Below are 47,395 nucleotides of genomic sequence, written 5' to 3' on the forward strand. Positions count from 1 at the left end.
TAGGGGAAGTACGTGATCGAGTCCGGCCCGCGCAGCGAACACCCGGCGATCCGGGTATCCGCCGTGAATACACGCCCGGCCAGCTCGCCGGACATCCCGGCCTCCCGCGCCTTTTCTGCTGTTGCGAGCGCTTCCAGCTCGGCGTTTTTCGGTTGCACGACGACGCTGCCATCGGCCAGCGTGTACTCGACCTGATCCTGGACCCACGCGCTTCCGTTCCACGTGAAACGCCCACGCACGCTGGCCTGCCCGCCAAAACTATCCAGCGGCGCCCAGCTCAGGGAAATCTGGTCCGCTTGCATATCCACGACGTCGATTCGGGGAGCGTGCGCGCTGCCGTGCCGGTAATCCTCGGGCATGATCTGGGCGATAGGCTGGTTGGCGCCGTCGTACCACGCGAAGGTGACCGACGGAGTTTCCGGCGCAGCTTCGGCCCCAGTGCGGCGGATACTGCTCGTAAAAATCACGCCGCGCACGGGCACCCCGCCCAGGGTGGTGGCGCCCAGATCGTCCATGCGGATTTCGAAGAGGTTTGTGCTCGGGGTGGCGCCGGTGGCTCCCGTGGTGACGGGTGTGCGCGCGGGGGTGCCGCGCTCGGTGTCGTGGAGGAGTGCGGTGCCCTTGGTGAATGGCACGGTGACCTGGGCGGGTTCTTTGCCGGGGTAGGTGCCATCGCCGTCGCGGACCGCTCGCGCCAGGTAATCGGGGAGTGCCAGGTTTGAGCTGGCCAGGGCCGCGAATTCGGGAGCCGGTGCAGCGGTGGCGGTGCCGCTCGAACCACCGGCGCCGCTGGCGCTCGCGGCCGGTGCGCTGGAATCGGGTGACGCGGCCGAACCGTCAGAATTCGTGCATCCGGCGAGCGTGAGCGCGAAGGCGCTCGCGAGGGCCAGGGCTGAGGGAACGAATCGTTTCATGGGTTCTCCTTCGCGGATCGGCGGGCGTGGTGCCAGGATTGTGCAACACTGCACAGCTGTTATTCTACGGGTAGATAGCACGGATACATTCGGGGTGCGCAATGAAAACAATGACGTCTTCAGAGTCGCTGAAGAACTACGCGAACGTTTTGCAGTCCGTGGTTGATGATTGTGAACCGGTGATTATCACCCGGAACGGCCAGGAACCTGCGGTTATTCTCTCGCTGGACGAATACACCTCCCTGCGCGAAACGGTCTACCTCATGCGCTCGCCGCGCAATGCTCGGCGTTTGCTTGATGCGATGGAGCGGATTGAGGCGGGCGGAGGGAGTGAGCATCCACTCTCCGAGGTTGCCGAGTAGTTCGGCGCCTACTCCACCTCAAAATCCCCAACCTTCACCGTGGACTGCCCGGACGAACACGAATTCATCTGCTCCCCGTGGGAAACGGAATACACGCTGGTGCCCGTATACCCCACCGCAAGATTGAGGTCCCACACCGTCCGCTCCGGGCACACAATCCCGGGATTGATGGTGTCCACTTCCATGGCGATCCGCTCGTCTGGCTCAAGTACCACATCCGCCCCGGTCGCGCTGTTCGCCGGCGCCGGCTCGGTGAACATATTCCCGTTGGCGCTGATGGGTGTCACCTCGAGCTGTGCCGGAATGAAACACGGCACTTTACCGGTGTTTTCCACGCGCAGTACGTAATACCTATGCCCGGCCGCACCGTCACTATCGCCCAGGGTGGTGTCCATTTCTGCGGGCGCGCAGCGGGAGGGTGAATCCGCGCTCGCGGGGGCACTTGCGGGTGTGTTCACGGCGTCCGGCGGTGCGGATTGCGTGGCGCTGCCCGAACATGCGCTGAATACCAGCGCCGCGGCACAGGTTACGGTTACAAGCACCAAACGTTTCATGGTTGCCTCCTTCATGTGTGCGTGTGTACCAGCGTAGTTTTTAGGTACGACGCCGCAGCAGCGGGGCGCCACCCGGCCTACGAGCGAACCCTCACCACGCCAGTCTATGACTTGAAAGTAATCTGCGCCACAAAATGGATTGGTGTGGGTTGGTGTGGCATGGGCCAGAAGGCCCGGCCGTTAGTTAAATGAGTAATAACGCGGAACTGTGTAAATAATGGCAATTAACCAATAATCCGCTTATTTACGGGCATTGTGGGGTGGAGTGGCGAAAATGCGGTGGCATTCCCGAGAAAATCCCAGAAAATTCCAAGCCGAATCTAGCTTTTCTGCCATTAACTGTTCCCCGTAAAATCGTGGCCCTGGCAAAGGGTGCCACTCTCACTTAGATGTATATTCCTTGAAAGGATAACGATGAGGTCCCAGACTCACCGCGTCGTAGCTACCGCTCTCACCGCCGGGGTAGCCGTTGCACTTGTTCCGGCTGGCGCTGCGCAGGCCCAGCCGGTTTCCGGAGCGGGCGAGGTTCCTGTGGCCGATGCCGCGCGCCCCGCGCTGAGCGTGGAGGAAGCCGAACAGAACGTAGCCGCGGCGCAGGTTGAAGTCCAGAATCGCCAGGCGGAACTCGAGCGGGCTGCCAAGAAAAATTCCACCGCGCAAGATGACCTCAAGAAGGCGGAAAAGGCCGCGGCTGCAGCTGCTACTGCCACCCAAGAAGCCGCAGATAAACTCAGCGCGGCTCAGAAAGAGCGCGATGCCGCGCAGCGCGCCGCTGATGAAGTGAAAGAAGCGGGTGAGGCAGCCAAGAATCAGTTGCAGGGAGCCAGCGCTCAGGCGCAGGATTCCACCGAGCGAGCGGCTGCCGCGAAAACCAAGCATGATGAAGCGTCCGCCGAGCTGGAGCGGGCAACGGAGAAACTCGGTGAGCAAAAGAAGCTGGCACAGCAGAAGGCCGCGGGTGTAGAAGCTGCCAGCCAGGCACTAACGCAGGCTGAGGAAGTTGAAGCTGCCGCCAAAGCGGATGAGAAGCGCCTGGAGCGGGAAGTCAAGGATCTCGCGGATGCGGAAAAGGCCGCCCAAACGAAGCTTGACGAAGCGCGGGAGAAGCTGAGCAAGGCCGAAGCGGAGCGTGATGAGGCGCTCAAGAATGACAAGGCCAAGGTTGATACCGAAACCGGCGCGGTCAATAAGGCCAAGCAGCTCGCCGAGCAGAAGGCTGCGGAGCGGGATGCCAAGCAGCAAGAAGCGCAGCGTGTTGAGAAAGAACAGCAGGTTGCTGAGGCGAAGCTGCAGGATGCTCTGAAGGCTCATAAGGGCGCGAATGCCGCAGTTGAAAAAGCAAATCAGGACGAAGCACGACTCGCTGGGGAACTTGAGCAGCTAAAGAATGATCTCGACCAGAAGAAAGCGGCTGCAGAAAAGCTCAAGACTCCGATGGATAATGCCGAAAAGGCTCTCAATGAGGCGAAAAATAAGGAAGCAGCTAAACGACAAGACATCAAGAAGGTTGAGCTGGCGCTTACAACCGCTCCGCCCCAGGCGAAGAAAACCTTGCAAGACCGTCTCGCAGAGCATCGAGCCGAGCTGAAAAAGCTGGAAGCTACGGTGGCTGAAAAGCAGAAGGGCTACACCGAGGCGAAGAACGCCTACGATGCCTTGGCTGCTCAGCGCGATGCCGCAATTAATACACACAAGGCAAAGGAGGCGGAGCATGATGCCTCCGTCGTCGAAAAGAATAATGCTGCGCAAAAACTGAATGATGCCCAGCAAGCGACTACGGATCTCACCGCAGAAGTAAACCGCAAGAAGGCGGATGCTATCCAAGCTAAACTTGCCGTGCAGCAGGCGGGTACCGCGGCTGACCAGGCTCACAAGGAGCTGCAAAAAGCGCAGCAGAAACTAACCGAGGCGAACGCTGCGCTGGAGAAAGCCAAGGCTGCCCAAGCAGAAAAGGTAACGGCTGCGCAGAGCACACATGATGCCGAGCGTGAGAAGCACGCCGAAGCGGCTAAGAAACTCGCGGATCTCAAGGGGCGGGTGGAGAAGCTGAAGCCGGGCTGGGCTGAAGCGGAAAAGAAGCTCGCCGCGGCGAAGTCAGACGTGAGCGCCGCGCGCGAGGCGGCTCTCCAGGCAACGAAGGATATGCGCGCCGCGGAGGTGAAGCTGGAAGCCGCGCGGGAAGCTGAGAAGGAAAGCGCTCGCAACCTGGATAATGCGAAGAAGGCTGCCGCGCAGCAGCAAGCTCAGCTAGAGCGCCTGATTGCCGAAGCGCAGAAGTACGACGAGCGCGCGGAGCACCTGCAGCAGGCGGCCGAGGCGGCTCGGCTCGCCGCTGAAAAGACGGAGCAGGCCCGGGCCGCGCATGAGAAAGCCACTCAGGCGGTCACCGTGGCGCGCGAAGCAGCGCAGCAAGCACAGTCCGCGCAGGCCGAAGCGCAGAAAAAGCTCGGCGCGGCAACTGTCGCCTTGCATGCCGCCGAACAGCAACTCACCTTGGCCCGCCAGCAGACCCCGGCCCCGAAGCCTGATGCGCCCAAGCCGCCCGCCCCGAAACCGGACGCTCCGGGCGTGAAGCCGGCTCCGCAACCGGAACAACCGCACCAGCCTGATCAGCCGGGAACGAAGCCGGGCACGCCCGAGGTCAAGCCGGACGCCCCCAGTCCCAAGCCCGGGACGCCGGAAGTGAAGCCCGACCAGCCGGAGGTAAAACCGGACGTCACGCCGGAAGTGAAGCCGGAGACGAAACCCGATACCAAGCCGAGCACCCCGGCGCAGCCCGAATCTCCCACGGCTCCTACGGCTCCCACGGCGAAGCCCGCGGCGCCTCAGGCACAGCCGCAAGCTCCCGTCGCACCGGCTGTGCGCCCGGATATGTCCGCCCACGCCAAGGCTCCCGCGAAACCGGCCCTGGCCGCCTCCGGTAGCGAAGCTCTCGGTTCCATCGGCGCGGCCACCGTCTTGCTTCTTGCTGGCGGGGCGGTAGTCATGGGCCGTTCCCGTGCCCGGCACGCTGCGAAATAACCGAAATAACACAGCGCTGCGCGCGGTCGAAGGAGCGCTGCCCCGCAATGGCAGACACGGGGCAGCGCTCCTGAGAAAATCCCAGTTAATTCCGAGACGAATCTGGAATTTCTCGCATTAGCTTATATCCATCAAGTCCTGGAGCTGACAAAACGTCAGTCCCGCCCAGATGCATATTCCCCGAAAGGACAATCATGAGGACCCACACTCACCGCGCCCTCGCCGCCGCCCTCACCGCTGGGGTCGCCGTTGCGCTGCTACCGGCCGGTGCCGCCGTGGCGCAGCCCGTACAGAATAACGACGACGCCCGCGCGGCTACCGCCGCGCGACCCGCACCTAGCCTTGCCGAAGCGGAAAAGAATGTGGCAGTCGCCCAAGAAACCGTGTCGGCGCGCCAGGCTGATGTGGATCGACTTACCGCAACCGCAGCTGAAGCGAAAGCAAAGGCCGCCGAAGCGGAATCTGCGGCTAAGAAAACTCAAGCTGGGGTAACGCAGAGCGAAAAGCAACTTGCAGATGCCACGAAAGAAGCGGAAGCTGCGCAGAAAGCAGCGGACACGGTCAGTGAGGCGGGGAAGGCAGCGAAGGGTCAGCTCCCGCAGGCTGCTGAGCAAGCCCGGAATTCCGCAGACCAAGCGGCCGCCGCCCAGATTGCCCACGAGAAAGCGGACGCGAGTGCGCGGAGAGCCACGGACGATGTCACCGCAAAAGAAGCCGAGCTTAAGGAAAAGGTAGCTGCCGTGCAGGCTGCAACCACTGAAGTAACGAAGGCCCGTGAGGTTGATGCCGCTGCCCAGGCGGATAAGGCCCGGCTTGGCGAGGAAGTTAAGCAGCTTGAGCAGCAGGAGGCCGCCGCGCGGAAAGCTTTGACGCAGGCTGAAGCAGAGCTGGAAAAGGCGAGCGCCCAGCGCGATGAGGTCATCAAGACAGAAATGGCGAAGGTCCGCAAAGAATCGGATGCGGTGCGGGCTGCCCAGGCTGAGTACAAAGCGAAGGCCGAGGCTAAAGAGGCTGCTGCCACCGCTGCCGGTAAGGCGCAGGATGCCGAGGTGACCGCTACCGAAGCGGATGAAGCAGCAAAGGAATCTTTAACCAAGGCTAATGCTGCTAAAGCGGATGCTGAGCGTGTGGCTGCGGAGTCGGAAGCGGAGATCAAAAAGCTCGAGCAGTCGGAGGCTCCACTCGCGGAGCAAGTGACTGCGAAAGAAAAGGCCAAGAAAGAGGCAGAGAGCGCGTACGAGGACGCGAAAAAACTCGAGAAAATGAAGCGTGAACAGCTCGAAAATCTCGAGAAAATTAACCCTGCTGATGACGTGAAGGATTTGGTCGAGAAGCAGAGGAAAATCGTTGCGGAGGCCGAGCAAGTCACCGCGCAAAAGCAGCAGAGTCTCCAGGAAGCTAAGTTGGCGCATGAAGAGGCTGTAGAGAACCTGACAACGGCGCGTGAAAACATAAAACTGAAAAAAGCGGTGCATGAGAAGGCTGTGACCGCGAAGGAAGAAGCCGCTCAGAAAGTGCAGCAGGCGCAGGCCACTGTGGAGCAGCGAGCTATTGAACTCGAGGCTGCCAAAGCTACGAACGCTGCTTTTGAGAAGAAAGCGCTGGAGGCAGCCGAGGAAGCCGGTAAAGCCCAAGAGGCACTAACCGCTGCGGAAGCTAAATTGAACGAGGCCACGGCTGCCCAGAAACAGGCGCTTGAGCAAGCTGAATCTCCGGTACGTGAGGCGGAGGGTAAGCGCGATGCGGCGAATAAGACAGCCGTGAGCGCTACGGAGAAGACGGGTGCGCTCAAGGAACGCGTCGCGGAGCTCGAACCCACCTGGAAGCAGGCTACTGAGAGGCTCGCGCAGGCGGAAAAGGATATGACCGCTGCGCAGACCGCCGCGGATGCCGCCAAGGAGGCGGCGGCTCAGGCGAAGGCTGCTGCGGATAAGGCTCGTCAGGCAGCCGCGGAAGCGGTGCGTACCCTCGATACTGCACGTGCGACTGCTGCCCAGAAGCAAGCCGAATTGACTCGACTCGCCGATGCGTCGAATACCTACGATGAGCGCCAGTGGGATGTTCGCCTAGCTACTGAGAAGGTGAAGGCGGCCGAGGCGGAGCTGCGCACAGCTCAGGATGCTCACGGTAAGGCGACTCTCGCGCTTGAGGCGGCTCGTGAAGCGGAGGAATCCGCAATGAAAGCCCAGGCGGAAGCACAGCAGGAACTGACCGCGGCGAACCTCGCCTTGCAGGCGGCTCAGCGGGATCTGGAACTGGCGCGTCAGCAGGCCCAGACGCCGGAGGGGAAGCCAGGGCAGGCGCCCGATACGCCGTCGTCGCCCCAACCGACCGGCAAGCCCGCGGCGAAGCATTCCGCGGCAGGGAATAAAACAACTACCGCAAAGCGAGCGGTGGCGAAGAACGTAACTCCCACCCAGAAGCTTCCCGAGACCGGAAGCGATATGAGCGGCGCTATTGGTGCGGCAACGCTTCTTATGCTCGCCGGCGGTGCGGTTGTTCTCGGTCGTTCTCGCGCGCGGCATGCGGTGAAGTAAGGACGTGTAGGCATTAGGTGGCAGCGCGTGATGCCACGTGTTGCGAATAGGTGCCCCGCTCGGCCAGTATCGGTTCTGGCTCCGAGCGGGGCACCTTGTTTTCACAGGTGTACTTCGATTGTGTTACGGATGCAGTACAGCTCGAAACTTATATATGCCCTCGCGCCAGGCTCAGCGTGGCCCGCGCTGCATTCAGTTGGCGTCGCCGCACAAACAAACGCGCAGAATACCACCACTGCCCCGCACCTCAGTCACCACGTTCACCTGGTATTCCACCATGCGCCCCGCCTTTGAATCCGCGCGGTTGCTTGTCTACCATTGTCACGCGGCGTTTCGGCGCCGCGCAGTTTTATCTATTCGAGAAGAAAACGAAAAGAGAAGGAAGTCATGCCACGCACTAGTTTTGGCAGCGCCGGCCACGGCGCATCCACCACCGCCCGCACCTCGCTCGCGAAGTGCGCCGCCGCCATGGGAGCCTTGGCGATTCTCGCGGGGATGATGGGGGCATGCACCAAGAGTAGTGATGAGGCTGCAGCCACCTCCGCTCCCGCGGCCAGCTCCGCAGCCCCGGCTGCTAGCTCCGCCGTCGTCACTCCCGGCGCTTCGGAAACCCCTCCGGAAAAGCTCCCGGCAGTCATCCCGAACCCGGCCCACCCGCAAAGCGCAACCGAACTTCTGAGCACCCTCACAATTGCCGAATCGTCCACCACCGATAAGGCCGATCCGGCGAAGTTCGGCCCCGACGCTGCCGGGCTGAACGAAGACGAATGTAACGTCTACACGGACATTCTGCGCCGCGACCTCGTCAACGTGGGTGTGCAGCCGGGCACCTCCGGCTGCGGTATCGCTTACGGCACCCTGGTGGATAGCTACACCGGAAACATGGTTGATTACGCGCGCCCGGATGCCGGCACCAAGACCGTGGTGGTGGACCGCATCGTCAGCCTCGATAACGCCTGGGCTTCGGGTGCCAACCAGTTCACGGACGAGCAGCGCGCCGCTTTCGCCAGCGACCCGCGCAATATGCAGGCCGTGTCCGCGGACCAGGCCAAAGAGAAGGCCGGGCGTTCCGCCGCCGAATGGGTCCCCGCGAACAAGAACTTCACCTGCCAGTACGTGGCGCGGCAAATCGGCGTGAAGGCCACCTACGGGCTGACCGTCACCCAGGCCGAACACGATGCTTTCGCCCAGTACTTGCAGACCTGCCCGAACCAGTTGGTTCCCGGCTGGGAAGGCCCTGCGGGCAAGTAGCCTGCGGGCCAGTAGCCGATAGGCACGTAGCCACATAGGCAACTAGCCACATAGCCATATTGGCGCGGCACAAAAGTGGCCGGGGGCGCGCAGCTCCCGGCCGCTTGCCGTATGATCACAAACGGTGCGTGACCAGCAACCGAAAGGACATGTATGACCGCGCGTTTAAGGCTCAATCCTGATTTCGACGACGCCGCACATACCGTCCCGGTCTCCCTCAGCGAACGTCACCCCGATACTCCGCACGCCGTCCTCCCCGCCGCCATCCTCGCCGGCGAAACGCAAGTAACCGGGACCACCGGCGAATCCGGGGAGGAGGAGACCCGCGCAAATCCCCTGGGAGTATGCGATATGTTCCGGGTGGGGATAGGCCCGTCGTCGTCACATACGGTGGGGCCCATGCGCGCCGGGCTGCATTTCGCAACGCTGCTGGCCACCCGCGCCCCGGGCGCTCGCATCACGAGCCTGCGCGTGGATCTTTTCGGTTCCCTGGCCGCCACCGGGCGCGGGCATAATACCGACCGCGCGGTCCTCCTCGGGCTGTCCGGGTACAGCCCGGAAAATGTATCCATCGCGGTGGTGGACGGCATGGAAGCCGCTATCGATTCTTCCGGTACCCTCACCGTGCCCGGTTTCGAGCCCACACCGTTCGTGCGCGACCGCGATATTATTTTTCGTCCGCGTGATATTTTGCCCTACCACGTAAATGCGTTAACCTTGCGTGCCTGGGCGGGCGAGGAGCTCCTCGCTGAACATACGTATTATTCGGTGGGTGGCGGTTTCGTGATGGAAGAGTTGGGCGATCCGGCTGAACCGCGGGTGGCGCCGCTCGCCACGGAAGAACAGGCCGACGCCGCCCAGACCGCGGTCCCCTATCCGTTTTTCACCGCAGCTCGGCTGCTGGAGCTCTGTTCCGAAACTGGCATGCGCATTTCTGAACTCGCGCTCGCTAATGAAACCGCGCTGCGCCCACACCAGGCTGTTATTGCCCATATGGATCGGGTGCACGCCGTGATGGGTGAGGCGATTAAGGCCGGTATTGCCACGGAGGGGACTCTTCCGGGTGGGCTGCGCGTGAAGCGGCGCGCCCCCGGGCTGGCCCGCGAACTGGAGGAAAAAACCGCGGCGGGGCACCGCGCGGACCAGCTGGAAGCCCTCGGGTGGGTGAATCTTTTCGCCCTGGCCATTAACGAAGAAAATGCGGCCGGCCACCGGATTGTCACCGCGCCGACGAACGGCGCGGCCGGCGTCGTTCCCGCGGTCCTCACGTATTATGAACGTTTCGTGCCCGGGGCCACCCGCGCGGGAATGTATAATTTTTTGCTTGCCGGGGCGGCCATCGGCGGAATTATTAAGACGAATGCGTCCATTGCCGGGGCGGAAGTGGGCTGCCAGGGTGAAGTCGGTTCTGCTTCGGCAATGGCGGCCGCCGGTTTCGCGGAAGCTCTGGGCGGCACCCCGGCCCAGGTGGAAAATGCTGCGGAAATTGCTATGGAACATTCTCTTGGCCTCACCTGCGATCCCGTGGGTGGCCTGGTGCAAATCCCGTGCATTGAACGCAATGCCATGGCTGCGGTTAAATCTATTAATGCCGCCTATATTGCGTTGTGGGGCGATGGCTCCCACACCGTCTCCTTTGATACCGTGGTGGAAACCATGCGCCAAACCGGGATGGATATGCTTTCCAAATATAAGGAAACTTCGGAGGGTGGGCTCGCGGTTAACGTGGTGGAGTGCTAGCCGTACCGTGTGGCTGCGCCGTGTGGCGTCCCGCTGCGAAACTCCGCGAAAGGGGTGCAAAACTACCTCGAACGGGCGGAAACTACCCGGAACGGCCGGAAACTACCCGAAACGTCCCCGAAATGTGACGTAGCACAAGTCCCGTCCAGTCCCATTAGGTGGAACTTAGTTCCATAATAGATGTATGAACGACTGCCGCGGCATGCCGCCCATTCGGGGTGGCCGGCCGCGCGCCACTGACAAGGGGTTGGAATGTTTTCTGGTGTGTATTGCCCGTCGGTCACGTTGATCGACGATTCGGGTGCGATTGATTATCCGGCGATGGCCGCCCATATTGATCGTCTTGCCGAGTCCGGGCTCAACGGGGTGCTCTTCTTCGGCTCGATCGGGGAGTTTTTCTCCTTTGCTACCGAGGAGAAGGCCGAGTTCTTGAAGTTCGCGGTCAAGCAGGCCGCGGGGCGTTTCCAGGTGTTGGCCGGGGTGAGCGCGGCGCGGCTGGGTGAGGTGCTGGAGAATATCGCGGCTGCTGAGGTTGCTGGTGTGGATGGCGTGGTGGCTCTTCCGCCCTTCTATTTCGGGCATTCATATGGGCGGGCCCTTGATTTTTATGACGCGGTTGCGGGCGCGACGAGCCTTCCTGTGATGCTTTATAACTTCCCGGAGCGTACGGGTGCGGATTTGAGTCCGGAGTTGGTGGCTGAGCTGGCCGCCCGGCACGAAAATATTGTGGCGCTCAAGGATACGGTGGATACTCAGAGTCATACGCGGCGGGTGATTCGCGAGGTGAAGAAGGTGCGCCCGGATTTCGCGGTGCTTTCTGGTTTTGATGAGTATTACATTGGGAATCGGGTGTGTGGCGGGGCCGGGGTGCTCTCGGGCCTGACGAATCTTATTCCTGAGGTATTTGCGGCGATGCATGCGGCGTATGAGGCCGGGGACGTTACGGGCGCTGCCGCGGAGTTGGGGAAGATTACGCGTTTGGCTGCGGTGTATGAGATCGGTGATATTTTCATTGCTGCGATTAAGGAGGGGGTGCGTTTGTGCGGGGTGAAGTGCTCGCCGTTGATGCGTGCCCCGCAGGTCCCGTTGAGCGCGGAGGATTCGGAGAAAATCGCGACGCTGCTACGCGAAGTACGCGCATAAATACGCGTGCATTAGTGCCGCGTATTAAATCTGCGCACTAAATACCGCACATTAAATACGACGACGCCCGGGGTAGGCGGATTTTCCGCCCACCCCGGGGCCAACCGGCCACGGTGTTCCTTGCCCACACCGTTGCCGGCGCGGCTGGCGGTGCCCAGCCGCGTAGTATTTAAGGCCGCTTACCGACTTCGAAGGTATTAACCGTCCAGGCGCGCAGCTGGTCGGAAAGTGTCACGCCCAGGCCGGGCCGGTCAGAAACGATCATGCGGCCGTCCTTGATTTCCATATGCTCATTGAAGAGCGGATCCAGCCAGGTGAAGTGCTCCACCCACGGCTCCAAGGAGTAGGTGGCCGCCAGGTGGGAGTGGATCTCCATGGCGAAATGCGGGGCGAGTTGCAGCCCGGCATGCTCGGCCAGCTTCGTCAGCTTGAGGAATTCCGATACGCCACCCACGCGCGGGGCGTCCGGCTGGATGAAATCGCAGGAATGGTTCTCGATGAGCTTGACGTGTTCGGCCACCGAAGCGAGCATCTCACCGGTAGCAATCGGAGTAATGAAACGCCGCGCAAGCTCCGCGTGCCCTTCGTAATCGTAGGCATCCAGCGGTTCCTCAATCCACACCAGATTGAATTCTTCCAGCCATTCGCACATGCGGTTCGCGGTGGGGCGATCCCACTGCTGATTCGCATCAACCATAAGCGGGAAATCATCGCCCAGGGCCTCGCGCACCGCCTTAACGCGGGTGTAATCCACCTGGTGATCCGGGTGCCCCACCTTGATCTTGATACCGCCAATGCCCCGCTCCTTCGAGGCCAGCGCATTTTCGATCACTTCCTCCAGCGGCGAGGAAAGGAAGCCGCCGGAAGTGTTGTACGTGCGGATGGAGTCGCGGTGGGCACCAATAAGCTTGGAGAGCGGCAGCCCGGCCCGCTTCGCCTTCAAATCCCACAGGGCCACATCAATGGCGGCGATGGCCTGCACCGCCACCCCGCTGCGCCCCACCGAAGCACCGGCCCACAGCAGTTTCACCCGCAGCCGGTCAATATCATTGGGATCTTCCCCGATAAGGTTATCGGCCACTTCGGAAGCGTGGGCGAATTGGGCTGGCCCACCCGCACGCTTCGAATAGGAGAAACCAAGGCCCGAATGGCCGTCGGTTGTTTCGATTTCGCAGAAGAGGAAATTCACCTCTGTCATGGGCTTTTGCCGCCCGGTGAACACCTTTGCGTCAGAAATCGGGTTGTTCAGTGGCAAAATAACGTGGGAAAGCTTCACGTGTGCGATGGTATCCCGGCTCACAATATGCTCCTTTGCCTTGGGGTCTGCCTGAGATATGCCGGAAAGGCACCCGTGCGGCGGTGCACACACGGCGTCAGCCTACCTACCGGCAATACAAGTATCTACAGATGTAGACCGTGGCAAATGTGACATAAGTCCCCAGATGGCGCATCTTTGCGGATAATTGGGGATCGAACCGGGTGGCGGCGTCGTCGGTAGGTCTGAGTTGGTTCAAGTTAGTCAGGTTTTCGAAACTGGCGGATGAGAACAGCGAGATTGCCCGGGATAGGTAGTGGCAGCGGTATCGAAGTTATCCACAGAATCCGCAAACGTCATCCTTGTCCACAAGGCGTTACCTAGGTCTTTTTTACGCTTCCACGCCATGCGAGAATGGCGGAGAAGGACGGAGGTGACCACTATGACAGTCATTATCGGGCGAACCTACACCTCGCTGGAAGAAATTCTGGCGCGGAAAGAGGAGATTCTGCGCGAAGTCAGGATGACCCGGGAAGAATTCGACCTACGCGCTGATAACTACCTGCTCGGCGAAAAAGAAGCGAAGCTCTATTTCGAATTGGACGGATTAGATTACTTCGAGAAGTTGGCTCGCTATGGTCGAGAACCGTGATCATCCAGGTGGAAGCCTAGAGTTCCAGGCCGAAAGATTTGCTGACCACCTCGGAAAGATAAGCAGTTTTCTAGATGAAAATTCTTCAGTAAGTATCGAGTCGGTGGTGCTGAGTGAAGCACCTGGAAAGCGAATCAGTGGCCGCATAGCTTTTCCGCACAACCTGCTTGTGCTATTTGACTATCGAGTTTTTCTCGATCCGGAGAGTGGTTTTCTCACGGTCGATCAATCAACATTTTCAGTGATCCGCGGACACGAAGGAAAAGAGCCTCTAGTACGCTGGGATTACATTCGCTCACCACGCTCAACTATTCCCTGCGCGCATATCCAGATACATTCGCACGGCGATGAATGGATGCACGCTTTGCTCCTGAGCGGTCATCATTCCCGCCGGGCACGCCGGCGCATCAAGAACGCGGCCCGCACTCCTCGTATTGCCAATGTTCATTTCCCGGTGGGTGGGCGCAGGTTCCGGCCCTGCCTTGAAGAGGTTCTTCTTTTCGTGATCGATGAGTTCGGAGCGGCATGTGCACCGCAAGCACGCGATGCACTATATCGAGGGATCCGGGAATGGGAGAAGATTCAGTTACGCGTCGCGGTGCGTCATGACCGCGCCGTCGCACTCGAAGCTCTCGAAACGTGAACCACCCATCCCATTCTTCTCCGTGCTACGCAATCGGCGCGGAATCGAGGATGCGATTAACCGCGGTGCGCATGGCTGCCGCGATCTCCGCTTCACGCTCCGCGCTCCAGCGCGCGCTGGGGATAGAACAGGAAATGGCGTCGCGCACCGGGCTTTCGTAGGGGAGAGAAAATGCCACGCAATGCAGGCCGAGGGTATTTTCCTCATTATCGATAGCGTAACCGCGCGTGGCGGTCTCCGTGAGGGCCTTGCGCAGCTGCGCTTCTGAGGTGATAGTTCGCTCCGTCAGCGCCACCAGTTCCTCCGGGATATCTGCGGGGCGGTGAGCCAGCACGGCCTTGCCCAGCCCGGTGGCCGCCGCGGGCAGGCGGCGCCCCACACGCGAATAAGTGCGAGTGGAACGGTCGGATTGCTGGGTGAGGAGATACACGATTTCCGCGTTATCGAAACGGCCCATATGGAAAGTTTCCCCGTGCTCTTTTGCCAGATCCACAAGGATCGGGCGCACGATTCGCACGTACGGATCGGCGTCGATATAGGCGGTGCCTACGGTCAGGGCGCGGATGCCCAGCATGTAGCGATCCGTGGAGGTGGCCTGCACCCATTCGGCGTCGATGAGGGTGCGCAGCAGCGCGTAGGTGGAGGAACGTGGCGCATCTAACTCCGCGCAAATCTCTGCCAAGCGCGGGGGGTCGGCAATGCGCCTGCCGAGGAATTCGAGCAGGTCAACGGTGCGCGAGGCAGATTTGACGGGGCGAACACCGCCGCCGGTTGTGCTTGTAGCTCTCAAACGGATCCAACACCTTCGTAAGCCGTGGTACCACGGCGCCTGGCGGAAAGCCGCGCGCTGTGGGGTACCTCAGGGGTGCCACGGTACCACGATAATTTCTTTCATTTCTCTAGGTTCCATAGTAAAGGACACCGCAACAAGTTCCCCGGAACTGCGCCGCGGAACACCTGTGTTGCCCTACATAGCTCAGACGTTAGTCCCATCCTGTAGTTTCAAAACCGCGTTTTAATACTAGTGTCTACATACGTAGCTGACTGTCCACAAAGTTTCGGTTTCGCTGGCGAAGTCGAAACTGAAGCCGCAACCAAGGAGAACTATGGAGTTCCATGCAGAAGGCGTGATTCCCGCTCTCGTCACACCTCTAGATCGCGAAGGAAACTTGCTGGAGCAGGGTCTGCGCGACGTCATCGACTACACGATCACCAACGGCGTGCACGGTATCTTCGTGCTCGGCAGCTCCGGTGAAATCTACGGTCTTGATAATGACCAGAAGCGCCGCGTTGTTGAAATCGCCGTGGAACAGGCCAATGGCCGGGTACCGGTCTACGCCGGTGCCTCGGAAATTACCACCCGCGATTGCATTAAAACCGCCCATATGGTCCAGGAAGTTGGTGGAGTTTCCGCCCTTTCGGTCCTCACCCCCTACTTCATGACCCCCACCCAGTCTGAACTGGTCGAACACTACGAGAACATCGCGGCAGAAACCGATCTGCCCATCCTGGTGTACTCCAACCCGGGCCGCACCAAGGTTCCGGTAGCGCTCAGCACCATGCGCGAACTCGTGAACGTCCCCAATATCATCGGCATCAAGGATTCCGCCGGCGATATGACGCTCACCGGGGATTACATCCGCGAGCTCCCCGATGACTTCGATGTCATTATGGGCCGCGATACCCTCATCTACCCGGCCCTGTGCCTGGGGGCCGCCGGCGCCATCGCCTCCACCGCGAATATTGCGCCCAAGCTCGTCTCCAGCATTTACAACGAATACCGCGCCGGTAACCGCGAACGCGCCCTCGAATTGCAAAATGCGCTCTCGCCGCTGCGCAACCTCGTAGACGTGGCCACCTTCCCGGTGGTTCTCAAGGAAGGCCTGCGTATGGCGGGTGTGGAAGCGGGTTACTGCTTCGCACCGGCCCGTGAGCTTGCCCCCGAATTCCGCCCGGCGCTCGAAAAGGCCGTCGAAGCGGTCACCAATATCTAGCCGTATCCGGCTATCTCAGTGATGAGATTGGAAACTAAGGAAAAACCATGCCACTAGTAATCCTCGCACTTGGCATTGCGCTGCTCCTGTTCCTCATGATCGTGCTGAAGATGAATGGCTTTATTGCCCTCGTCATCGTCTCGGTCGTGGTGGGCATGGCGCAGGGTATGCCTCTCCTGGCCACCGTTGATGACAAGGGTGAGAAAGTCAAGGGACTCCTTGACGTCATCCAATCGGGTGTGGGCGGGCAGACCGGTAAACTCGTGCTGCTCCTCGGCTTCGGCGCCATGCTCGGCGTTTTCATGGCGGATATGGGCGCGGCGAACCGCCTCGCCACCACCATGATTAACAAGTTCGGGATCAAGCACTCCCAGCTCGCGATTGTGATCGTGTCCTTCCTCGTCGGCGTCGTTCGACCGCCTTCGTCATCATCATCCCCATCGTCTTCGCCGTGTGCCGGGCCTACAAGATTCCGGTTATGTGGCTGGCGATGCCCATGGCAATCGCGCTGTCCACGATGCACTCCTTCCTCCCGCCCCACCCGGGCCCCTCGGCCGTGGCGAATATGTACGACGCCTCCATCGGCCTGACCATGCTGTATGGCCTCCTCTTCGCCATTCCGCTGGGTGCCGTGGTCGCGATCATGTGGCCGCGCCTGCCCTTCGTCAAGTCTGTGACCGCCCGCCCGCCGGCCGGCCTGGTCAATGAAAAGGAATGGACCGACGAAGAAATGCCGGGCTTCTGGGCCTCGCTGTGCATCACCGCCCTCCCGGTTATCCTCATCGGCGGGCACGCCATCCTCGAGGTGACCCTGGGGCACGAGCACGCGGTCACCAAGGTTATGGCCTTCATCGGGCACGATTGGTTCGCCCTCATGCTCTCCCTCCTCGTGGCCGTGGCCTACTTCGGCCTGGTCCGCAAGGTGCCCATGGATAAGATCATGGCTTCCTGCGCGGCTTCGGTGAAGTCCATCGCGATGATCGTCTTCATCATCGGTGGTGGCGGCGCCTTCGCGGCCGTGCTCAAGAACGGTGGCATTTCCGATTACATTCTCTCCATTACCGAGAACCTCAGCCTCTCCCCGATTATCATCGCCTGGCTTATCGCCGCGCTCATGCGCGTGGCCCTCGGCTCGGCCTCGGTGGCCGTGGTGGCCGCGGCCGGTATCGCGGTGCCGATGATCGCCGGTGGCGGGGTGAGCCCCGAAATCATGACCCTGGCAACCGCGTGCGGTTCCATTATGGCCTCGCACGTGAACGACCCCGGGTTCTGGATGTTCAAGGAATTCCTCGGGCTCTCGGTGGCGGAAACCATTAAGGTCCGCACCACCTACACCTCGCTGCTCTCCGTGCTCGGCCTGGGTGCCTGCCTGCTGCTGAGCCTGGTGGTTCCGGCCTAACACTTCTCCGGGAAGGGGTACGACGGCGCAGCTGCGGCGTCGCCCCAACCCCGCGAGGAAACGGTGCGCAAAGAAACGGAGCGCCCCACCCCACGTGAAACGCTCCGCCCGTTGGAAACACCAACCTGACGATCATACAAAAAGGAAGGAAAAACTCCATGAAGATCGGATTTATCGGTCTTGGCATTATGGGCAAGCCCATGGCGAAGAACCTCCTCAAGGCCGGGCACGAACTCTACGTGAACGACCACAATGCCGAAGCTGTTGCCGACGTGGTGGAAGCCGGAGCGACCGCCGTTGCGAACGGTAAGGAAGCGGCGGAGAAGGCCGACCTGGTCATCACGATGCTTCCGAATTCCCCCCACGTCAAGGCGGTGGCCCTGGGCGAAGGTGGCATTATCGAAGGTGCTCGCGAAGGGCTCATCTACGTTGATATGTCCTCCATCGCACCCCTCGCCTCGCGCGAGGTGGCCGCGGGCCTGGAAAAGGCCGGCGTGCGGATGCTGGACGCCCCGGTTTCCGGCGGTGAGCCGAAGGCCATTGACGGCACCATGTCCGTGATGGTCGGCGGCGAAGAAGAGCTCTTCAACGAGGTCAAGGACGTGCTCGGCGTGATGGCCGGGGACGTTACCTACGTGGGGCCCATCGGCGCCGGCAATATTGCTAAGCTGGCCAACCAGGCCATCGTGGCGATCAATATTGCCGCCTGCGCCGAAGCGTTCACCATGGCCCAGAAGGCCGGGGTGGATCCGGAAGCCGTGTACCGCGCTATCCGCGGCGGACTGGCCGGTTCCACGGTGATGGACGCCAAGGTTCCCATGATGCTGGCCCGCAATTTCAAGCCGGGCTTCCGCATCAACCTGCATATCAAGGACCTCAACAACGTTATGGACACCGGCCACGGGGTCAATTCCGCGCTTCCGCTCACCGCACAGGTGCGCGAGATGATGTCGGTGCTCGAAGGTGATGACCATGCCGGTGAGGACCACTCCTCCCTCGTGCGCTTCTACGAGAAGCTCGCGAATATCGAGCTGCACCCGGGCCTGCCCGAGTAAAGCACCCGCTGGCCGTAACTGACCAGCTGGCCGCGGCCGTGTGACTCCGAGCCGCGCCTGGCTGGAACCGAGCGCGGCCGGACCGGCCGGAAAGGAAGTTCTCCTGACCGGCCGGCCGGCGGCCAGCTAGCGGCGTCGTCGTAAAACCGCGCGTAGCGCAGCCGCACCCCACCAGAACACCGCACCTACACATAACCGCACATACTCTGCTACTCCGACCAACCGCGCTGCGCGGCACACAGCATCCGCGCAGCGCCCAAAGAAGAAAGACAACGATGTCAGTTCCCACAATTAAGAAGATTGATGTTTACCCGGTTGCCGGCCATGACTGCATGGAACTCAACCTCTCCGGCGCGCACGGCCCCTACTTCACCCGCAACGTGGTGGTCATGGAAGATTCCAGCGGAAACGTTGGTATCGGTGAAGTTCCCGGTGGCGAGAAGATCACTCGCACCATCGAGGACGCCAAGGATATCGTGCTGGGGCGCTCCCTGGCCGATTACAACAATTTCCTGCGTGAGGTGGGTGAACGCTTCGCGGACCGCGATGCCGGCGGGCGTGGCCTCCAGACCTTCGACCTGCGCACCACCGTCCACGCCGTGACCGCGCTGGAAGCGGCCACCCTGGACCTCTTCGGCCAGTTCCTCAACGTGCCGGTGGCCGCGCTCCTGGGCGAAGGCCAGCAGCGCGATCAGGTGCGCGCGCTCGGCTACCTCTTCTACGTGGGCGATCCGGATAAGACGGACCTGCCCTACCTGCGCGAAAAGGATTCGGATGTGGAATGGTACCGCATCCGCCACGAAGAAGCCCTCACCCCCGAAGCGATCGTGAAATTCGCGGAAGCCACCCACGATCTCTACGGATTCCAGGACTTCAAGCTCAAGGGCGGCGTGCTCGAAGGTGCCGAAGAAATGAAGGCGATTGTGGCCCTCAAGGAACGCTTCCCCGAGGCCCGCATCACCCTCGACCCCAACGGCGCATGGTCCCTCAAGGAAGCCATCGAATTGTGCAAGGACAAGGTCGGCATCCTCACCTACGCCGAGGATCCCTGCGGCGCGGAAAACGGCTTCTCCGGCCGTGAAATCCTCAACGAGTTCCGCAAGGCCACCGGCCTGCCCACAGCCACCAATATGGTCAATACCGATTGGCGCCAGATGACCCACTCGCTGACCTTGCAATCCGTGGACATCCCGCTGGCCGACCCGCACTTCTGGACGATGCGCGGCTCGGTGCGCGTGGCCCAGCTCTGCCACGATATGGGCATGACCTGGGGCTGCCACTCCAATAACCACTTCGATATCTCCCTGGCCCAGATCGCCCACTGCGGCGCGGCGGCCCCGGGCGAATACAACGCCCTGGACACCCACTGGATCTGGCAGGAAGGCGTGGAGCGCCTCACCAAGGAACCGCTCAAGATCGTGGACGGCAAGCTCACGATTCCGCAGCGCCCGGGCCTGGGCATCGAGCCGGATATGGACCAGATCCTCGCGGCGCACGAACTCTACAAGGAGAAGGTGGAAGGCGGCGGCGCGCGCAACGACGCCATCGGCATGCAGTACCTCATCCCCGGCTGGAAGTTCGATAATAAGAAGCCAGCACTGGTCCGCTAACTAAAAGGCGGGTAGCTTGCGGCAACACTAGTTTGCGTTGACGCTAGCGTGCCGCACGCTACCGGCTTTAAGCTGCCAGTGTTCCTATCGCGCGGGGCGCGCGGGCGCGAGTTTTCTCCATTTCCTCGCGTTCGTGTGCCCCGCGTATTTTTTCGATAGCTTTTCTATAGCGTTTCGATAGCTTTAACATCCGCGTGACTCAGCACGGCGAAAATTGTAGACACCGACGTGAAAGGCTCTGCCATGAAAATTGTGTGCTGCCCCGATAGCTTCAAAGAATCCATGACGGCGGCCCGCGCGGCCGCGGCGCTCGCGGCCGGGGCGCGGCGGGCTATACCCGATGCGCAATGCGTGGAAATTCCTATGGCGGACGGCGGGGAAGGTTTCGCCCGCGCCATTGCCGATGCACTGGGCGCCCGGATCATCACGCTGCCGGTGGCCGGGGTGCGCGGGGCTACGGTGCCGGCTGAGCTGGCGATCGCGGGGGAGCACGCCATTTTTGAGAGCGCGGCCGCGGTGGGGTTGGACCAGTTGCGCCCCGAAGAACGCGATATTCGCCGCTCGGATAGTACCGGGGTGGGGCAGCTTATTGCGCGGGCGCTCGATGAGGGCGCCACCGAGATTCTGGTGGGCCTGGGTGGTTCCGCCACGAACGACGGCGGGGCCGGGATGCTCGCGGCACTCGGCGCACGTTTTTACGACGACGCCGCCACCGAGCTGGGCACCACCCCGGCGGAGATGGCGCGCTTGGCGCGGGCGGACTTCAGCGGCCTGGATCCGCGCCTGGCCGGCGTGACCATCCGGGTGGCCTGCGATGTGGATAATCCGCTGCTCGGGGAGCGCGGGGCTTCCGCGATTTACGGGCCGCAGAAGGGTGCTTCGCCCGCGGACGTGGAATTCCTGGACGGGGTGCTGCGTAATTTCGCGACCGTTGCCGGGAAGATGGACGTGCAGGAGACGCCGGGCGCGGGGGCGGCCGGCGGGCTCGGTTTCGCATTTTTGCTGTTGGGGGCCAGCCTGGAATCCGGGGTGGATCTGGTCATGGAAACCGTGGGGCTAGCAGAGGCGATGGCCGGCGCGGACCTGGTTCTGACCGGGGAGGGCGCCATGGATCGCCAAACCCTCATGGGCAAAACGCTTTCCGGGGTGGCGCGGGTTGCCGCGGCGGCCGGTGCGGGTGCCGGGCGCGGTGCGGGTGCCGGTGATACGCCCAGCGGCGGTAAATCTGCCGGCGTGCCGATTATTGCTTTCGCGGGGAAACTCGGTGAAGGCGTGGAGGACCTGTACGAACACGGCTTCGTTGGCTTGGTGCCGATTGTGGACCGGCCCTGCACGCTTGACGAGGCGCTTGCGGAGGGCGCGGCGAACCTGGAAAACGCCGCCGAACGCGCCTTGCGCCTCTACGCGGCCGGCCGGCGTGCCTAATTTCTCGGTGGCGGCAGCTAGATTAACCATCCATGACCCCTGGGGTAAACAAGTGTTGCCGAGGGGTGCGATCACATAAGTCGAACCTCAGGAGTCACACCAGCACCGGCGGAGGTACTAGGTGTTTTCAGAGCTGTACTTCGTATGTACGACATTCGCAGTACACCCCGGACAACACATACCGGGTCCGGCAGCCTGCACCCCGGCCCCAGCCGAGTGGGGCATCTCGAAGGGCGCGTCTGAAAGGGCCGGCCCGGTTATGGCGCAACGAAGTGGTACGTCACGACAGGAAATCATCTAGTTAATGTAGTTCTGGTACCACTTTGTGTGCGTCGATTTTGGGCGGTTGTCTGAAAGAACGACTACGGGGGGTGGTACATCGCGTGCGATGTACCACCCCCCGTGGCTTAGGCGCAGGGCTCGCCTAGCGGTCGGTGCGCAGCCGGCGCCAGGCCAGGATTCCGAGGCCGGCGAGCAACGCTGAGCCCGCGAGGGCTGCTCCGGTGCGGGCATCGCTGCCGGTGCGCACAATCCGCGGCGGATTCGCCGGCGGTGTGCTCGGCGGAGTAGCCGGAGGCGTGCTGGCCGGCGGAGTTACCGTAGGTGTACTCGGCGGAACCGTGGGCGGCGTCGGTGGCTCACTCGGAGTGGGAGGCACCGACGGTGTCGTTGGCGGTACCGACGGCGTTGTAGGTGGCGTCGTCGGCGGAGCCGGGGGAGTTGTCGGCGGTACCGGCGGCTCGGTTGTGGGCGGTACCGGCGGAGTGGTGGGAGGAGTCGGTGGCTCCGTCGTCGGCGGCGTAGTCGGCGGCGTAGTCGGCGGAACCGTGGGCGGCGTAGTAGGCGGAGGCGGCGGGGTCAGGGTATTGACCACTGTCACCGCACGGTGAATAACGCCGTCCTCGCCCGGGGCTTCGGGGCTGCCGGGAGTCTCAGGAGCGCTAGGGGCCGCCGGAACCGGCACGATCTCGCCAGCTCCCTTCTCACGCAGCCCGTACACATAGGCCACGCCCTCCGCAGTGGCGCGGGGCAGCCCGGTGAGTGTGCGAACCCAGTTATCCGCCTTCGTCACGGTGAAGCTCTGCACCACCTCGGGATGGGAGAAAGCCGCATCGGTATCGCGCAGCAGCTCGAATTCCACCTGCTCGGGCAGCGCAGCACCCGGCACCGGATCGCTCGAATCGCGGTAGGCCCACTGTTTCGTGACCGCGATATCCACCGGCGTAGGCACCTCATTGGCGACCTTCCCGACGAACCACACCTCGGGCGGAGCCATGCCTTCCGCCAGTTCCGGGCGCTTAGGCAGTTTTTCACCGCGCTGCACCAGCAGCTGCGACGGCTCCAACACCTTGGTTTTCAGCACCTCGCCAGCAGCGTCCAGCTCCTGCACCGCGTAGACGTACAACTCTCCAGCATCAGTGCGGATCGGTAGATTTGTGAAGCTCTTCGTCCACTCCTCACCGGCCGTCACGCTAAACTTCTGTACCACCTGCGGCTTCGGGAGCTCAGCGGAGGTATCGGAGACCAGCCGCATCGGCACACTCGAGGAGGCAATATCCGAAGGACGTGCCGGCACAGGATTGGGCTTATCGCCAGCTGGCGGCGTCGTCGTCGTTTCATAGAACCACTGTTTCGTGACCGTTGCCTGCGCGTAACCCCACGTGCCGAAAATAACCGAGCCATTCGTGCCGATACCCGCCCCGCGCGGCGCGGTGTTGCCCGTAATGACCAGGCGCGCGGCATCGCGAGCCGCACCCTGAGCCGGATCGGAAACCACGGCGGCAAATCCCTCGTTCGAAATCTCGCGCCCCTTGATGAGTTCGGGGCGCGGGCGTTCCTTCTCGGGCAGGCTTAGCTGCGCCGGGTCGAAGCGGGCACCTTCGTTATCCTGGTAGTAATCCACCAGGCCGCCGCCCAGAATCGCATCCGAGGTCCACACCGGCGCGGAGCTGACCGAACCGAGGTTATCGTGCGCGAGGTCCGCGCCGTAGCGAGTCGCGGCGTTCCCGAAAATCGCCGCGCCGTTATCCACGTGGACCTCTACGCTGCCGGTGGGGCAGGTCCAGATCCCGCCGCCAATCCCGGAAGCGGAATTCGCCGTGACCAGAGTGTTGCCGGCGTGCAGGGTGTAGGTGGCGGTGGAAACATAGACCCCGCCGCCCTGCTGACCAGCCTCATTGCCACTGATGGTGCCCCCGTTGAGCTGGACCTTATTGGAGACCACGTTCACGCCGGCCCCGGTGCGCCGGCTGGAGTTATTCGAAATCGTGCCGCCGTTCATGGTGAAGGCGCCGGGGGACAGCTCCGACCACTGCGCGGTGGTGAAGCCCCAGTTCTTACCATCGCCGGGAACCTCTTGCCAGGTGCCGTCCGCACCCCACACGTACAGGTCCAAGGTTCCCACGCCGCCACCGTTGGGTGCCGAATTGGAATCGATGGTGCCGCCGTTCATGGTGACCTCGGAGTTACCGAAAGAAAGAATCCCACCACCGGAGAAAGAAGCGCGGTTCTTGGAGATGGTGCCACCATTGATCGTGATGAAGCTGCGGGTGCGAGCAGAGTTTTCGGGGGTGGCATCCGATGTGGACCACAGCCAGGTGAATGCGATCATCCCGCCCGCGAAACCGGAATTTTCCGTGATGGTTCCGCCGTTGATGGTGACGTTCCCGCCTTTGTACACGCCGATCCCGCCAACTTCGCCGTAACCGTAAGAGTCAACAACACGAGCTTTGCCCTTGCTAACCTCCCCGCCGTTCATCACGAAGGTGGCGCCCTCGGTTACCGCGATATTCGCGGCGCCGTACTGGACTGCACCAGGATTATTGAGCTGACGATGATTATCGGTGACGTTCCCGCCGTTGAGGGTAAAACTGGCATCTTTCCCGCTGATGGTGATCGCGCCCTGGTAGGTCTGCTTCGCTTCGCGCACCCCGGAAAATTCCCCGCCGTTAATGGTGAGGCTGCCGCGCACATCCAGGAGAGTGCCGCCGCCCGGGACCCATTCCCCGCGGCTGCGCATGCGGAAAGTGCCGCCGTCGTAATTATCGAAAGTGAGGGCGGCGCCTGCCGGCACCTGCACCATCACGCCGCTGAAGCCATCTTCGCGCACCAGTCCGGAATCAGTGGCACCCCACGGGGCGCGCCCGCCGTTGACGAGCTCAATATCCGCACCGGCGGGAATCTTCAGGGTACTCGTGAGGAGAGTGTCGGTGGCGCCCAGAATAATACGGGTGGGCGTGGTTCCGGCCTCGCGAATGCGCTGGGTGAGGAGATCCTCGGGGCACGTGAGGTCGTTGGGATCTTGTGAACATTGCACGACGGCGCGCGGCGACGCCGCCGCATCGGCCGCGGGGCTACCGCCGGCAGGGTTGGTATCGGCAGCGCGGGCCGGTCCCGGAGTGGCCCACACCAGCGTGCCGAGAATAAGGAAGAGGACCGCCAGGAATATGAGGAGCGCGCGGGAGCGCGGCTGGCGGGTGGAGGGCTGCGGCATAATCACTCCTTGGGATTGGCAGCTGCGGTGCTGCGGTAATTTTCCGGGTTCCCTAGTTAGTACCAATAACAATATCATTGTTCATTTTAGTATGACATCGCATTAAAATGTGGCGGCTGGGACATTGTGGTGGATATGTGCGCGATGCCACGAATTTGTTGCTAAAGCTTCACCAAAAATTAGGAAAGTATCACTACCATTCATTACAGCTGGTTATAGCAAAAACCACCCGATGGTGGAATTTCTCATCACATTTTCACGCAAGGAAGCTCGATGAATCGACATTTAATGATGCCGCTGGCATCACGGCGGTCACTTATTGCGCTGCTATGCACCGTGCTGCTTCTGAGCTTGGGGTGGGGAGTGCTCCCACAGGCCTCCGCCGCTCCCGCAGCAGGTACGCTCACCAATGTCTCTGTCAGTATTACCGGTGATGACACCTATGGCGATTACGATACCGAGGCAAAGAACGGCAAAGTTGGCTATGGCTCACGGGTGTCTTTCCAATGGGCCTTTGTGGCATCAGATGCCACTGCCACCACGATCTCACAAACCCTTCCGGAAGGCTGGAGTTGGGAGACGGGCCCCGGGCTTGACGCGGTGCTGGGAGGAACATCGAACGGAGTGGAACGCTCCTATACGGTGAGTGCGGATGGGCGGACCCTGACCGCCACGGTGAGTAATGAAGGCGGTGCAGGTACAGCCGCTGTGGTGATTCAGCCCATTATTGCGCGGCCCGGAACCGGGGTGGGGCCGGGCAGCACCTACAGTCCCGAACTCGAGGTCACCGATGCGCAGGGCACACGCACCATTGCGGTATCCGGTGCTCCCAGCCTGGTGGAAGTGGTGGGGCAGCTTGACTTCGATCTTGGGCACGGGAGTGATCCGGTTGATGACTCATCCACCTACCGCGGGGAAGGCTCCTATGATTTCGGTTCCGGGAAGGAAAAGGGCAATTTCTTCGGTTTCACGCCGAAGTACAGCTTCCCCTTCTCTGATCGATGGACATTTGAAAAACCCCTCACCACCGCGGTCACATTTAACATCACGGTGCAAGAACCCGGAGCGAGTGCGCCGCGCCCCTTCGTGCCGGAGCGGTGGGCGGTAGTTCCAGTGCGGTCGGGGATCACCGCCGAGAAAGGGGACTCTTTCGGAAAGTTCACCCTCACGGGCGCGCAGGCCCGGGATGGGGATTCGGCAGCCTATGCACAATACCGGGTGTGGATTCCCGCTTCCGACATTGCGAAATTACCTAATAAGACGCTCGTGACGTTCACCAGTTCCGTGGCTCCGGTTAACCCGCGGGGCAGCTCGGCGTCGTCGCCCTCACAACCTCTACACGAAACAAACCTGCTCAATAACACCGAAACCCTCACGTGGACGATTGATCGGCCAACGGAGGGACGGCTCATCACGGATACCACTGCGCGTTACGGTCGCAATCCGGAGGGAAGCGATCCGGACGCGATGCGCACGAGCCCGGGCTTGGGTCATAACGGTGTTGTACCGCCGAATACTCCGTATGCACTGATCGGCATCGCCTACCAGTATCTGGATAACACTCGCCTGGGCGGTCAATACGAAAGCGTGGGCTCGGCCGATAACCAGGTCACCATTGAGCCGGGCGACCCGGCCTACCAGCGTATAGATCCGCGCACCGCGCGCCTGTTCGTGAAAACCAGCGATATCCCCGGGGATCCCTACCCCAAGGGTATGCCTGGCGAAACGGCTAATGGCTACTATGAGATCCCGAAATCGGATTATGACCTGTACGTGCGAGCAGGCGCGAAAGGTAGCCCGGAGCAGCGCGAATTCCGCCCGCTCTCGGAATACTCCGGCGATTTTAGCGATGTTTTTGCGTTGCAAGCGCGCCCCAAAGTGAATAACGGCAACTTGCTGTCCAAACGCACGGGCTCGGCCGCTGCGCTAGATCGGTACCATATGTACTTAACGGTTCAAGCGGTGGCAACGTCGGACGCGGTTTTTGTTGATGATGGCGTTCCCCTCTCCGTGAGTATGCGGTCGAAGTACCAGGGAAGAAGTCAGTACAAAGGTACCGGAGTTCGTATTTTCGTGGCGGTGGGCGAAGCGCGTTTCCAGGCTTCTTCCCTGGCCACTATTAATCCGGACGGAACTGTGGGCAACCGTATAGCGGTCGCGAAAACAAATCATAAGTACCGCTATACCGTTCGTCCTGAAACCTTCCTCGTTCCTAACTCGCCCCACACCACAGCTGCCCATGCACAGGTGCTCATGTGCCTGCCCGCAGAAGTGGTGGACGTGGATCTCTCCCCCGTGGATGCCACCACCTGGAAGGGGAGCAAGGCTACCGATGCGAACCTCTGCGCGGATGGGCGTACCCCGTACCTCTTCGATTACGTGGCCAACGGCGGCAAACTGCCCGTGGGCCAGCCGCTGCCCGAGATTCCTGTCAACCTTCAGGTGGGACCCTATTTACCCGAATCCGGCCAGCTCAATCTGGATTCCTATTTCCGCGGTGACGATCTGAGGAAATGGTATTGGAGGGCCGTGATCGATCAGGCCGGCTGGCAGGCCCAAACCTCCACGGACGTCACCATGGTGCTCGTCGCGGGAGCGAATTACCTCAAGACGCTCCGCGCGCCCAACGTCCAGCGCAACGAACCGGTTTCGTACCTGCTGGAAATGTACAACACCACCATGGATTCCATGGGGCACGCTATTTTCGTGGACGAACTCCCCTACGTGGGTGACGGTCGCGGCACCACCGTGACCCCGGTTCTCACCGGGGTAGAACGCCTCCAGGGTGAGGCCGCCAATGTGCGAGCCGAATACACCACGGCACCGCACGGCACCATCGGAGCAGCTCCGGCCGCGGGCGTAACGTGGCAGGAAGTCACCGCTGCCACGGACCTCAGCCAGGTCACGGCACTGCGTTTCGTCATCAACGATTTCGCGACGGGCCCGGCCGGAGGTGCCCGCTACGCACTCACCCTGGAAGCCCCGCAAGCTGAGGCCGGCGCGGTCATCGCGAATACGATGACCGGACAGTTGCGCACCGCCTCGCATTCGCCGCTTCCGCTCACCGCAGGCGAACCGCAAAGTGCCACCGTGGTCGCCGCCACCGTGAGCGGGCGCATCGCCGTGGATATTAACGACGACGGCGCCAGCGCGGATGACACCGCGCTGGCCGGCGCTACCGTGCGCCTCCTCGATGCCAGTACCGGTGCCCCCGTGCTGGGCCCCAGCGGTGCTCCGTTGGAAACGACGGCGGCAGCCGATGGGACCTACTCCTTTAATAATGTCCTGGCCGGAAACTACCGTATCTCCGTCACCCCACCCGTAACTGACGGGGGCGCCAGCTACGTACCCAGCTACTCACCGGCGGGGAAAGACGGTGCCACTAGCGCCGCGGTAACGGTGGAACGCGCGGCCACACTGGAAGGCCAAGACTTCGGATTCTTCCACGCCCAGCCCGCGCTCACCCTCACCAAGGCAGCCGCGCTCGCGGCCGATGGCACGGGTGCGAATGCGGCGGCCGGTGATACCGTGACCTACACCTTCACCGTGACGAATACCGGGAACGTTCCGCTTGCGCAGGTGGCCCTGAGTGACCCGAAGGTCAGTGGGCTTGTCATGACCTGGCCTGATGCTGCCCAACCGGGCATGTTGGCGCCGGGCGCCGTCGCCACCGGAACCGCGCAAGCCACGCTCACCCAAGCCGATATCGATGCGGGTCGCGTGGATAATACCGCCACGGTGACCGGAACCTCGCCGCACAATACGCAGGTGCAGGCCACCGCGACGGTGACCACGCCGCTGCCGGCCGCCGGTGCACTGACGGTAAGCAAAACTGCTACGCCTCCGGCCACTATCGCGGCCGGCGAGCACGTGCGCTACTCCATTGACGTGCGTAATACCGGGAACGTGACGCTGAGCGGCGTGACGATCACGGATCCGCTGCTGGGTGGAGAGCTAGGCACTATCGCAACGCTGGCACCCGGTGCTTCCCAGCAGGTAACCGGAACCTACACCCTTACCCAGGCCGATATTGACCGCGGCACGCTGGACAATACCGCCACTGCGACCGGCACCGATCCGCGCGGAACCGCGGTGAGTGCCCAGGGTAGTGTGACGGTGTCGCTTCCCGAAGCTCCGGCGCTCGCGGTCACTAAAACCGCTACGCCCCCGGCCACCATCGCGGCCGGCGAGCAGGTGCATTACCGCATCGCGGTGCGCAATACCGGGAACGTCACCCTGCATGGAATTATTGTGAACGATCCGCTGTTGGGCGGGAAACTCGCCACCATCACCACCCTGGCTCCGGGAGCCAGCGGCACGGTGGGTGGCAGCTACACCCTCACCCAGGCCGATATTGACCGCGGCACGCTGGAAAATACCGCCACGGCCGCGGGCGCGTCCCCGCATGGTACCGCGGTGGAGGGTAGTGCCACGGTTACGACCCCGCTTCCCGGGACCGGGGCATTGCGCTTGGTAAAAACGGCCACGCCGCCCGCGCAACTGCGCGCAGGTGAACAAGTGGAGTACATCATTGAGGTGAGTAATAGTGGCAATGTGACCCTGAGCGGCGTGACGATTGCAGATCCGCTACTGGGCGGGGAGCTGGGCACTATCGCAACGCTGGCACCCGGTGCCTCCCAGCAGGTAACCGGAACCTACACCCTTACCCAGGCCGATATTGACCGCGGCACGCTGGACAATACCGCCACTGCGACCGGCACCGATCCGCGCGGCGTTGCGGTTACGGCCAGCGATAGCGCCACGGTGAGTATCCCGGACGGTGCCCAGATCCAGGTGATCAAGCAGGGTAGCGCGCCCGCGCGCCCCGCTGGAACCGTGCGGGCCGGGGACGAGGTCACGTGGACCTTCACCATTGCTAATCGCGGTACCACCACGCTAAGTGAGGTGGCACTGCGCGATGAGCTTCCCGGCTTGAGCGCGGTGACCTTCGGTGAGTGGCCGGGTGCGGCCGGGGTGCTCGCACCGGGTCAATCGGTGACTGCGAGCGCTACCTCGCACATCACCCAGGAACTTCTGGATGCCGGAGCGGTGGAAAATACCGTGGAGGTGAGCGCGACCTCAGCGCGCGGGTTGCTGGTGCGCGATAGCGCAACCGAAACCGTGCTTCTCCCGCAGTGCCCCGGATTCACCCTGGTGAAGACGGGTAGCGTAGAAAAGGAGAAGTCGCGCGCGGGTGACCTCATTACCTGGTTCTTTACGCTGGAGAACACCGGCAATACCACCCTGCGGGATCTTGTCATTCAAGATGACTTCCCGGGTCTGTCCGAGATTGAGTACAGCTGGCCGGGTGCTGCCGGGGTGCTCGCTCCGGGTGAAAAAGCTAGTGCTACCGCTACTTCGGTGCTGACCCAGGAGCAGGTGGATGCGGGTACCGTCCGCAACGATGCCAACGCCACCGGCGTGACCCCCGGAGGGGACACCGTGACGAACAAACCGGGCGACCCGAGCGAACCGGGCACCGGTGGCCACGGTAGTGTCACCATCACCGGCCACCCTGGAATGGTGATGGAGAAAACCGCAACTGTGGACGGGGACGTGATTGTCTATCGTTTCGAGGTGCTCAATACCGGAACAACAACGCTCACCGGCATCACTATCGACGATCCTATGAGCGAGCTGGGGCCCATCGAGTACACCTGGCCGCGTGCGGCAGGGGTGCTGGCACCGGGAGAAAAGCTCGTAGCGCAAGCCCGAGCGAAGATCACCGCGACGATGCAGGGTACGACGGTCACCAATACCGCTACCGTTACCGCGGTGACCCCGAGTGGCGAGAAGGCCACACCGGCGACCGCCAGTGTGGACACGAAGATCCCGCCCGCACCACCAGTCCGCAAGCAACTCAGCCACACCGGTGCTGAGCTTGCGATGCCCATCGCCCTCGCGATTCTCCTCCTGGCCGGAGGCGGAGCGCTGCGGCGGCGGGAAAAGGCTAACTAGCGGGAAGTACCGCTAACGCGGGTACAACATGCAGGGCCCGGCCGGGATCACGATCCCGGCCGGGCCCTGGTGTGCTGGTGGCCGCGCCGCCCGCCTATTTAGCCGGCGACGAGCACGTGCAGCTGGCGTGGGCCGTGCACGCCTTCCACGCGACTCAGCTCGATATCCGAGGTGGCGGAGGGCCCGGCCACGAAGGTAATCGGTTGGCCATCGCGCACCGAATCCTGGAGCCGGGTCATCGCCTCGGGGGTATTGGAAACAACCTGATCGGCGCGCAGCACGCACACATGCGCATCAGGTACCAGGGTGAGCGCACGCCGGCCCTGGTCGGCGCGATGGTCCATGGCAAAAGTACCGGTATTGGCCACCCCGACAGCGGCGGCCGTCACCACCGCATCAATATCGTTCAGCTGGCGGGCGCTGAGGTTATCGTCGTCGTACACCTGGAAACCATCCTCCGCAATAGCCGCGCGCCAGGAAGAATCCAGCCCCGCGGGAAGCACCACGGAGCGCGCGCCGATGGCGTGCAGGTGGGCGACGATAGCCGCCGGGACCGCCTCCGGGGCGACCCGCTCCACGTCGGCCTTGTAATCGGCCACGAGCTCGAGGAAATAATCCACGAGGTCGCCCTCAATGGCGGTGGGCTGGTTGTATTCCCAGCTGATCGCGGATTCTTCCGGATCCCGGCAGGGCACATCACCGAGCGCGGAGCGAATCCGCGCGAAAATCTCATCGCGTGCCGAGGTCATGACAGCTCCTCTGTGGTTGGGCGGCCGAAAATATCAGGTGCGGGCGAAACCGGCCCCGCGGTGGGCGGCACTTGCCCCGCGGTGGGCGGTACTTGCGTCGCGGTGGGCGGCACTTGTCCGGCTCCGGGCGGTAGCTGCGCGGGCGGAGCGGCGGGGGAGCCGTCGATCAAATTTGGATCGCAACCGAGCTGATGCAACTGCCCCTTCTGCAACTCTTTCTGGAAACGCTTGAGCTGCCGTGCTTCGCGTTTCTTGCGCCGCGCGAACGTGGCGCGGGCACTGCGCTTGGGCAGCATGGGAACATCACGGGCCCGGGTCCAGCGGTGCACGCCGGGAATATGCCAATTCCCGATGTAATGCATGAACAGGCCCATCACGCGCCCGCCCACGCTGGCCAGCCGGGCTGCGGCCTCCAGGCGCCAGCCCTTGCCCATCACCCAGCCGCCTCCGGCCATAAGGATCGGTTCCACATGCGGGCGCAGGCCCGCTTCGGCCCGTTTCTTATCCACCGCTTTGCGCCGCAGGTGCACGAGGATATTCGAAATCGGGATTTTCACCGGGCACACTTCATTACACGCCCCGCACAGGGTGGAGGCGAAGGGCAGGGAGCGATCCACCGCCGATTCCAGGCCGCGAATTTGCGGATTGAGAATCGCGCCGATAGGCCCGGGGTAGACTGACCCGTAGGCGTGCCCGCCCACTTTCTCGTAGACCGGGCAGATATTCAGGCAGGCCGAGCAGCGAATGCAGCGCAGCGCCGCGCGCCCCACCGGGTCGGAGAGCACCTTGGTGCGCCCGTTATCGAGCAAAATAATATGTACATCGCGCGGGCCATCACCTTCGCGCGCGCCGGTCCAAATAGTTCCGTAGGGCGCCATGCGCTCACCGGTGGACGAACGCGGCAGCAGCTGCAAGAACACTTCGAGATCCTGGAAAGTGGGGAGAATTTTCTCGATACCCACCACGGAAATGAGGGTTTCCGGCAGGGTGAGATTCATACGCCCATTACCTTCGGATTCCACCACCACCAGGGAACCCGTTTCCGCAATGGCGAAATTCGCGCCGGAGATCCCCACCTTGGTGCGCATGAACTTTTCGCGCAGGTGCACGCGCGCCGCGGCGGCCAGCTCGGCCGGCTCATCGGTCACATCGGGCGGGCAGGGAGTGCCGTACTGGCCCATTTCCCGCAGGAAAATCTCACGCACCTCGCTACGATTGCGGTGAATCGCGGGCACGAGGATATGGCTGGGGCGGTCATGCCCGAGCTGCACAATAAGCTCGGCCAGGTCCGTTTCCCACGCCGCGATCCGCGCTTCTTCCAGGTGTTCGTTCAGGTCAATTTCCTGGCTGACCATGGACTTCACCTTGGTGACTTCGCTTTCCCCGGTGGCGCGCACCAGGTCGATAACGATCTGGTTGGCTTCCTCCGCATCGCGCGCCCAGTGCACGTGCGCCCCGGCCGCGGTGGCGTTCTTTTCAAACTCTGCCAGGTAGTAATCGAGGTGGCGCCCCACCCGGTTCTTAATATCGGCGCCGGCCTGGCGGATATCCTGCCAATTATCCAGCTCGCTCACCACCGCCTGCCGCTTGGCGCGAATGGTGTGGGTGGCGTGATGGAGATTCTTCGCCTGCGTTTCGTTACCCAGCTCGCGTACCGCGGCCTTGGGGAAGGCCGGGGAATCAAGCAGATCCCCGTCGGGCGGGGCCGGGGTGAGGCGTTCCAATTTCAGTGTTTTCATGCGATCCTCCCGGTGGGGGTTGTTGCGGCGCCCGGTACAGCCGCAGCGCCTACGGTTCCCGCCCCGGCGCTCGCACCAACGGGTGCGGTCTGCACCAGCAAATTGACCATGTGAATGGGGCGCACGGGTTTCTTCTCCCGGTGGAGAATCCCCCCGAAATTCATGAGGCAAGCATTATCGAGGCTCGCCACGTATTCCGCCCCGGTTTCCAGCACGTGCCGGGCCTTATCGCGCCCCAGCGCAATAGACACGTCCGAGTTCTTCACGGAGAACGTGCCCCCGAAGCCGCAGCACTGGCGCATATCCTCCAGCGGGATATATTCCAGCCCGCGCACCGCCTGCAGCAGGCGAATGGGGCGATCACCCACCTCGGCCACGCGCAGCGAATGGCAGGAGGCGTGATAGGTCACGGTATGCGGGAAATACGCGCCCACATCCACCGTCCCGAGCACATCCACGATGAACTCGCTGATGTCGTAGACCCGTTTCTGCACTTCGTGGACGCGCCGCGCCAGCTCATCTTCACCGGCATCCAGCGCCAGCATCTCGTGCTGTTCGCGCACCGAACCCACGCAGGATCCGGAGGGCCCCACAATATAGTCGTAGTCCTCAAAAGCTTCGAGGAAAGCCCGCACGCTCGGCAGCGCCCGATCAAAATAACCGGTATTCGTGAACATCTGGCCGCAGCAGGTCTGGGCGCGCGGGAATTCCACCTCGCACCCGAGCCGCTCAAGCAGCACCGCGGTATTATTCACGGTATTCGGGAACATCACCTCGTTAATACAGGTGGCGAAAACCGCAACTTTCTTGCGCGGTTCCGGCCCGGGAATCAGGCTCATATCAACTCTTTTCTTTCGTTTTTGTTACGACGACGGCGCCGCTGCGCGGCGCTGTGCCCGGCCACCCGCGGAACTGAGGCGGGGCAGGAATTCATTTAGGCGAGGAACCCAACCAGCAGGCAGAGCAGGATGAGCAGGCCGCAGGCCCAGGGCAGAGACCGGCGCAGCAGCACGGATTCCTCGCCGACCATATCCACCCCACCGGTGGCAATTGCCAGGGTTTGCGGGCTGATCATTTTGCCCACGGCCCCGCCCACGGTATTGCAGGCAACCAGCAGCCCCGGGTCCGCCCCGATCTGGGTGGCGGCGGTGTGCTGTAGATTGGCGAAGAGCGCCGTTGTGGAGGTTCCCGAACCGGTGACCGCGGTGCCGATCCACCCCAGAATCGGGGCGAGGAAGGGGAATACGGAACCGGCTCCGGCAATCCAGGTGCCGATCGTGAGGGTTTGCCCGGAAAGGTTCATCACGTAGGCGAGGGCGAGCACGGAACCGATGGTGAGGAAAGTCCAGCGCAGCTTATAAACCTGGGCGAACATCAGGCGTGCCACTGCGCCCGGCTTCATCCGGTAGCAGGCGGCCAGCACCAGGGCGGTCAGGAGCAGCAGGGTGCCCGGGGAGCTCAACCAGGCGAAAGTGTAGGTGGTGGAGGCGGCGGGCGTACCGTCGGCCCCGCGCACCAGATTCTCACCCCCGGCCCACAGGGCCGGCCAGTGGATCGTCACATTCGTGGCGGCCAGGGCACCGCGGATCGCCGGCACCATCTGGGTGGTGACGAAAACGGCCACGATGAGTACGTAGGGGAAGATCGCCCAGGCCAGGGCCGCGGGGCGGATCCGTTCGGTGGCCGGCCGGGGTGCGGCGCCGGTGAGGCGCTCGGCCGCGGCCCGGCTCCCGCGCGGTTGCCAGATGCGCAGCAGCGCGATTCCCACCGCCAGGCTCACTAGCGCGGGCACCATATTGACCAGGCCGGGGGCCAGGGTGCGGGCCGCGAACCAGGTGCTCAGCGCGTAGGACGCCCCCACCGCCAGGGCCAGGGGCCACACCTGGGCCAGGCCGCGCCAGCCGTCCATAATGAGGAGGAGTGCGAAGGGGATGAGCCAGACGAGCACGCTGGTTTGTTCGCTGATCTGCGCGGAGAGGGTGGCGGCATCAATGCCGGTGAGGTTCGCGCCGGTGAGCACGGGGGTGGCCATTGCCCCGTAGGGCACCGCGAAGGTATTGCCCACCAGCACCGTGAGCGCCGCCTTCCAGGGCGCGAAACCGAGGGCGAGCAGCATCACGCCGCAAATTGCTACCGGCGCCCCGAAACCTGCCAGCGCCTCGAGGAGGGCGCAGAAACTAAAAGCGATGAAAATGCCCAGTGCGCGCGGATCGGGGGAGAGGCGCGCGAAAGCCTGCATGAGGGTGTCGTGATGCCCGGAGGCCACCGTGAGTTCGAACAGGATAATCGCGGTGAGAACAATCCAGGTGATGGGGAAGATCCCGAAGACGGCGCCTTCCAGGCCGGCGGCCAGCGCCATGCCGGCGGGCATGTGGAAAGCAAAAATCGCCACGGCAAGCGCAACGACGACGCCGCATACGCCCGCCCAGTGGGCTTTGATATGGAAGGCGCCCAGCAGGAGGAACACCGTGAGGAGCGGGAGGAGGGCCACGAGGGCGGAGAGGGTGAGACTCCCCAGCGGCGCGGTAGTTTGTGTAAAGGCTTCCACGATGTTCTCCTATCCATCGCACGAGGTCGGGTCGGATGCGGGTCGGTGAGCAGCGTTGGTCACGGCGGTCGAATCCGAATCCGGTTAAGTCTGATTAAGATCGTACGGACGTAGGTCACAAGATAAAAATTGAGAGCACATAAATAGAGGTGATATTGCACACAAAACACCTAGTAAGGGACTCCTTACTCTGGCGGAAAACTAGTAAATGTGCTAAACGATTCGGCGCGCTGTGCGAGTGGCTAGGTATGTAGCTGACGGCCCGTCCGCTCCGCGTGACACGCCGGACGGGGTGGTTACCAGCTTCACAAAGCGCGGGCCCTAAGTCCTAAAACCGCGGAAATGGGCGCAAAGCGGGAGTGGTGGCGGCGTCGTAACAACCACAAGTTCTAGTGGTCTTTTGTTCTAGGTGCCACTAGGTGTAGTGTTTAGCCTTGTAGTCGTTCCACCACGCACACAGCGTGACAATCCGAAACTGAGGAGACCTCATGAGCATTACCGTCTACACCAAGCCCGCGTGCGTGCAGTGCAATGCCACCAAGCGCGCGCTCGATAAGGCGGGGCTGGAGTATGAGCTCGTGGATCTCACCCAGGATGCGGAGGCCCTCGCCGCGGTCAAGGCCCTCGGGTACCAATCGGCACCCGTGGTCATCGCGAACGGCCGCCACTGGTCCGGCTACCGCCCCGATGAAATCAAGGCGCTCAAGGCCGGCGCGCAGGCCACCGCGGAACCCACCCTGGTGACTGCCTAAGCTGGCGGTGCGGCCGCGTGCCGCCCGCTGAGGAAAGAACCGATGGCACGTATCGTCTATTTTTCTTCTCAAACAAATAACACGCACCGGTTCGTGGAAAAGCTCGGCTACGATGCCGTGCGCATCCCCATCCACGGCGAAACACCCGTGGTGGATGAACCCTACGTGCTTATTTGCCCCACCTACGGTGGCGGGAACCATCGCGGCGCCGTGCCGCGCCCCGTCATCAAATTCCTCAATAACGAACACAACCGTGCACTCATCCGCGGTGTGATCGCCGGAGGAAATACCAATTTTGGCGATGTTTACGGACTCGCCGGGGATGTTATCTCCGCGAAATGCGGCGTCCCCATGATGTATCGCTTTGAACTGCTCGGCACGCCCACGGACGTTGCCACGGTTAAGGAAGGTTTGGAACAGTTTTGGGCATCGCAACACTAACGGATACCGGTTCGGAAAACCTGGGTGATTCGCTCGTTGATTACCACTCGCTCAACGCCGAGCTCAATTTGTACGACGCCGAAGGCAAGATCCAATTCGAGAAGGATCACGAAGCCGTGCGGCAGTACTTCCTCCAGCACGTCAATAAGAACACCGTGTTCTTCCACGATCTAGAAGAAAAGCTCGAGTACCTCGTGCGCGAAGGGTACTACGAAAAACGCGTGCTCGAGGCCTACGATATGGCCTTTATCAAGGACCTCTACAAGAAGGCCTACGCGCATAAGTTCCGCTTCCCCACCTTCATGGGGGCCTTCAAGTACTACACGTCCTACACCCTGAAGACGTGGGACGGTACTCGCTACCTCGAACGTTTCGAGGATCGGGTGTGCATCGTGGCCCTCGCGCTGGCCGATGGCGATACCGAGCTGGCTACCAACCTCATGGAAGAAATGATTACCGGGCGTTTCCAGCCGGCCACCCCCACGTTCCTCAACGCCGGTAAGCAGGCGCGCGGGGAATTGGTATCCTGCTTCCTGCTGCGGGTGGAAGACAATATGGAATCCATCGCCCGCGCGATTAACTCCGCACTTCAGCTCTCCAAGCGCGGGGGTGGGGTGGCGCTCAACCTCACCAATCTGCGTGAGCAGGGTGCCCCGATTAAGCGCATCCAAAACCAGTCCTCCGGGGTGAACCCGGTGATGAAGCTGCTCGAGGATTCTTTCTCCTACGCGAATCAGCTCGGGGCGCGCCAGGGCGCGGGGGCGGTGTACCTGCATGCCCACCACCCGGATATCATGCGATTCCTGGATACCAAGCGCGAAAATGCGGATGAAAAAATCCGTATCAAGACCCTCTCGCTGGGCGTGGTGATTCCGGATATTACCTTCGAGCTGGCTAAGAACCGCGAGCCCATGTACCTCTTCTCCCCCTACGATGTGGAGCGGGTCTACGGCAAGCCGCTCACCGAGATCTCGGTGAGCGAAAAGTACCGCGAGATGGTCGATGACAAGCGCATTAAGAAGACGAAGATTGATGCGCGCCAGTTCTTCCAGACCCTCGCGGAAATCCAGTTCGAATCCGGCTACCCGTACATCGTGTACGAGGACACCGTCAATAACACCAACCCGATTAAGGGCCGGATTACCATGTCCAATCTGTGCTCGGAAATCCTCCAGGTATCCGAGCCGTCCGAATACAATGCGGATCTTTCCTACAAGCATGTGGGCAAGGATATTTCCTGTAATCTTGGCTCTCTCAATATCGCCAAGGCGATGGATTCTGAGGACCTGGGTAAAACCGTGGAGATCGCGGTGCGTGCCCTCACGGCGGTATCCGACCAGACCAGCATTGATTCGGTGCCTTCCATTAAGCGCGGCAACGATATGTCTCACGCTATCGGGCTGGGGCAGATGAATCTGCACGGCTACCTGGGCCGCGAGCGGATCTTCTACGGGAGCGAGGAAGCCCTCGACTTCACCAATATGTATTTCTATACGGTGGCCTACCACGCGATTCGTTCCTCCATGCTGCTGGCGAAGGAGCGGGGGGAGCGCTTCGAAGGTTTCGAGGATTCCACCTATGCGAACGGTGCTTACTTCACGAAGTACCTCGAGCAGGAATGGGTCCCGCAAACCGAGCGGGTGCGTGAGCTGTTCGCGGCGCACCATATCCCCACCCGGGAAGATTGGGCGCAGCTGGCCGCGGACGTAGCGGAATACGGGATGTATAACCAGAACCTCCAGGCGGTTCCGCCCACCGGTTCCATCTCCTATATCAACCACTCCACCTCCTCGATTCACCCGATCGTCTCCAAGATTGAGATCCGCAAGGAAGGCAAGATCGGGCGGGTGTACTACCCGGCGCCGTATATGACTAATGACAACCTGGAATACTTCCAGGATGCTTACGAAATCGGCCCGCAAAAGATCATCGACACCTACGCGGTGGCCACCCAGCACGTGGACCAGGGGCTATCCCTCACGCTGTTCTACCCGGACACCGTGACCACGCGCGATGTCAATCGCAATTACATCTACGCCTGGCGCAAGGGCATTAAGACGCTCTACTACATGCGTATCCGCCAGGCGGCCCTCCAGGGTACCGAGGTGGAAGGTTGCGTCTCCTGCATGCTGTAGGTATGCGGTGTTTACTCGCGCGGAGTGAGTGAACGGTGGGCCGGTTGCGTGGAAACGTAACCGGCCCGCGCGGCTTAAGCGCGGGCGCGGGTGGCGGTACGACGGCCCAGCTAGCGGCCCTCCGGCCCGGTGAGCTCCAGAAGGGAGCGGATATCCGCCCCGGAGATCGGCCCGCGGGCCGCCTCATCCACCATGCCGGCCAGCTCGCGTTTGCGCGCCTGCAAGGCGATGACTTTCTCCTCGATGGTATCCGCCGAGGCAAGCCGGTACACGGTGACCGGTTTATCCTGGCCAATGCGATGGGCGCGGTCAATGGCCTGCTCTTCGGCGGCCGGATTCCACCACGGATCCATAATGTACACATAATCGGCTTCCGTGAGGGTGAGCCCGGTGCCGCCCGCTTTGAGGGAAATGAGGAAAACCGGGGCGCTACCAGCGCGGAACGCCGCAATCGCGCCGGCGCGATCCCGGGTGGACCCATCCAGGTAGCTATAGGTAATACCCTCTCGATCAAGCTGGTGGGCAATACGTTCCAGATAGGTAGTGAACTGGGAGAACACCAGGGCGCGGTGCCCCTCGGGAATAATCTGCTGGAGGTGCTCAAGGAGCAGCGTGGTTTTCGCTGGCGGGGTGGTAATGCGCGGATCCACCAGGCCCGGGTCAATCGCCATGCGCCGCAGCCGGGTGAGCGAGGCCAGAATCGAGATGCGATTAGCGTTCGGGTCGTCGATAAGCCCCAGGATTTCCTGGCGTTCGCGTTCCAGTTGCTTGCGATAGCGCTGCGCGTGGGCCGGTGCGAGGGGAACGCTGAGCTCGGTGACCGTGCGCGGGGGAAGGTCTTTGGCGACCTCGGCTTTGCGGCGTCGTAACATAAAGGGCCGCACCAGGCGCGTGAGCAGCGCGGCCGCCTCCTCATCATTGAATTTCTCAATGGGGTTCTGGAATTTTTCCGTGAAACGCGCGTGCCCCGGGAGCAGGCCGGGGCTGGTGAGGGCCAGCAGGGCCGCCAGATCCGAGAGGCTATTTTCCACCGGGGTGCCGGTAACCGCGAACGTCCAGGGGCGGGTGAGCGCGGCGACGGCGCGATAGCCCACCGTGCTGGGATTCTTCACCGCCTGGGCTTCGTCGAGGATAACCCCGCCCCACTCCACTTTCGCGTACTCCGCCCGCTCGAGGCGCAGCAGAGTATAGGAGGTCACCACAATATCCGCGCTCGCGGCAATACCCGCCACATCCTGTGAACGGCGTTTACCTGAGCCGGTGATGGTGTGCACGCGCAGCTCCGGGGTGAAGCGGGCCGCTTCGCTGCGCCAGACCGGCACTACGGACGTGGGAGCCACCACGAGCACCGGGCCTTCCAACTTGCCCTCCGCGCGTTCGCCGCTGATCATGGCGAGCATCTGCGCGGTTTTACCCAGGCCCATATCGTCGGCCAAGATGCCGCCGTAGTGAGCCCGCGCCAGGTGGGTGAGCCAGGAATAGCCAGCCTCCTGGTAGCCGCGCAGGGTGCCCTGGAAAGTTTCGGGAACCGGCACCGCCTCGCCAAGGTGATCAAGCTGGCCCAGCGCATCGGTGAGCGCCTGCGGATTGGCCAGCGCCGATAGATCCAGGGCGTGCACCCGGGTCCGGGGCACGGAAATGCTTTCCGGGGTGACGGTGCCGAGCGCTGCGGCGTCGTACAAAAGCTGGCGCAACGCATCGAAATCGCTTCCCAGCGGGATGACCACATCTCCGAGCACCAGATGGTAGGTGCCGCTGGTGAGAGCATCGTAGAGGACGGGGAGGGGGACCTCGTGCTCCCCGACGGTGACGGTCACGCCCAGATCCAGCCAGTCGCGATCCTCGGTGACGGTGGTGGTGAGGACCGGGGCCTCGGTGAGGACGGTGAGGTCCGCGTTCTCCTCGAATGTGACCGAGATTCCGGCTGCGCGCCAGGCGGGAACGATATCCTCGCGCAGGTGCTGGTAGCTGGTGATATCCAGGTTGCAGCCGCGCGGGAAGTGGAGGTCCGGCATCTTGGCTGCGAGCCAGGCCCTTTGAGCTGCCCGAAGTTGGTCCTGCGGCAGCTGCATGATGCCACTTCCCCGGGTAAGCGGTGTATACAACGTTGGTGTGTCGCTCGGTTCCGTGCCGTCGGCACCCAGCAGCTGGCGTTCCGCGTACCACTCCAGCAAGAACGGCCCGGTGATCCTACTGGTGAGTTCGGCGGGCGCGGGGCGGCGGATCCGGGCGTGCAGCACCGGCTCGGAGAAACGATGGGGCGTGAACGCGCCATCGGGGGAAACAACCCTGATATCGGGCGGCAGGGCAGGGAGGAGGTTGAGTTCAAAAACGGGGACTTCCGCGGCGGGGATGCGCAAGGGCTGCGCGGAGGCCAAGGTTTCGGAGAGAGCGCCGGGCAGGTTCGGGCTGACCCGGCCAAGCACGTAGGAATCGTTTTCGTAGCTGATAGCGAGGGCCGGCTCGGTGCCTTCGATAACGGCGGCCGGGGTGCCCTGCGGTGTTTCTGGTAGCACTCGCAAGAGCAGATCCTCGCTCCCGCGTTCGCGGGCCGATAAGCTGAGCTGGGCTCCCCAGGGCGCTTTATCAAGGAGGAGCGGCTGGTCGGTATCCCCGCAAAAAAGCTCCACCCCCGCATCGCGGGCATTTTCCAGATAGGCCATCGCCGTGGTACCCAAACTTTGCAAGGAAATACTCGGATCAAAAAATGAGGCGCGTTTGGCTACATCATGTAATTCTTGCAGTGCCGCAAGCTGGAGGGGGTCCAAGCTTTCCGCGGAAGAACTGTAGCCACGCGAAGGGGAGATAGTGGACCAGGTGGTGGTGCGGCGTGACCACTCGCCGTTGAGATTCCGCTGGGTCGGGCGCAGCAAACCCGTGACCGCCCCGCTTTCCGTATTGCGGCTAAGGATAAGCCCGAGACCGCGCGTTACCGGGCGAGGCTCGTGTGCGGCCAGGGTATCGGCAAGCAGCGTTGTCCACGAACGCTCCCGCGCACGGCCTGCGTATATCAGCAACGTGGCGACGATGTGCTTACACCGCGTTGAAACCGGGCAGGAACAGGAGGCGGTGAGGGGATGCACCGAGGTAACGACAACCCGATAGGTGTGCCCGTTCCCGAGCACGCGCGCTGAGATGCCGTAGGCAGTTTCGGTTATATCAAGAACGTGGCCATCTAACGCGTATCTCTGCCCCCGCGCAATCGTGGGAGGCGAGAAATAAAGCTCGTAGAAATCCGAGGTAAGCGCTGCGATAGCAGAGCGAAGTGTGCCGGCCATCCTTTAATTTTAAGACGCATCCGGGTATGGGGAAAGTCCGGGCTCCGGGTTCTCCGGGCCGGGCTCCGGCGGGCGAACCGAGCGCGTCGCGTTCGGGGCGGCGCGGTAGGATGGGTGCCACTTCCGCGGAATCGCCCCGTGGAGAAAGAAGGCAGAGCAGGTGAGGAATCGATATCGGCACGCGGGCACCCTGGCGGTGCTACTGGGCACGCTGCTCACGCTGGGTCTGGTAGCGGGGCTAGTGGGCGGCTGCGCACTGGTCAAAGCCCCGGTGCTCGCCGCTCCGATTCCCCGCCCGGTTACGTACGATAATTTTGGCGACGACGCCGTCGCCGTCGTTTTAGACGACGGCGACAACCTTAGCCAACGCGATCTCGATGCCGAATTTGACGACTCGGGCATTGTGGACGGCCGGGTTTTGGCCGCCGCCTACCACCGCGGTGCCGGGTTTCCCGATTCTGTGAACGCTGCTCTGAGCGACGATCCCAAGGTGAGCGACGTCGGCCTGGGGGAGGGCCTGCCCGGGGCGGGCTACAACTTCCCGGGAATCCCGCAGGTGGGTACCTTCTTCCACGTCGTTCCGGGAACCACCCAGGTGATTCGGGGATGCACCGGCGTGGTGCTCGATACCCCGGGCCGCTCCCAGATTCTTTCCGCCGCGCACTGCTGGCCCGGAGATGCCTTCGCCGCCACCGTTTTTGTGCCCCAATTCGCCATTATCGCGGGTGCCGCCTATATCCCCCACGGCATTTGGCGCATCGACCCGGACGCCGTGGTCATCAACGATGCGTATTACAGCGATGATGACGATGCGGATCGGTACGACGCCGCCATCCTCACCGCGGACCCGGACCGCTTCGGAAACCTCCTCGAAGATGTAACCGGCGGGCTATCCATCGCGGAGGTAAGCCCGGAACAACCCGATATTGAGGTAATCGGCTACCCGGTGGCCGAATCCTTCGAGGCTGATAATTACACGTCCGCCTACCCGCGCCACTGCCGCAATTCCACCGAAACGTTCACGGAGAACGGCGTGGATTACTTCCATATCGAATGCGCCGGGATGCCCACCGGGGTCTCCGGCGGGCCCTGGCTCCAGCAGAACGAGGGCGGGGAATGGGCCATTGTGGCGATTACCGGCGGGGCACAGGACGGCGGGGGCTATACCGATGACGAATCCGTGGGCGTCCCCATGGATAACCTCATCGCTGACCTGCTGGAAGAAGCCCGTATCACCCTGGAGGATGCCACCCTGGAGCCCGGCAAACCGGCGCATGAAGTCCTCGGCTACCTGGGTGGCCAGCCCGACCGCGCGGATGCTTTCACCGTATGGCCCTCCGGGGCGGTCGCGCTCTACCTGGATGCCGGTAGCGGAGAGGAAACCCTGCCGCGAGCCGAAGAAGAAACCGGCGAGGTATCCCAGTTAAATGCGGCGCGCACGTTTCGTTCCGTGCGGATCCTCGGTGGGCGTGATCGCCGTTTACGTAATCTCCGCACTCTCGCGGCCGGGGACCTGGACGGCTCCGGCATGGCCGATATCCTCACCCTCGGGCGGGATGGCGCCCTCATCCTCTGGCACGATCCGGGGCTTTTCGGCCTGCGCCACCCCGAGCACCTCAACCCGTATCTCCCCCTCGAATTCACCAATGTGGAGAAGATGAGTATCGCTGATGACACCCTCACCGTCACCGGCACCGATGGCACGACGACGCAGTATGCGGATATCTCCGAGCAAGGTATCCAGCCCCGGTCGCGCACCTCATGACCTGGCTCGCACCGCTTACCGATTCAACCGTCTAGAATGGGCGGGGTGTGGCGGCGCGAGCGGCGTCGTCGTTCTTAACCATCATCTATTCCGCATCACCTGCGCTACCAAGGAGCTACTGTGATCCCCCCGAAGTTGAAACTTGTCAGTTCTGTGCAAGCCATTAACTGGAACCGCATCGAGGACGAAAAAGACCTCGAAGTGTGGGACCGCCTCACGGGGAATTTCTGGCTGCCCGAAAAAGTGCCGCTTTCTAACGACATTCAGTCGTGGAATACCCTCAAGCCGCACGAGCAGCTCATGACCACCCGGGTGTTCACCGGGCTGACCCTGCTCGATACCATTCAGGGCACCGTGGGCGCGGTTTCGCTTATCCCGGACGCGGTGACCCCGCACGAGGAAGCGGTGTATACCAATATCGCCTTCATGGAATCGGTGCACGCGAAGTCGTATTCCTCAATTTTCTCCACGCTTATTTCCACCGACGAGATCGACGAAACTTTCCAGTGGTCGGAAAATAACGAATTCCTGCAGAAGAAGGCGCAGATCGTGCTGGATTACTACCGCGGGGACGATCCGGAAAAGCGCAAGGTGGCCTCCACGATGCTGGAATCCTTCCTCTTCTACTCCGGCTTCTACGCGCCCATGTACTGGTCCGCGCACGCCAAACTCACCAATACCGCCGACCTCATCCGCCTTATTATTCGCGACGAGGCCGTGCACGGCTACTACATTGGCTACAAGTACCAGCGCGCGGTGGAGAAAGCCAGCAAGGAACGCAAGGCCGAACTCAAGGAATACACCTTTGAGCTGCTCCAAGATCTTTATGAGAACGAGGAAGAATACACCGCCAGCCTCTACGATGAGATGGGCCTCACGGAGGACGTCAAGGCATTCCTGCGCTACAACGCCAATAAGGCGCTCATGAACCTCGGTTACGAGGCGCTGTTCAACCCGGACCAGACGGCCGTCAACCCGGCGATTCTGGCGGCGCTATCCCCGAACGCAGACGAGAACCACGATTTCTTCTCCGGTTCGGGATCCTCCTACGTTATCGGTGAAGTGGAAGATACTACCGACGACGACTGGGATTTCTAGCGTGCTTGCGCGCTCGCGGTGGTGCGGCCTGCGGCGCAGGTGCGGTACGACGCCGCAGCGCCGGCCTGGCGGTGATTGCGCATTCGGTGCGTGACGAATTCCGCCGCGAAAAAACTGGCATCGCGCCCCGGTGAGCGTGTACGCTAGTAAGGCTTGCACGGGTTGGCTCAGGCTTTCCCGGTGAGCATGGAGACGTGACTGAGTGGCCGAAAGTGGCACCCTGCTAAGGTGTTAGTCGCAGTAGCGGCTCGAGGGTTCGAATCCCTCCGTCTCCGCCAATGTGATGTCCCGCGTCATAGGTCTGCCTGTGGCGTCGCGGCCATCGTGCTTGTGTGTAACTGAAGTTCTATGAGGTTTTAGGGCCCGCGGGCCGGCCACGTAAGACGAAGGAGTGCGACCGATGGCCACCACTATTCTCGGCTGGGGCTACGAGGGGAAAACCATCAATGATCTGCTCGCCACGCTGGAAGCTAACCGAGTCCATACCGTTGTCGATATCCGGCTTACTCCCATCAGCCGCAAGAAGGGATTCTCTAAAACGCGGCTTCGCCAAGCGGTTGAATCTACGGGGACTCGGTATGTTCATATGCGATCCCTCGGTAATCCGAAAGATAACCGGGTAGCTTTCGCCCATCCTGGAACTCCCGAAGCGCATGCCGCCTACGTACGATTCCGCAACGAAGTACTTACCACTCCGGAAGCGCAGGTGGCCATCCACGAGATTGCTGACCTCGCACATGACGGTACGATCCTCGTTCTCTGCTTCGAGGACAATCACCAGCAGTGCCATCGAAAGCTCGTGATTGAGGAAGCGTGTGCTGTATTAGAAGAGGCCGAGCGCTTCGCGGCTTGAGCCAAAAATGCCTAAAACCAGGAAACTGTGGCGTTTGTGCGGAGCGGCTTGGTTGCCAACAATAATCCGCAGTGGAAGGCCGGACGTTTCACGTTGTTTAATGAATTTCTTTTCGAATTCTTGCTGGGCATACTCGATTGATACCGTTGGCGGCCAATGACGTTGCAGCGCTACTGCTTCCCAGTCGGTGATGGTCAAGGAATGACTCGGGCAATCGGGAAAAACGCAACGAAATTCAAGCCGAGCAATAAACCGCGGGGCTTCCAAGGTGAGCCCCTTGTTACCGAAGATATCTTCGTCTTTATATTTGCGCAGTGCAGCTTTCTGCTGTTCATTCCAGCCCGGGTGAAGCGATACTTTAATCGTTGGTGTTGCGCGGGGCGTGATAAGCGCAAGGGATTGCGCGGCCGGATTTCTCTTAGCTTCCGTTCGTAGTTCACAAAGTGATTTAGCGGGAAGAGGGTCGAGGTAGATAGCTCTCTTGTCCCACCCGGTAATAGGCTCATCTTGCGGTTGAGGATCATCGGTGACCCTTAAGCTTTCTTCCCGATCATCACCGTTAGGTGCACGGACGGATACTCGAATAGTTTGATATTTCTTGAAGCGGTCGGTGCCGTCAAGATAACGGAAGGCGATGGGGTAGAGCCTTACCCAGCGAAGCGGATCGAGGGCTACTCCGGCAACGCACACGGTTTCCTTGTATTTTTCTGAGGGGATGGGAGCTGTTTTAACAACGACTAAAACGTCGATTTCTCGACCTAGCTGGTCCAGTTCCCTTGCTTTGCTGATATCCATGGGCGTGCCTTCACGTCGAAGATGGTGGTGTGAGTCAAGGGTACAAGATTTTCCTGACGCTAGGGAGGGGCTGGATTGCACGGGTCTGGCGGATTAGACTCAAGCGCAAAGAGGACCTGGTCTGATCTTTGATAGGTAGGGTTGCCGAGACAAACCGAAACGAGGGTGTCAAATGGTTTGTGTAAATGCTTGATTTGACTAAGAAATTGAGGATTAACTATGACTATGACGGATGC

Annotated in this window: 32 protein-coding genes and 1 tRNA gene (1 of these 33 running past the window's edge); 22 read left to right on the forward strand and 11 right to left on the reverse strand. The window is 61.8% G+C overall.

Going from position 1 to position 47,395, the window contains the following annotated elements:
• Nucleotides 1-914 carry the 5' portion of a hypothetical protein gene (locus ACRQEG_RS03250; RefSeq protein WP_016442108.1) on the reverse strand. The gene continues 307 nt to the left of window position 1, outside the view, so only the first 914 of its 1,221 coding nucleotides appear in the window; it begins with the start codon at nucleotides 912-914; its stop codon lies off the left edge, out of view.
• A 110-nt stretch (nucleotides 915-1,024) separates the two neighbouring features.
• On the opposite strand from ACRQEG_RS03250, the gene ACRQEG_RS03255 reads away from it, so the two are divergent.
• On the forward strand, nucleotides 1,025-1,276 hold the full coding sequence (locus ACRQEG_RS03255; RefSeq protein WP_231366651.1) for a type II toxin-antitoxin system Phd/YefM family antitoxin: 252 nt from the start codon (nucleotides 1,025-1,027) through the stop codon (nucleotides 1,274-1,276).
• 8 nt (nucleotides 1,277-1,284) lie between these two features.
• On the opposite strand, the gene ACRQEG_RS03260 is transcribed toward ACRQEG_RS03255, so the two are convergent.
• Nucleotides 1,285-1,830, reverse strand: a complete 546-nt coding sequence (locus ACRQEG_RS03260; protein ID WP_016442110.1) for a DUF4232 domain-containing protein — start codon at nucleotides 1,828-1,830, stop codon at nucleotides 1,285-1,287.
• A 414-nt stretch (nucleotides 1,831-2,244) separates the two neighbouring features.
• Between ACRQEG_RS03260 and ACRQEG_RS03265 the strand changes: the two genes are divergently transcribed.
• From ACRQEG_RS03265 to ACRQEG_RS03285, 5 genes are all read left to right on the forward strand, one after another.
• Nucleotides 2,245-4,851, forward strand: coding sequence for a hypothetical protein (locus ACRQEG_RS03265; RefSeq protein WP_016442111.1), 2,607 nt, complete (start codon nucleotides 2,245-2,247; stop codon nucleotides 4,849-4,851).
• A 194-nt stretch (nucleotides 4,852-5,045) separates the two neighbouring features.
• Nucleotides 5,046-7,388, forward strand: a complete 2,343-nt coding sequence (locus ACRQEG_RS03270; RefSeq protein ID WP_016442112.1) for an LPXTG cell wall anchor domain-containing protein — start codon at nucleotides 5,046-5,048, stop codon at nucleotides 7,386-7,388.
• A 387-nt stretch (nucleotides 7,389-7,775) separates the two neighbouring features.
• Entirely contained in the window at nucleotides 7,776-8,639 is an 864-nt protein-coding gene (locus ACRQEG_RS03275; protein ID WP_016442113.1) for a GmrSD restriction endonuclease domain-containing protein, read from the forward strand.
• A 153-nt stretch (nucleotides 8,640-8,792) separates the two neighbouring features.
• On the forward strand, nucleotides 8,793-10,379 hold the full coding sequence (locus ACRQEG_RS03280; protein WP_016442114.1) for an L-serine ammonia-lyase: 1,587 nt from the start codon (nucleotides 8,793-8,795) through the stop codon (nucleotides 10,377-10,379).
• Nucleotides 10,380-10,631: 252 nt separating this feature from the next.
• Nucleotides 10,632-11,522 carry a dihydrodipicolinate synthase family protein gene (locus tag ACRQEG_RS03285; protein WP_435713713.1) on the forward strand — a complete coding sequence of 297 codons (891 nt, stop codon included), beginning with the start codon at nucleotides 10,632-10,634 and terminating at the stop codon, nucleotides 11,520-11,522.
• A gap of 169 nt (nucleotides 11,523-11,691) precedes the next feature.
• Here the strand turns inward: ACRQEG_RS03285 and ACRQEG_RS03290 are convergent, their stop codons facing one another.
• Nucleotides 11,692-12,822 carry an L-talarate/galactarate dehydratase gene (locus ACRQEG_RS03290; protein ID WP_435733778.1) on the reverse strand — a complete coding sequence of 377 codons (1,131 nt, stop codon included), beginning with the start codon at nucleotides 12,820-12,822 and terminating at the stop codon, nucleotides 11,692-11,694.
• 397 nt (nucleotides 12,823-13,219) lie between these two features.
• Here ACRQEG_RS03290 and ACRQEG_RS03295 point away from each other — a divergent pair, with 397 nt between their 5' ends.
• Nucleotides 13,220-13,429 carry a hypothetical protein gene (locus tag ACRQEG_RS03295; protein ID WP_274732653.1) on the forward strand — a complete coding sequence of 70 codons (210 nt, stop codon included), beginning with the start codon at nucleotides 13,220-13,222 and terminating at the stop codon, nucleotides 13,427-13,429.
• Nucleotides 13,413-14,072: a hypothetical protein gene (locus ACRQEG_RS03300; RefSeq protein WP_274735837.1), complete on the forward strand. Its 660-nt coding sequence runs from the start codon at nucleotides 13,413-13,415 to the stop codon at nucleotides 14,070-14,072. The genes ACRQEG_RS03295 and ACRQEG_RS03300 overlap by 17 nt, the downstream gene beginning before the upstream one ends.
• A gap of 25 nt (nucleotides 14,073-14,097) precedes the next feature.
• On the opposite strand, the gene ACRQEG_RS03305 is transcribed toward ACRQEG_RS03300, so the two are convergent.
• Complete coding sequence (locus ACRQEG_RS03305; protein ID WP_274735836.1) at nucleotides 14,098-14,862, reverse strand: IclR family transcriptional regulator; 765 nt, start codon at nucleotides 14,860-14,862, stop codon at nucleotides 14,098-14,100.
• Nucleotides 14,863-15,178: 316 nt separating this feature from the next.
• Here ACRQEG_RS03305 and dapA point away from each other — a divergent pair, with 316 nt between their 5' ends.
• The 6 genes from dapA to ACRQEG_RS03335 all read left to right on the forward strand — a co-directional run bounded on the left by dapA (nucleotide 15,179) and on the right by ACRQEG_RS03335 (nucleotide 21,555).
• Nucleotides 15,179-16,066 (forward strand): 4-hydroxy-tetrahydrodipicolinate synthase, encoded by an 888-nt coding sequence (gene dapA / locus ACRQEG_RS03310; protein ID WP_284891934.1) that lies wholly within the window; start codon nucleotides 15,179-15,181, stop codon nucleotides 16,064-16,066.
• 47 nt (nucleotides 16,067-16,113) lie between these two features.
• Nucleotides 16,114-16,656 (forward strand): GntT/GntP/DsdX family permease, encoded by a 543-nt coding sequence (locus ACRQEG_RS03315; RefSeq protein WP_435733779.1) that lies wholly within the window; start codon nucleotides 16,114-16,116, stop codon nucleotides 16,654-16,656.
• Nucleotides 16,545-17,465 (forward strand): gluconate:H+ symporter, encoded by a 921-nt coding sequence (locus tag ACRQEG_RS03320; protein ID WP_435733780.1) that lies wholly within the window; start codon nucleotides 16,545-16,547, stop codon nucleotides 17,463-17,465. The genes ACRQEG_RS03315 and ACRQEG_RS03320 overlap by 112 nt, the downstream gene beginning before the upstream one ends.
• Before the next feature lie 158 nt (nucleotides 17,466-17,623).
• Nucleotides 17,624-18,520, forward strand: coding sequence for a 2-hydroxy-3-oxopropionate reductase (gene garR / locus ACRQEG_RS03325; RefSeq protein WP_126135608.1), 897 nt, complete (start codon nucleotides 17,624-17,626; stop codon nucleotides 18,518-18,520).
• 275 nt (nucleotides 18,521-18,795) lie between these two features.
• Entirely contained in the window at nucleotides 18,796-20,130 is a 1,335-nt protein-coding gene (locus ACRQEG_RS03330; RefSeq protein ID WP_026429168.1) for an enolase C-terminal domain-like protein, read from the forward strand.
• 243 nt (nucleotides 20,131-20,373) lie between these two features.
• On the forward strand, nucleotides 20,374-21,555 hold the full coding sequence (locus tag ACRQEG_RS03335; protein WP_016442124.1) for a glycerate kinase: 1,182 nt from the start codon (nucleotides 20,374-20,376) through the stop codon (nucleotides 21,553-21,555).
• Nucleotides 21,556-21,979: 424 nt separating this feature from the next.
• Here the strand turns inward: ACRQEG_RS03335 and ACRQEG_RS03340 are convergent, their stop codons facing one another.
• Nucleotides 21,980-25,048, reverse strand: coding sequence for a Cna B-type domain-containing protein (locus ACRQEG_RS03340; protein ID WP_016442125.1), 3,069 nt, complete (start codon nucleotides 25,046-25,048; stop codon nucleotides 21,980-21,982).
• Between the two features lie 273 nt (nucleotides 25,049-25,321).
• On the opposite strand from ACRQEG_RS03340, the gene ACRQEG_RS03345 reads away from it, so the two are divergent.
• Nucleotides 25,322-31,006, forward strand: a complete 5,685-nt coding sequence (locus tag ACRQEG_RS03345) for a DUF7507 domain-containing protein (protein ID WP_284891927.1) — start codon at nucleotides 25,322-25,324, stop codon at nucleotides 31,004-31,006.
• 98 nt (nucleotides 31,007-31,104) lie between these two features.
• Here the strand turns inward: ACRQEG_RS03345 and ACRQEG_RS03350 are convergent, their stop codons facing one another.
• From ACRQEG_RS03350 to ACRQEG_RS03365, 4 genes are all read right to left on the reverse strand, one after another.
• A complete protein-coding gene (locus ACRQEG_RS03350) occupies nucleotides 31,105-31,755 on the reverse strand; it encodes a LutC/YkgG family protein (protein WP_016442127.1) in 651 nt (216 codons plus the stop codon).
• Nucleotides 31,752-33,494 (reverse strand): LutB/LldF family L-lactate oxidation iron-sulfur protein, encoded by a 1,743-nt coding sequence (locus ACRQEG_RS03355; RefSeq protein WP_274778618.1) that lies wholly within the window; start codon nucleotides 33,492-33,494, stop codon nucleotides 31,752-31,754. The genes ACRQEG_RS03350 and ACRQEG_RS03355 overlap by 4 nt, the downstream gene beginning before the upstream one ends.
• A complete protein-coding gene (locus ACRQEG_RS03360) occupies nucleotides 33,491-34,333 on the reverse strand; it encodes a (Fe-S)-binding protein (RefSeq protein ID WP_016442129.1) in 843 nt (280 codons plus the stop codon). Before ACRQEG_RS03360 ends, ACRQEG_RS03355 begins: the two co-directional genes overlap by 4 nt.
• Nucleotides 34,334-34,428: 95 nt before the next feature.
• A complete protein-coding gene (locus ACRQEG_RS03365; RefSeq protein WP_274736463.1) occupies nucleotides 34,429-36,042 on the reverse strand; it encodes an L-lactate permease in 1,614 nt (537 codons plus the stop codon).
• Between the two features lie 488 nt (nucleotides 36,043-36,530).
• Between ACRQEG_RS03365 and nrdH the strand changes: the two genes are divergently transcribed.
• From nrdH to nrdE, 3 genes are read left to right on the forward strand one after another with little or no spacing between them, the layout of a single operon-like run.
• The gene (nrdH, locus tag ACRQEG_RS03370; protein ID WP_016442131.1) at nucleotides 36,531-36,794 is read left to right on the forward strand and encodes a glutaredoxin-like protein NrdH; all 264 of its coding nucleotides are present in this window, start codon (nucleotides 36,531-36,533) and stop codon (nucleotides 36,792-36,794) included.
• Between the two features lie 42 nt (nucleotides 36,795-36,836).
• The gene (nrdI, locus tag ACRQEG_RS03375; RefSeq protein ID WP_016442132.1) at nucleotides 36,837-37,235 is read left to right on the forward strand and encodes a class Ib ribonucleoside-diphosphate reductase assembly flavoprotein NrdI; all 399 of its coding nucleotides are present in this window, start codon (nucleotides 36,837-36,839) and stop codon (nucleotides 37,233-37,235) included.
• The gene (nrdE, locus tag ACRQEG_RS03380) at nucleotides 37,217-39,370 is read left to right on the forward strand and encodes a class 1b ribonucleoside-diphosphate reductase subunit alpha (RefSeq protein ID WP_375713884.1); all 2,154 of its coding nucleotides are present in this window, start codon (nucleotides 37,217-37,219) and stop codon (nucleotides 39,368-39,370) included. The genes nrdI and nrdE overlap by 19 nt, the downstream gene beginning before the upstream one ends.
• Before the next feature lie 110 nt (nucleotides 39,371-39,480).
• Here the strand turns inward: nrdE and ACRQEG_RS03385 are convergent, their stop codons facing one another.
• The gene (locus ACRQEG_RS03385; RefSeq protein ID WP_284891884.1) at nucleotides 39,481-42,648 is read right to left on the reverse strand and encodes a DEAD/DEAH box helicase; all 3,168 of its coding nucleotides are present in this window, start codon (nucleotides 42,646-42,648) and stop codon (nucleotides 39,481-39,483) included.
• A 160-nt stretch (nucleotides 42,649-42,808) separates the two neighbouring features.
• On the opposite strand from ACRQEG_RS03385, the gene ACRQEG_RS03390 reads away from it, so the two are divergent.
• The 4 genes from ACRQEG_RS03390 to ACRQEG_RS03405 all read left to right on the forward strand — a co-directional run bounded on the left by ACRQEG_RS03390 (nucleotide 42,809) and on the right by ACRQEG_RS03405 (nucleotide 46,364).
• Nucleotides 42,809-44,413: a trypsin-like serine peptidase gene (locus ACRQEG_RS03390; RefSeq protein WP_274734267.1), complete on the forward strand. Its 1,605-nt coding sequence runs from the start codon at nucleotides 42,809-42,811 to the stop codon at nucleotides 44,411-44,413.
• 120 nt (nucleotides 44,414-44,533) lie between these two features.
• A complete protein-coding gene (gene nrdF, locus ACRQEG_RS03395; RefSeq protein WP_375712897.1) occupies nucleotides 44,534-45,511 on the forward strand; it encodes a class 1b ribonucleoside-diphosphate reductase subunit beta in 978 nt (325 codons plus the stop codon).
• 188 nt (nucleotides 45,512-45,699) lie between these two features.
• A tRNA-Ser gene (locus tag ACRQEG_RS03400) sits at nucleotides 45,700-45,789 on the forward strand.
• 122 nt (nucleotides 45,790-45,911) lie between these two features.
• Entirely contained in the window at nucleotides 45,912-46,364 is a 453-nt protein-coding gene (locus ACRQEG_RS03405; protein WP_274734266.1) for a DUF488 domain-containing protein, read from the forward strand.
• Here ACRQEG_RS03405 and ACRQEG_RS03410 read toward each other — a convergent pair.
• Nucleotides 46,335-47,159: a DUF8757 domain-containing protein gene (locus ACRQEG_RS03410; RefSeq protein WP_274734265.1), complete on the reverse strand. Its 825-nt coding sequence runs from the start codon at nucleotides 47,157-47,159 to the stop codon at nucleotides 46,335-46,337. The two genes, ACRQEG_RS03405 and ACRQEG_RS03410, sit on opposite strands and share 30 nt — an antisense overlap.
• Between the last annotated feature and the right edge of the window lie 236 nt (nucleotides 47,160-47,395).

Origin of the sequence: Actinotignum stranguriae, from assembly GCF_051265215.1 — a bacterium.
Classification (GTDB): Bacteria; Actinomycetota; Actinomycetes; order Actinomycetales; family Actinomycetaceae; genus Actinotignum; species Actinotignum schaalii_C.

Excerpts from the sequence above, each read along its gene's own strand:
- ACRQEG_RS03255 (WP_231366651.1), top strand. The coding sequence starts at position 1,025 with ATGACGTCTTCAGAGTCGCTGAAGAACTACGCGAACGTTTTGCAGTCC.
- ACRQEG_RS03260 (WP_016442110.1), bottom strand. The coding sequence starts at position 1,830 with ATGAAACGTTTGGTGCTTGTAACCGTAACCTGTGCCGCGGCGCTGGTA.
- ACRQEG_RS03265 (WP_016442111.1), top strand. The coding sequence starts at position 2,245 with ATGAGGTCCCAGACTCACCGCGTCGTAGCTACCGCTCTCACCGCCGGG.
- ACRQEG_RS03270 (WP_016442112.1), top strand. The coding sequence starts at position 5,046 with ATGAGGACCCACACTCACCGCGCCCTCGCCGCCGCCCTCACCGCTGGG.
- ACRQEG_RS03275 (WP_016442113.1), top strand. The coding sequence starts at position 7,776 with ATGCCACGCACTAGTTTTGGCAGCGCCGGCCACGGCGCATCCACCACC.
- ACRQEG_RS03280 (WP_016442114.1), top strand. The coding sequence starts at position 8,793 with ATGACCGCGCGTTTAAGGCTCAATCCTGATTTCGACGACGCCGCACAT.
- ACRQEG_RS03285 (WP_435713713.1), top strand. The coding sequence starts at position 10,632 with ATGTTTTCTGGTGTGTATTGCCCGTCGGTCACGTTGATCGACGATTCG.
- ACRQEG_RS03295 (WP_274732653.1), top strand. The coding sequence starts at position 13,220 with ATGACAGTCATTATCGGGCGAACCTACACCTCGCTGGAAGAAATTCTG.
- ACRQEG_RS03300 (WP_274735837.1), top strand. The coding sequence starts at position 13,413 with ATGGTCGAGAACCGTGATCATCCAGGTGGAAGCCTAGAGTTCCAGGCC.
- dapA (WP_284891934.1), top strand. The coding sequence starts at position 15,179 with ATGGAGTTCCATGCAGAAGGCGTGATTCCCGCTCTCGTCACACCTCTA.
- ACRQEG_RS03315 (WP_435733779.1), top strand. The coding sequence starts at position 16,114 with ATGCCACTAGTAATCCTCGCACTTGGCATTGCGCTGCTCCTGTTCCTC.
- ACRQEG_RS03320 (WP_435733780.1), top strand. The coding sequence starts at position 16,545 with ATGTGGCTGGCGATGCCCATGGCAATCGCGCTGTCCACGATGCACTCC.
- garR (WP_126135608.1), top strand. The coding sequence starts at position 17,624 with ATGAAGATCGGATTTATCGGTCTTGGCATTATGGGCAAGCCCATGGCG.
- ACRQEG_RS03330 (WP_026429168.1), top strand. The coding sequence starts at position 18,796 with ATGTCAGTTCCCACAATTAAGAAGATTGATGTTTACCCGGTTGCCGGC.
- ACRQEG_RS03335 (WP_016442124.1), top strand. The coding sequence starts at position 20,374 with ATGAAAATTGTGTGCTGCCCCGATAGCTTCAAAGAATCCATGACGGCG.
- ACRQEG_RS03340 (WP_016442125.1), bottom strand. The coding sequence starts at position 25,048 with ATGCCGCAGCCCTCCACCCGCCAGCCGCGCTCCCGCGCGCTCCTCATA.
- ACRQEG_RS03345 (WP_284891927.1), top strand. The coding sequence starts at position 25,322 with ATGAATCGACATTTAATGATGCCGCTGGCATCACGGCGGTCACTTATT.
- ACRQEG_RS03350 (WP_016442127.1), bottom strand. The coding sequence starts at position 31,755 with ATGACCTCGGCACGCGATGAGATTTTCGCGCGGATTCGCTCCGCGCTC.
- ACRQEG_RS03355 (WP_274778618.1), bottom strand. The coding sequence starts at position 33,494 with ATGAAAACACTGAAATTGGAACGCCTCACCCCGGCCCCGCCCGACGGG.
- ACRQEG_RS03360 (WP_016442129.1), bottom strand. The coding sequence starts at position 34,333 with ATGAGCCTGATTCCCGGGCCGGAACCGCGCAAGAAAGTTGCGGTTTTC.
- nrdH (WP_016442131.1), top strand. The coding sequence starts at position 36,531 with ATGAGCATTACCGTCTACACCAAGCCCGCGTGCGTGCAGTGCAATGCC.
- nrdI (WP_016442132.1), top strand. The coding sequence starts at position 36,837 with ATGGCACGTATCGTCTATTTTTCTTCTCAAACAAATAACACGCACCGG.
- ACRQEG_RS03385 (WP_284891884.1), bottom strand. The coding sequence starts at position 42,648 with ATGGCCGGCACACTTCGCTCTGCTATCGCAGCGCTTACCTCGGATTTC.
- ACRQEG_RS03405 (WP_274734266.1), top strand. The coding sequence starts at position 45,912 with ATGGCCACCACTATTCTCGGCTGGGGCTACGAGGGGAAAACCATCAAT.
- ACRQEG_RS03410 (WP_274734265.1), bottom strand. The coding sequence starts at position 47,159 with ATGGATATCAGCAAAGCAAGGGAACTGGACCAGCTAGGTCGAGAAATC.